This window comes from Nonomuraea sp. NPDC049750, assembly GCF_040659625.1.
Lineage (GTDB): Bacteria > Actinomycetota > Actinomycetes > Streptosporangiales > Streptosporangiaceae > Nonomuraea.
Genome location: NZ_JBFANB010000027.1, coordinates 1 through 56,218, shown reverse-complemented (window position 1 = coordinate 56,218; position 56,218 = coordinate 1). Strand labels below are relative to the sequence as shown.

At 69.1% G+C, this 56,218-nt stretch carries 54 protein-coding genes and 1 tRNA gene (1 of these 55 cut by a window edge); 29 read left to right on the top strand and 26 right to left on the bottom strand.

What is annotated here, in order from left to right; genetic code table 11:
* The 4 genes from AB0J16_RS44730 to AB0J16_RS44715 form a co-directional block, all read left to right on the top strand.
* Positions 1-437: the final stretch of a S8 family serine peptidase gene (locus tag AB0J16_RS44730; RefSeq protein WP_358551563.1), read on the top strand. Its footprint begins 721 nt before the window's first position; 437 of the gene's 1,158 nt are visible here — the last part of the coding sequence; the start codon falls outside the window, past its left edge; its stop codon occupies positions 435-437.
* Positions 438-459: 22 nt separating this feature from the next.
* Positions 460-819, top strand: a complete 360-nt coding sequence (locus tag AB0J16_RS44725; protein WP_358551561.1) for a hypothetical protein — start codon at positions 460-462, stop codon at positions 817-819.
* Complete coding sequence (locus tag AB0J16_RS44720) at positions 807-1,130, top strand: MGMT family protein (protein WP_357944419.1); 324 nt, start codon at positions 807-809, stop codon at positions 1,128-1,130. Before AB0J16_RS44725 ends, AB0J16_RS44720 begins: the two co-directional genes overlap by 13 nt.
* A 95-nt stretch (positions 1,131-1,225) precedes the next feature.
* Entirely contained in the window at positions 1,226-4,078 is a 2,853-nt protein-coding gene (locus AB0J16_RS44715) for a CDP-glycerol glycerophosphotransferase family protein (RefSeq protein ID WP_358551559.1), read from the top strand.
* A 267-nt stretch (positions 4,079-4,345) separates the two neighbouring features.
* Here AB0J16_RS44715 and AB0J16_RS44710 read toward each other — a convergent pair whose 3' ends face one another.
* From AB0J16_RS44710 to AB0J16_RS44695, 4 genes are all read right to left on the bottom strand, one after another.
* The gene (locus tag AB0J16_RS44710) at positions 4,346-4,792 is read right to left on the bottom strand and encodes a GNAT family N-acetyltransferase (protein WP_358551557.1); all 447 of its coding nucleotides are present in this window, start codon (positions 4,790-4,792) and stop codon (positions 4,346-4,348) included.
* Between the two features lie 155 nt (positions 4,793-4,947).
* Positions 4,948-5,493, bottom strand: a complete 546-nt coding sequence (locus AB0J16_RS44705; RefSeq protein WP_358551555.1) for a hypothetical protein — start codon at positions 5,491-5,493, stop codon at positions 4,948-4,950.
* Positions 5,490-6,587, bottom strand: coding sequence for an XRE family transcriptional regulator (locus AB0J16_RS44700; RefSeq protein WP_358551553.1), 1,098 nt, complete (start codon positions 6,585-6,587; stop codon positions 5,490-5,492). Before AB0J16_RS44700 ends, AB0J16_RS44705 begins: the two co-directional genes overlap by 4 nt.
* 185 nt (positions 6,588-6,772) lie before the next feature.
* A complete protein-coding gene (locus AB0J16_RS44695; RefSeq protein ID WP_358551551.1) occupies positions 6,773-7,435 on the bottom strand; it encodes a methyltransferase domain-containing protein in 663 nt (220 codons plus the stop codon).
* 215 nt (positions 7,436-7,650) lie between these two features.
* Here AB0J16_RS44695 and AB0J16_RS44690 point away from each other — a divergent pair, with 215 nt between their 5' ends.
* Both AB0J16_RS44690 and AB0J16_RS44685 read left to right on the top strand, forming a co-directional pair.
* Complete coding sequence (locus AB0J16_RS44690) at positions 7,651-10,890, top strand: ATP-dependent DNA helicase (protein WP_358551549.1); 3,240 nt, start codon at positions 7,651-7,653, stop codon at positions 10,888-10,890.
* Positions 10,884-14,138, top strand: a complete 3,255-nt coding sequence (locus tag AB0J16_RS44685; protein ID WP_358551547.1) for an ATP-dependent DNA helicase — start codon at positions 10,884-10,886, stop codon at positions 14,136-14,138. Before AB0J16_RS44690 ends, AB0J16_RS44685 begins: the two co-directional genes overlap by 7 nt.
* 212 nt (positions 14,139-14,350) lie before the next feature.
* Here AB0J16_RS44685 and AB0J16_RS44680 read toward each other — a convergent pair whose 3' ends face one another.
* The 4 genes from AB0J16_RS44680 to AB0J16_RS44665 are packed head-to-tail and all read right to left on the bottom strand — an operon-like array spanning position 14,351 to position 19,841.
* The gene (locus tag AB0J16_RS44680) at positions 14,351-15,460 is read right to left on the bottom strand and encodes a type III PLP-dependent enzyme (protein WP_358551545.1); all 1,110 of its coding nucleotides are present in this window, start codon (positions 15,458-15,460) and stop codon (positions 14,351-14,353) included.
* Positions 15,457-17,130 carry an IucA/IucC family protein gene (locus tag AB0J16_RS44675; RefSeq protein ID WP_358551543.1) on the bottom strand — a complete coding sequence of 558 codons (1,674 nt, stop codon included), beginning with the start codon at positions 17,128-17,130 and terminating at the stop codon, positions 15,457-15,459. The genes AB0J16_RS44680 and AB0J16_RS44675 overlap by 4 nt, the downstream gene beginning before the upstream one ends.
* A complete protein-coding gene (locus AB0J16_RS44670) occupies positions 17,131-18,705 on the bottom strand; it encodes an IucA/IucC family protein (RefSeq protein WP_358551541.1) in 1,575 nt (524 codons plus the stop codon).
* Positions 18,702-19,841 carry a siderophore biosynthesis protein gene (locus AB0J16_RS44665; RefSeq protein ID WP_358551539.1) on the bottom strand — a complete coding sequence of 380 codons (1,140 nt, stop codon included), beginning with the start codon at positions 19,839-19,841 and terminating at the stop codon, positions 18,702-18,704. Before AB0J16_RS44665 ends, AB0J16_RS44670 begins: the two co-directional genes overlap by 4 nt.
* A gap of 136 nt (positions 19,842-19,977) precedes the next feature.
* On the opposite strand from AB0J16_RS44665, the gene nudC reads away from it, so the two are divergent.
* Complete coding sequence (gene nudC / locus AB0J16_RS44660) at positions 19,978-20,952, top strand: NAD(+) diphosphatase (protein ID WP_358551535.1); 975 nt, start codon at positions 19,978-19,980, stop codon at positions 20,950-20,952.
* 174 nt (positions 20,953-21,126) lie between these two features.
* Here the strand turns inward: nudC and AB0J16_RS44655 are convergent, their stop codons facing one another.
* Complete coding sequence (locus tag AB0J16_RS44655; RefSeq protein ID WP_357944454.1) at positions 21,127-21,375, bottom strand: glutaredoxin domain-containing protein; 249 nt, start codon at positions 21,373-21,375, stop codon at positions 21,127-21,129.
* Positions 21,376-21,441: 66 nt separating this feature from the next.
* Positions 21,442-22,344 carry an alpha/beta hydrolase gene (locus AB0J16_RS44650; RefSeq protein ID WP_358551533.1) on the bottom strand — a complete coding sequence of 301 codons (903 nt, stop codon included), beginning with the start codon at positions 22,342-22,344 and terminating at the stop codon, positions 21,442-21,444.
* A 152-nt stretch (positions 22,345-22,496) separates the two neighbouring features.
* On the opposite strand from AB0J16_RS44650, the gene AB0J16_RS44645 reads away from it, so the two are divergent.
* The 5 genes from AB0J16_RS44645 (at position 22,497) to AB0J16_RS44625 (ending at position 26,738) form a co-directional block, all read left to right on the top strand.
* Positions 22,497-24,560, top strand: coding sequence for an ATP-dependent DNA helicase UvrD2 (locus AB0J16_RS44645; protein ID WP_358551733.1), 2,064 nt, complete (start codon positions 22,497-22,499; stop codon positions 24,558-24,560).
* A 295-nt stretch (positions 24,561-24,855) separates the two neighbouring features.
* The gene (gene tesB, locus AB0J16_RS44640; RefSeq protein ID WP_358551531.1) at positions 24,856-25,740 is read left to right on the top strand and encodes an acyl-CoA thioesterase II; all 885 of its coding nucleotides are present in this window, start codon (positions 24,856-24,858) and stop codon (positions 25,738-25,740) included.
* 98 nt (positions 25,741-25,838) lie between these two features.
* Complete coding sequence (locus AB0J16_RS44635) at positions 25,839-26,105, top strand: hypothetical protein (RefSeq protein WP_358551529.1); 267 nt, start codon at positions 25,839-25,841, stop codon at positions 26,103-26,105.
* Between the two features lie 125 nt (positions 26,106-26,230).
* Entirely contained in the window at positions 26,231-26,500 is a 270-nt protein-coding gene (locus AB0J16_RS44630) for a WhiB family transcriptional regulator (RefSeq protein ID WP_358551527.1), read from the top strand.
* Positions 26,501-26,543: 43 nt separating this feature from the next.
* Positions 26,544-26,738: a hypothetical protein gene (locus AB0J16_RS44625; RefSeq protein WP_225300576.1), complete on the top strand. Its 195-nt coding sequence runs from the start codon at positions 26,544-26,546 to the stop codon at positions 26,736-26,738.
* Between the two features lie 668 nt (positions 26,739-27,406).
* Here the strand turns inward: AB0J16_RS44625 and AB0J16_RS44620 are convergent.
* Positions 27,407-28,006, bottom strand: a complete 600-nt coding sequence (locus tag AB0J16_RS44620) for a hypothetical protein (RefSeq protein WP_358551525.1) — start codon at positions 28,004-28,006, stop codon at positions 27,407-27,409.
* Between the two features lie 70 nt (positions 28,007-28,076).
* Between AB0J16_RS44620 and AB0J16_RS44615 the strand changes: the two genes are divergently transcribed.
* Positions 28,077-28,712 (top strand): TetR/AcrR family transcriptional regulator, encoded by a 636-nt coding sequence (locus tag AB0J16_RS44615; RefSeq protein ID WP_358551523.1) that lies wholly within the window; start codon positions 28,077-28,079, stop codon positions 28,710-28,712.
* A 139-nt stretch (positions 28,713-28,851) separates the two neighbouring features.
* Here the strand turns inward: AB0J16_RS44615 and AB0J16_RS44610 are convergent, their stop codons facing one another.
* Positions 28,852-29,154, bottom strand: coding sequence for an FCD domain-containing protein (locus tag AB0J16_RS44610; RefSeq protein WP_358551521.1), 303 nt, complete (start codon positions 29,152-29,154; stop codon positions 28,852-28,854).
* On the opposite strand from AB0J16_RS44610, the gene AB0J16_RS44605 reads away from it, so the two are divergent.
* Positions 29,078-29,404: an enolase C-terminal domain-like protein gene (locus AB0J16_RS44605; protein WP_358551731.1), complete on the top strand. Its 327-nt coding sequence runs from the start codon at positions 29,078-29,080 to the stop codon at positions 29,402-29,404. The genes AB0J16_RS44610 and AB0J16_RS44605 overlap by 77 nt on opposite strands.
* A gap of 304 nt (positions 29,405-29,708) precedes the next feature.
* On the opposite strand, the gene AB0J16_RS44600 is transcribed toward AB0J16_RS44605, so the two are convergent.
* Both AB0J16_RS44600 and AB0J16_RS44595 read right to left on the bottom strand, forming a co-directional pair.
* Positions 29,709-31,043 carry an AarF/UbiB family protein gene (locus AB0J16_RS44600; protein WP_358551519.1) on the bottom strand — a complete coding sequence of 445 codons (1,335 nt, stop codon included), beginning with the start codon at positions 31,041-31,043 and terminating at the stop codon, positions 29,709-29,711.
* Positions 31,044-31,104: 61 nt separating this feature from the next.
* A complete protein-coding gene (locus tag AB0J16_RS44595; protein WP_358551517.1) occupies positions 31,105-32,451 on the bottom strand; it encodes a thiamine biosynthesis protein ThiF in 1,347 nt (448 codons plus the stop codon).
* 192 nt (positions 32,452-32,643) lie between these two features.
* Here AB0J16_RS44595 and AB0J16_RS44590 point away from each other — a divergent pair, with 192 nt between their 5' ends.
* The 3 genes from AB0J16_RS44590 to AB0J16_RS44580 all read left to right on the top strand — a co-directional run bounded on the left by AB0J16_RS44590 (position 32,644) and on the right by AB0J16_RS44580 (position 34,615).
* Positions 32,644-33,450, top strand: coding sequence for an enoyl-CoA hydratase-related protein (locus tag AB0J16_RS44590; protein ID WP_358551515.1), 807 nt, complete (start codon positions 32,644-32,646; stop codon positions 33,448-33,450).
* A 68-nt stretch (positions 33,451-33,518) separates the two neighbouring features.
* Complete coding sequence (locus AB0J16_RS44585; protein WP_358551513.1) at positions 33,519-34,034, top strand: M48 family metallopeptidase; 516 nt, start codon at positions 33,519-33,521, stop codon at positions 34,032-34,034.
* A complete protein-coding gene (locus tag AB0J16_RS44580) occupies positions 34,031-34,615 on the top strand; it encodes a DUF2064 domain-containing protein (protein WP_358551511.1) in 585 nt (194 codons plus the stop codon). The genes AB0J16_RS44585 and AB0J16_RS44580 overlap by 4 nt, the downstream gene beginning before the upstream one ends.
* On the opposite strand, the gene AB0J16_RS44575 is transcribed toward AB0J16_RS44580, so the two are convergent.
* Genes AB0J16_RS44575 through AB0J16_RS44565 form a run of 3 tightly spaced genes read right to left on the bottom strand, consistent with a single transcriptional unit; the run spans position 34,602 to position 37,437 of the window.
* The gene (locus tag AB0J16_RS44575; protein ID WP_358551509.1) at positions 34,602-35,591 is read right to left on the bottom strand and encodes an endonuclease/exonuclease/phosphatase family protein; all 990 of its coding nucleotides are present in this window, start codon (positions 35,589-35,591) and stop codon (positions 34,602-34,604) included. The two genes, AB0J16_RS44580 and AB0J16_RS44575, sit on opposite strands and share 14 nt — an antisense overlap.
* A gap of 35 nt (positions 35,592-35,626) precedes the next feature.
* Positions 35,627-36,187, bottom strand: a complete 561-nt coding sequence (locus AB0J16_RS44570; RefSeq protein ID WP_358551507.1) for an NUDIX domain-containing protein — start codon at positions 36,185-36,187, stop codon at positions 35,627-35,629.
* Complete coding sequence (locus AB0J16_RS44565; protein WP_358551506.1) at positions 36,184-37,437, bottom strand: zinc-dependent metalloprotease; 1,254 nt, start codon at positions 37,435-37,437, stop codon at positions 36,184-36,186. Before AB0J16_RS44565 ends, AB0J16_RS44570 begins: the two co-directional genes overlap by 4 nt.
* A 79-nt stretch (positions 37,438-37,516) precedes the next feature.
* Between AB0J16_RS44565 and AB0J16_RS44560 the strand changes: the two genes are divergently transcribed.
* The 7 genes from AB0J16_RS44560 to AB0J16_RS44530 all read left to right on the top strand — a co-directional run bounded on the left by AB0J16_RS44560 (position 37,517) and on the right by AB0J16_RS44530 (position 44,887).
* Entirely contained in the window at positions 37,517-38,590 is a 1,074-nt protein-coding gene (locus AB0J16_RS44560) for an NAD-dependent epimerase/dehydratase family protein (protein ID WP_357944621.1), read from the top strand.
* 17 nt (positions 38,591-38,607) lie between these two features.
* Positions 38,608-39,033 (top strand): molybdenum cofactor biosynthesis protein MoaE, encoded by a 426-nt coding sequence (locus tag AB0J16_RS44555; protein WP_358551504.1) that lies wholly within the window; start codon positions 38,608-38,610, stop codon positions 39,031-39,033.
* A 10-nt stretch (positions 39,034-39,043) separates the two neighbouring features.
* Positions 39,044-40,090 carry a PDZ domain-containing protein gene (locus tag AB0J16_RS44550; RefSeq protein WP_358551502.1) on the top strand — a complete coding sequence of 349 codons (1,047 nt, stop codon included), beginning with the start codon at positions 39,044-39,046 and terminating at the stop codon, positions 40,088-40,090.
* Between the two features lie 132 nt (positions 40,091-40,222).
* The gene (locus tag AB0J16_RS44545) at positions 40,223-43,183 is read left to right on the top strand and encodes a UPF0182 family protein (protein ID WP_358551500.1); all 2,961 of its coding nucleotides are present in this window, start codon (positions 40,223-40,225) and stop codon (positions 43,181-43,183) included.
* 54 nt (positions 43,184-43,237) lie between these two features.
* A tRNA-Met gene (locus tag AB0J16_RS44540) sits at positions 43,238-43,314 on the top strand.
* A gap of 734 nt (positions 43,315-44,048) precedes the next feature.
* Complete coding sequence (locus tag AB0J16_RS44535; RefSeq protein WP_358551498.1) at positions 44,049-44,381, top strand: hypothetical protein; 333 nt, start codon at positions 44,049-44,051, stop codon at positions 44,379-44,381.
* Positions 44,382-44,458: 77 nt separating this feature from the next.
* Positions 44,459-44,887: a hypothetical protein gene (locus AB0J16_RS44530; protein WP_358551496.1), complete on the top strand. Its 429-nt coding sequence runs from the start codon at positions 44,459-44,461 to the stop codon at positions 44,885-44,887.
* Positions 44,888-45,060: 173 nt separating this feature from the next.
* On the opposite strand, the gene AB0J16_RS44525 is transcribed toward AB0J16_RS44530, so the two are convergent.
* The 3 genes from AB0J16_RS44525 to AB0J16_RS44515 all read right to left on the bottom strand — a co-directional run bounded on the left by AB0J16_RS44525 (position 45,061) and on the right by AB0J16_RS44515 (position 47,729).
* Positions 45,061-45,537: a hypothetical protein gene (locus AB0J16_RS44525; RefSeq protein WP_358551494.1), complete on the bottom strand. Its 477-nt coding sequence runs from the start codon at positions 45,535-45,537 to the stop codon at positions 45,061-45,063.
* A gap of 107 nt (positions 45,538-45,644) precedes the next feature.
* Positions 45,645-47,060 (bottom strand): FAD-binding oxidoreductase, encoded by a 1,416-nt coding sequence (locus AB0J16_RS44520; RefSeq protein ID WP_358551492.1) that lies wholly within the window; start codon positions 47,058-47,060, stop codon positions 45,645-45,647.
* A 93-nt stretch (positions 47,061-47,153) separates the two neighbouring features.
* A complete protein-coding gene (locus tag AB0J16_RS44515; RefSeq protein WP_358551491.1) occupies positions 47,154-47,729 on the bottom strand; it encodes an XRE family transcriptional regulator in 576 nt (191 codons plus the stop codon).
* 251 nt (positions 47,730-47,980) lie between these two features.
* Between AB0J16_RS44515 and AB0J16_RS44510 the strand changes: the two genes are divergently transcribed.
* Positions 47,981-48,181, top strand: a complete 201-nt coding sequence (locus tag AB0J16_RS44510; RefSeq protein ID WP_358551489.1) for a hypothetical protein — start codon at positions 47,981-47,983, stop codon at positions 48,179-48,181.
* A gap of 21 nt (positions 48,182-48,202) precedes the next feature.
* Positions 48,203-48,709, top strand: coding sequence for a class I SAM-dependent methyltransferase (locus tag AB0J16_RS44505; RefSeq protein WP_358551729.1), 507 nt, complete (start codon positions 48,203-48,205; stop codon positions 48,707-48,709).
* Between the two features lie 38 nt (positions 48,710-48,747).
* Here AB0J16_RS44505 and AB0J16_RS44500 read toward each other — a convergent pair whose 3' ends face one another.
* The gene (locus AB0J16_RS44500; protein WP_358551487.1) at positions 48,748-49,041 is read right to left on the bottom strand and encodes a cellulose binding domain-containing protein; all 294 of its coding nucleotides are present in this window, start codon (positions 49,039-49,041) and stop codon (positions 48,748-48,750) included.
* Between the two features lie 8 nt (positions 49,042-49,049).
* Entirely contained in the window at positions 49,050-49,784 is a 735-nt protein-coding gene (locus AB0J16_RS44495) for an SGNH/GDSL hydrolase family protein (RefSeq protein ID WP_358551485.1), read from the bottom strand.
* Positions 49,785-49,960: 176 nt separating this feature from the next.
* Here AB0J16_RS44495 and AB0J16_RS44490 point away from each other — a divergent pair, with 176 nt between their 5' ends.
* From AB0J16_RS44490 to AB0J16_RS44480, 3 genes are all read left to right on the top strand, one after another.
* Positions 49,961-50,428: a group II truncated hemoglobin gene (locus tag AB0J16_RS44490; RefSeq protein WP_358551483.1), complete on the top strand. Its 468-nt coding sequence runs from the start codon at positions 49,961-49,963 to the stop codon at positions 50,426-50,428.
* 62 nt (positions 50,429-50,490) lie between these two features.
* Positions 50,491-52,983, top strand: a complete 2,493-nt coding sequence (locus AB0J16_RS44485; protein ID WP_358551481.1) for a DUF4118 domain-containing protein — start codon at positions 50,491-50,493, stop codon at positions 52,981-52,983.
* A 60-nt stretch (positions 52,984-53,043) separates the two neighbouring features.
* On the top strand, positions 53,044-53,712 hold the full coding sequence (locus AB0J16_RS44480; protein ID WP_358551479.1) for a response regulator: 669 nt from the start codon (positions 53,044-53,046) through the stop codon (positions 53,710-53,712).
* A gap of 3 nt (positions 53,713-53,715) precedes the next feature.
* Here the strand turns inward: AB0J16_RS44480 and AB0J16_RS44475 are convergent, their stop codons facing one another.
* From AB0J16_RS44475 to AB0J16_RS44460, 4 genes are all read right to left on the bottom strand, one after another.
* Complete coding sequence (locus tag AB0J16_RS44475) at positions 53,716-53,937, bottom strand: hypothetical protein (protein WP_357944550.1); 222 nt, start codon at positions 53,935-53,937, stop codon at positions 53,716-53,718.
* 5 nt (positions 53,938-53,942) lie between these two features.
* Entirely contained in the window at positions 53,943-54,068 is a 126-nt protein-coding gene (locus AB0J16_RS44470) for a hypothetical protein (RefSeq protein WP_358551477.1), read from the bottom strand.
* 136 nt (positions 54,069-54,204) lie between these two features.
* Positions 54,205-55,014: a putative protein N(5)-glutamine methyltransferase gene (locus AB0J16_RS44465; RefSeq protein WP_358551727.1), complete on the bottom strand. Its 810-nt coding sequence runs from the start codon at positions 55,012-55,014 to the stop codon at positions 54,205-54,207.
* 262 nt (positions 55,015-55,276) lie between these two features.
* Positions 55,277-55,681: a hypothetical protein gene (locus AB0J16_RS44460; RefSeq protein WP_358551475.1), complete on the bottom strand. Its 405-nt coding sequence runs from the start codon at positions 55,679-55,681 to the stop codon at positions 55,277-55,279.
* Positions 55,682-56,218: the final 537 nt, after the last annotated feature.

Here is a 56,218-nt window from a genome sequence, read left to right as displayed (position 1 = left end):
CCGCGCCGGGGGTGGGCGTGCCTGTCGTCAAGCGCAAGGGCGGCTACGAGCTGTCGGAGGGCACCAGCTCGGCCAGCGCGCTCGTGGCCGGGGTGGCCGCGCTGGTCAAGTCGCGCTATCCCGCCATGGCGCCCGAGCAGGTCGCGCAGGCCCTGGCCGCGAGCGCGCGCGGACGGCCCGCCGCCGGTTATGACGACAAGACCGGGTTCGGGGTGGTCGACGCCGGTGCCGCGCTCAACGCGGCCGAACGGCTGGCCGGGGAGCAGCGCGAGGTCGCCGTGCCCGACGACCGGCACTTCGGCGTCGGCGAGGACTCGCCCGGGCCGTCGCGTCCGGGGCCCGATCCGTGGCGGCTGTGGCTCTATGGAGGGGGCGTGCTGCTGGCGCTGGTGATGTTCTGCGGGGCCATCATCGTGCTCAATCAGCGTAGAGAGTAAAGATCCGCTATGGTCGCGCGTCATGGGATACGAGCTGCGCGTGGTTCGTGAGGCGCCCCTGGCGTTTTCCGAGCTCGCGAAGGCGATCGCGCCGGCCGGTTTCGGGCTGCGCGGGCCGGACGAGATCGTCACCGGACACGCCGGTGACACGCACGTCGTGGGGCACTGGCGCGATCAGGTGATCGGCGAGCCGGGCTCCGACTGGCAAGTGGCGCAGCTCGTCCTGCTGGCGTCCGCTCTCGGCGCCAGACTCGTCGGCGAAGACGGCGAGAGCTACACGCTGCGCGACGGCATCGTGGAGCTGGTGGCCGGCGGTTCGGTGGTCGAGATCGGCAAGTTCCACGAGATGATCGAGGCGGGGCCCAACGCATGGACTCCGTGAACCCGTTCGCCGAACGGGTCCTCGAGGTGGTGGAGTCCATACCGCCGGGCATGGTGATGTCCTACGGCGACATCGCCGAATATCTCGGCGAGGGCGGACCGCGTCAGGTCGGGCAGGTCATGTCGACCTGGGGCGGCGGCGTGCCGTGGTGGCGCGTGGTGCACTCCGACGGCACCGGCGCGGCCCCTGACCACGTGCGACGCTGTCTGGAGCACTGGCGCGAAGAGGGCACCCCCCTGCGCGGTGAGCGCGTCGACATGCGCCAGGCGCGCTGGGACGGTCGTTCAGCCGATTCTCAGAAACGAGTTTGACCAGCGGATTCGCTCGTTGGGCGAATCCGCCGCACGTGACTCCCCTTACGATGGCTAGAACCAGTGATGGCGGTTCGAAAGGCGGTGCCTTACCGATGGCAACCGGCGTCACAGCCCTGAGTCAGGGCGGCGATCTGATCGCCGATCGCCTGAAGGCTGTCCAGGATCTCTGTGACCGGGGTGAGCCGCTCGACGCGGTCATGCGGGCCGTCGGACCGGGCGGCCGCGACTCGGCGTTCGACACCGAGGCGCTCAGCGGACCACTGGGCGCGCGGATGGACTTGGCCGTCAAGCGTGGCGCGGCGCGCAGGCGTGAGCTCATCACGTTGCTGCGCCCCTACCTGGCGGCCGTGGACGCGGGCGTCAAGCGCGACCTGCCGGTCGCGCGGCGCCTGATCTGCCACCTCATCGAGCATCGCCCGGACGACGAGCTCGTCGACGGCGAAACGCTCACCAAGGTCGTGGCGGCGGCGGCCGAGCCGTCCAAGCGGATCCGCGCGGGTCTGCGCTGGTACGCCGACCTGCCCTTCCGAGACGAGCTCCCCGCCGACCTCTACCGGCTGCGGCGCGCTGACCTGGTGCCCGTGACCCACATCGACGACATCGTGTGGGTCAACGGCAAGCTGCGCGTCACCGGCTTCGCCTACCTGGCGGGCCTGTCCGTGCGTAGCCGCCGGTTCAACTGGGCGACCGTGGTGCTGCGCGGGCCGCGCTGGCTGCCTCCGGTGCGCCTGCGCACGCGCCGGGTGCTGGCCCCTGAGGCCACGCACGGCGCGCGCGAGCCCGGCTGCAACTACGACTGGTCCGGGTTCACCGCCGACCTCAGCCCATGGTCCCTGCGCTGGCGCGGAGCCGTGCGCGGCCTGGTGCACGCCGTACGCAGGCGGATGCGTCACCGGCCCGCCGTCCACGACACCACGACGTGGCGGGCCGAGATCGTCTTCTACAGCCGCGGCGCGCGGGCGACGGGCCTGCTGCGTGGCGCGTCCCCTGGTCGCACCGAGCGTCCCGCCGGGCTCAAGCTGCGGCCGGGCTGGTGGGCCAGGCCGGTGTGGACCTCCGATCGGGCGCTGCAGGTCGTGCTCCAGCCCAACCGCGCCGAGCTCACCGGGGTCTCCGTCGAGGGCGACCGCCTGGAGCTGAAGATCTTCCTGGCCGGCCGTACGGTGACCAAGGGCCACGCCCGGCTGGGCGGCCACCGCATGGCCGCCGAGTTCACGCCGGTGGCCAACGGCACCGAGGTGCTGGTCAGCCAGGCTGTGTCCGCCCTGTTGCAGGAGAAGGACGGGCGGCGGCTCTGGGTCGAGCCGAAGGGCGATCCCGCGGCGTCGGTCATGCTCGCCGACCTGGTGGAGACCAGGATGCCTTCCGGAGACCGCGAGATCACCGTGCTGGGCGACCGGCGCGACCGCGTGCTCGTCTCCGCCCACCGCATCCGCCCGGTGATCACCTCGGCGGTGTGGGAGGGGCTCACGCTGGTGCTGCGTGGCGACTACCCCGACGCGGCCGGGCCGCGCGTGCTGACGCTGCGCCACCGGTCGGGGCTGTCCTACCACATGCCGATGGAGCGTACGGGCGATAAGTTCTCCGTACGCGTCGAGCCCGCGTCGATGGACCGCTTCGGCGAGGTGGTGCCGCTGTCGTCCGGCACCTGGAACATGTCGCTCCGGCACCCGTCCGGGGAGATCGTCCCCGTCCGCATGGACCACGCGGCGCTGCCCGGCCTCGACGAGGCGCCGCGCGCGTCCGAGGGGCGGTCCTTCCGGATGCTCTCGACACGCTTCGACGTGCCGGTGGTGGCCGTGGAAGAGGAGCGGCCGGCCGACGAGAAGGGCGTCGCGGGCACTCACGTGCTGCGGCGGGTCTTCTATCCGGCGCAGCGCACCGAGCCGCTGACCGACGCGACCGTCTACGTGGTCAACGACGGCCGCCTCTACGCCGACAGCGTCCGGGCGATCTACGAGGAGCGGGTGCGGCGGGGTGATGACCGCGAGCACATCTGGATCGTCAAGGACGGCGCGTTCACGCCGCCTCCGGGCACGACCTCGGTGCGCGCCGGCAGCCGCGAGCACCACGCTGCGCTCGCCCGGTCCCGATTTATCGTGACAAATGCGTTCCTGCCGGTTTGGTTCCGCTCGCGCGAGGACCAGGTCGTCCTGCAGACCTGGAACGGCACGCCGGCCAAGCGCATCGGCAACGACCAGCCGCACATGACCCGCGACCCCCGCCCGCCGATCTGGCACCGGCAGGCGGCCGAGGTACGCGGCTGGGACGTGCTGCTGTCGCAGTCGCCCTGGGCCACGCCGCTGCTGCGGCGCGCGTTCGGCTACCAGGGGGAGATCCTGGAGAGCGGGCTGCCGCGCAACGACGTGCTCACCTCGCCGGACCGCGACTCGCTGGCGGCCGCGGTGCGGGAGCGGCTGGGCCTGGTCGAGGGCAAGCGCGTGGTGCTGTACGCGCCGACGTGGCGAGATTATGACCGCAAGAACGCGATGGTGAAGCTCGACCTGGCGAAGGCCCGCGAGGCACTGGGCGCCGACCACGAACTCCTGGTCAGAGCCCACCCTATGCAAGCCATGCCCGCCGTCCCCGACATCGCCCACGACGTCACGACTTATCCCGATATGGCGGATTTGCTGCTCGTGACGGACGTGCTGGTCACGGACTACTCCTCGGTCATGTTCGACTTCGCCGCCACCGGCCGCCCGATCGTCTTCTACGGGTACGACCTGGCGAAATACTCATCAAAGCGCGGCCTCTACATCGACCTCCCGGAGCAGGCGCCGGGGCCGGTGCTGTCGACGTCGGCGGAGGTGATCGACGCACTACGCTCGATCGACTCGGTGGCCGCGGCCCACGCGGACCGCTACGACGCCTTCCGCGCCACCTTCGCCCCCAAGGACGACGGCAAGGCCACGGCCCGAGTCGTGGACCACCTGTTCTCCTAGCCGATCGGCCACCCACCCATCGGGGCGGGTGGCCGTCTGCTCGCAAAAGGGCTTCACCGCGGGCGCTTCGCGCAACGGGCTCAGACGCCTTTCCAGTCGGCGCCCGCGCCGACCCCGTGAGGGTCCTCGCTCCGCTCGGGCGTCCTTTTTGAACGCTTCGCCGCTCCCTCTGCTGACTATGAGGGGCAGTGAGTGGGCATCAGGATGACATCCCGCAGAACTCGGCTCTTTCGGCATAGGCGTCGAGAACCCAGGATCGATCGATTCCTATCGCGGCAGGTCGATCTGATACCGGATGAAACCCCGGTTCACGGCCACCTTGTCGTAGAGGCGCCGCGCGGTGGCGTTCGACTCATGGGTGTTCCAGTAGACGCGATCACAACCACGATCCCGGGCCCAGCCGACCACGCTCTCGATCAACGTACGACCCACACCCAGCCCGCGCACATCCTCAGCCGTGAACAGGTCCTGCAAATAGCAGACGTCGGTATCCGGTGCCGAGGTGCTCGGATGGGTGAGGAAATGCGTGATCCCTATGAGCTTGCCGTCCAGTGTCGCGCCGAGGGCGTGTAGACGCGTGTCCGCCTGGAATTCCTCCCATGCCCTGTCGTACATCAGGTCCGGCTCGACACGCTGGTAGAAGTCGATGTAGGCGCGGAACAGGACCTCCCAAGCCGCTCTGTCAGAGGGGCGGAGCTTGCGGATGCTGATCACGTCGCCTCCTTCTGAGGACTTCGCACGGTGGGTCGTGGCACGCCACAAGGTAGGGGCAGAGTGGTCTCCTATGACACAGCCACTCTTCGGCTGATTCTAAGGACCACTTCAGGGACTCCGGCAACCGGTACACCACCCGGTGGACGCTATTCGCCTCAGCGCGGATCGAACGAGCGAATGTACGCACCGAACGTGGATCCCGAACACGGCAACCGCATGCTGGTCGCGCGCAAGGCATCGATGAGATTCCCAGCTGATACGTCGGTGAGCTTCCCATCGCGACGTGCGTTGGCGAGCAGCCAGATGGTGCCGTGCACTCTCAAACCGTAGGCCCGGCCCACCTGCACGGCTTCCCTGTCATCCGTGATCGCGATTCCGCCGGACAGTTCGGCCGCTGAGAACACGCTTGCTTCTCCTCGGTCTCTGTCGGAGGAGCCGATGCGCTTGACCCATGTGGCGAAACACTGGAGCTCTTCGAAGGAGTCAAGTCTTGCCACGCCCAGCCAATCCGCGTCCAGAGCGCTGCGGAGAGCCGGATGCTTTGTCAGCCCTTGCCGTATCTCTTCGCGCACCACATGAGTCGTGAGACAGGTGGACCCGAGCAGTAGATCTCGCAGCACATCGAAACGTTCGGCGCGGCAGAAATGGCTGAGACAGGTTGCGTCGAACACCAAAGGGGGATCGGGCTCGTCGCCGTTCATGGCTCCAGGTCCGGGTAATCGCGGGCAGGGAGGTCGGCCGCCGAGACCTGGCCGCGCATCATCTCAACCGCGCGGGATGTCGTGATGAGCCCGTTCTTGAACGTCTGCAGTACGGCGTGCGCGTAGCGCGGCGGCACGAGTACCGCCTCGAGATCGGGCTGTGGGGCCCAACCGACCGCTTCCATCAGCTCCGCTCGCGTCGGATTGCGTTGACGCAGTGTTTTGGCGGTGTCCCTGTCGATGAAACCGGCCTCGATCGACTGACGAAGGGTCAACGACCACGATGTCCGGTACTTCGCGGCGAAGGTGATCAGCACGTCCCGCTTCGTGGTCGGGCCGACGGGGAGGCGCTCGGTGAGCGCGTCGATCGGCAGCAGTAATTCCGCGGAGAAGGAATCTATGATCGACTCCCTTTCGGCGCGCGAGCTGTGGACACCGATGTCGGAGGAGTATTCGTCGCCGATGATCAGATGTCCGAGCTCGTGGGCCGCCGTGGCGCGGCGGCGGCCCGGATCACCGTTGCTGCTGACGACCGCCACGGCGATATCGTCTTCGACCAAGGAAGCTCCGTCACCGGGCGTCTCGACTATGGCCACCAGCTGTCCGAGTCGCTCGCATACGGACATCATCGAGTCGATGGGATCAAGCCCGAGGTTGAGCCGCCCGCGTGCCCACGAGGCCGCAGAACGCGCGCCCAGGGTGTCCTCCACTGTCTCGGGATATCGCTCGATGCGTGGAGCGGCCAATTCTCCGAGTCCTATGAGCTGTTGGACGTCGGACAGCCAAGTGGATAGGGCGATCTCCAACCGGTAGGACTGTCGGGTGGCGTCGGTCACAGTGTCGTCGGCCAACTCCGTGCGACGGGACACGACCGTTGGAGGAGAGCTGAGAAAGTAGCTCAACGGGACCTTGAGGATGGCCGAGAGCTTGGCCAGTTCTAGCGCGTCGATCCGACGAACACCTGTCTCGATCTTGGCGATCATTGTGCGGTCGAGATTCATGGCCGAAGCGAGCTGCTCCTGGGACATGTCAGCCGCGAGCCGGCATTCGCGGACGCGGTCACCCACGCCTGTCCACTCTCTGCCATCCTTCATAGTGCGATAATCGCACGGACGGCCATCGCTTAGCAGATCGTTCGGAGAACGTAGGGGTAATCGTTATCCCAAGAGCGCGTTGTCCCGGCTCTGGCATATGTGCAGACGCGCGGATTTGGGGTGTTCTGGGGCGGAGGTCTCCGGCTGCGGGGCGGGGGTCTGGCCCCGGGCCGAGGGCTTGAGAGCTACTTGCGCAGTTCGACAAGAAGGGACATCGGTGTTTCCTGGATGTTGAACGTCCGGAAGCTCGTGTGGGCGATGATGGCCGCGAACTGCTTCTTGTCGTACGCCCGCCTGGGAAGGACCGAGCGGAGTACGTAGCGGATGATGACGGCGTTGACCGGGCCGATGCCCATGCGGGCGACGTCCTCGTCGACCGCCTCCTTGGAGACGTCGCGGCGTAGGTCGTTGATGTAGGCGGAGCCGCCGGGACGTAGGACGCGGTGCATCTCGCGTAAGGCGCCGACCGGGTCGGAGAAGTTCTTGAAGGCGGCGCAGCAGGCGATGAAGTCGAAGCTCTCGTCGTCGAAGGGCATGGCTGAGGCGTTTCCGTGGCGGAATTCGACCTGGGCGCCTGCCTCGGCGGCCTTCTGGCGGGCGATCTGGACGAATGAGGAGCTGACGTCCAGGCCGGTGACCCGGTAGTGGCCGGTTCTGGCCAATCTGATCGAGAGGTAGCCGGGGCCGGGGGCCACCTCCAGGATGTCGCCGCTCGCCGGGGCGTGCTCCAGGACCAGTTGGGCCTGCTCCGCGAACCTCGACGGGTCCTTGCCGGTGTTTCTCGCATACCAGCGGGCGATCGAGCCTTCCATGCCGATGCCCTTGTAGCCCTTGTCGGTTCTGGTCATGACGTGTTGCTCCTCTCTGCCACGGTGGAGCGTTGTGATAGAAGTCACGATATATCGCATTAGCTCCAAGTCAAGATATGTCGTGAAATTGGCGCCGGGGCGCTGCGGCGTGTCATTGGGTGTGGTGACGTTTCCGCCGATAGCGTTGGCCGATCGCGTGGTAGAGAGGTCAACTCGGCACGATCTACCCCTGTGGTCTGGTGGAATCTAGTGTTGTGAGTGCTCAGACCTGGCGGTTGGTGCGGCGTGGGAGCGGGGGACCTGTTGCGGCCCCTGTGCTCGATGAGCACCAGCGTGCCGTGGTTCAGCACCGGAGCGGGCCGCTGCTCGTGCTCGCCGGTCCCGGCACCGGCAAGACCACGACGATCGTCGAGAGCGTGGTCGACCGGATCGAGCGGCGCGGGGTGGATCCCGAACGCGTCCTCATCCTGACATATAGCCGCAAAGCGGCCGGTGAGCTGCGTGAACGGGTCACCGGGCGGTTGCGCCGCACGACCAGGACGCCGTTGGCGCTCACGTTCCACAGCTACGCCTACGCGCTGCTGCGGCGGGAGGCGGTGCTGGCGGGTGAGACGCCGCCGCGGCTGCTCACCGGGCCCGAGCAACTGCTGGAGATCCGGCGGCTGCTGCACGGCGAGCTGGAGGACGGCGCGCGCGAGTGGCCGGTCGCGTTGCGCGAGCCGCTCAAGACGCGCGGGTTCGCGGAGGAGCTGCGCGACTTCCTGTCGCGCGCGGGCGAGCGCGGGCTCGGCGGCCCACGGCTGCAGGAGCTCGGCAGGCAGTACGGCAGGCCGGACTGGGTGGCGGCCGGCCGATTCCTTGAGCGGTACGAAGCGCGCTTCGACCTCGATCCCGAACCGTCGCTCGACTATGCCGAGCTGATCAGGGCGGCGGCGGGCGTGCTCGCCGACCCGGAGGTGCGCCGCAGGGAGCGGGCGGCGCACGACGTGGTCTTCGTGGACGAATACCAGGACACCGACCCGGCACAGGAGTTCCTGCTGCGGCAGCTGGCCGGTGACGGGCGTGACCTGATCGCGGTGGGCGATCCGGACCAATCGATCTATGGGTTCCGGGGGGCGGATGTGCGGGGGATCCTGGAGTTCCCGCAGCGGTTCCCGGCCCGTGACGGGCGGGACGCCCCGGTGGTGGCGCTGCGGATGTGCCGCCGGAGCGGGGCCGAGCTGCTGGCGGCGTCCAGGCGGGTGGCCGACCGGCTGCCCGCGGCGCCGATGCCGGATGCCATAGCCGCCGGACGCCCCCACGGGCATCGCGAGTTGCTGTCGCTGCCCGAGATGGAGGGCGGCGACGTACGCGTGCTGCTGGCCGACAGCACCAGCCAGGAGGCGGCCGTCGTCGCCGACACGCTGCGGCGGGCCCATCTGATCGACGGCGTGCCGTGGCATCGGATGGCGGTGCTCGTCCGGTCGGCGGCCCGTCAGGTGCCGTTGCTGCGGCGCGCCCTGGTGAGCGCGGGCGTGCCGACGATGGTGGCCGGTGACGAGGTGCCGATCGCGCAGGAGCCCGGCGTACGCCCGCTGCTGACGATGCTCAGGGTCGCCCTCGACGCGGGCGAGCTCGACGAGGGGGTGGCCGAGGAACTGCTGACCGGGCCCCTCGGCGGCACCGACATGATCGGCGTACGGCGGCTGCGACGGGCACTGAAGATCGCCGAAAACGAGGCGCTGGCCGCCACGTCCGACAACAACGAGGCGACGGATGCCGAATCCGAGAGCGAGCCCGCGAAAGAGGTCACGCAAGCGCGTACCTCTGGAGAGTTGCTGGTCGCGGCCATCAAGGACGCGCGCGAGCTGACCCGGATCGAGCCCCACGTGGCACTCCCCGCCGAACGCGTCGCCAAGCTGCTCGCCGCCGCCCGTCAGGCCGTGCGCGACCACGCCGGCGCCGAGGAGGTCCTGTGGGCCGTCTGGCACGAGAGCGGCCTGGCCGAGAGGTGGACTGAGCTCAGCCTGTCGGGCGGCGCCAGAGGGGCGCAGGCCGACCGGGATCTCGACGCCGCGGTCGCCCTGTTCGACCACGCCGCCAGGTTCGTGGACAGGATGCCCAAGGCGGGCCCCGAGGTGTTCCTGGACGATCTGGCCGCGCAGGAGATCCCGGGTGACACGCTGGCCGAGCGGGCGCCCGATGGTGACGCCGTCCGGGTGCTGACCGCCCACCGGTCCAAGGGACTGGAGTGGGACGTGGTGGTGGTCGCGGGTGCGCAGGAGGGCGTCTGGCCCGATCTGCGGCTGCGCGGCACGCTGCTGGGCGTGGAGGATCTCGTCGAGCTGGTCGAGGGCGGCAAGCCCAACGCGGCGTCGCTGGCCTCCAAGCTGCTGGCCGAGGAGCGGCGGCTGTTCTATGTGGCCGTCACCCGCGCCCGGCGCAGGCTGGTCGTCACGGCCGTCGGCGGGGAGGACACCGATGAGCGGCCGTCGAGGTTCCTCAGCGAGCTCATGCCGGGCGCCGTCGAGGCCGCCACGGTGGACGATCGGGCGCGGTGGCTGAACATGTCCGCGCTCGTGGCGGACCTCCGCAGCGCAGTAACCGATCCCACTAAATCGGGAAAAATTCGGCACAAGGCCGCCACCCAGCTCGCCCGCCTGGCCGCGGCCGGAGTCCAGGGCGCACACCCCAACGACTGGTACGCCCTCACCTCCATGACCGACGACCGCCCCCTGAGCTGGCCCGACGACATCGTCAGGATCTCGCCCTCGGCGGTCGAGAGCTTCACCAAGTGCGGCCTGAGATGGCTGCTGGAGACGGCCGTCGGCGCCGCCGGCACCAGCTCGGCCCAGGGCCTCGGCACCGTCATCCACGCCCTGGCCGTGCTCGCGGCCACCGACCTGCCCAGCGAGGACCTGCTCGGCAAGCGCCTGGACGAGATCTGGAACGAGCTGGACTTCGGCGGCGTCTGGTTCAACCGCAAGCAGCGCCAGGTGGCCGAGCAGATGATCACCAAGTTCTGGCGCTGGCACCAGGAGAACCCACGCGAGCTCGTCGCCCTCGAAGAGGCGTTCACCGCCACGGTCTCCGACGGCGTACAGATCAAGGGCCGCGTGGACCGCGTCGAGCGTGACTCGGAGAACCGCGCGGTGATCATCGACCTCAAGACCGGCAGCGCGAAGCCCAAGGCAGGCGAGCTCGCCCGCCACCCCCAGCTGGGCGTCTACCAACTGGCCGCGCTCCTGGGCGCGTTCGCCCGGCACGGCATGACCGAGCCGGGTGGCGCCGCGCTGGTCCAGGTCGGCAAGGCGGCGGGCAAGAACGACGCGCTGGAGCAGACACAGGGCGCGCTGGCCGACGACAAGAACCCCGGCTGGGCCAAGGACCTGGTCGACACCGTGGCGATCGGCATGTCGGGCCCGTTCTTCCAGGCCAAGGTGAACGACGGCTGCCGCACCTGCGCGGCCAGGTCCAGCTGCCCCGTCAACGACAACGGGGGACAGGTGTGCTGAACCCGGTCGAGCTGGCCGAGAAGCTCGGCATCCTGCCCCCCACCTCCGAACAGTCCCGCGTCATCGAGGCCCCGCTCGAACCCATGGTCGTCATGGCCGGAGCGGGCTCGGGCAAGAGCGAGACCATGGCCGGGCGCGTGGTCTGGCTGGTGGCCAACGGCCTGGTCAAGCCCGAGAACGTGCTCGGCCTGACCTTCACCCGCAAGGCCGCCGCCGAGCTGGCCACCCGCGTCCGCGAACGGCTCAACGGCCTGGCCGAGGCCGGCCTGGTCGAGCCGGGGCTGCTCGACAACGAGCCGACCGTCTCCACCTACCACGCCTATGCCGCCCGCCTGGTCACCGACCACGCCCTGCGCGAGGCCCTCGAACCCACCATGCGCCTGGTCACGCCCGCCGTCTCGTGGCAGCTGGCGTCCAGGGTGGTGGCGATGTACGACGGGCCGATGGACAAGATCGAGCTCGGTCCGCCGTCCGTCACGGCCGCCGTCCTGGAGCTGGCCGGCGAGTTGTCCGAGCACCTGCGCACCGCCTCCGACGTGCGGCGGATCGGCGACTGGCTCGACGAGAGGTACGCCGCGCTGACCGGCCGGACGACCGTGGCCCAGCGCAAGCCGATCAACGTCCAGGCCGCGAGGAAGCAGCTCCTGCCCCTGGTCGAGCGGTACGAGCGGCTCAAGCGCGGCCGGGAGGTCATCGACTACGGCGACCAGATGTCGCTGGCCGCCAGGATCGCCGCCGGCCACCGGGAGGTGGGCGAGATCGAGCGGTCCCGCTTCTCCGTGGTGCTGCTCGACGAATACCAGGACACCAGCCACGCCCAGCTCGTACTGCTGCGATCCCTGTACGGCAACGGTCACCCGGTCACCGCGGTCGGCGATCCCTGCCAGTCCATCTACGGCTGGCGCGGCGCCTCGGCGGGCAACCTGCGGCGCTTCGCCCAGGACTTCAGGACGAGCACCGGCGACCTGGCCCCGGTACGCCAGCTCAGCGTCAGCTTCCGCAACGGCGACCGGGTCCTCGACGTCGCCGCCCGCGTACAGCTGCCGCTGCGCATGGAGGCCCGCGAGGTGCCGGTCCTCGTCCCCGGCGCCAACCGCGTCGACCGGGGGCGCGTCACCTGCGCCTTCCACGAGACCGCGGAGGACGAGGCGAAGTGGATCGCCGACGGCATCCACAAGATCCTCGGCCAGGAGTTCGCGCCCGACGGCCTGCCCTGGGGGGAGAAGGAACGCAAGAAGACGCTCGCCGTACAACCCCAGGACGTGGCGATCCTCGCCCGTAAGCGGTCTCAGTTCCCCGCGCTGCGCAGAGCGCTCGAAGAGCGCGACATCCCGGTCGAAGTGGTCGGTCTCGGCGGGCTGCTGACCGTGCCCGAGGTCAACGACATCGTCGCCACGCTCAGAGTCCTGTACGACCCGACCGCCGGTGACGCCCTGGCCCGGCTGCTGGCCGGACCGCGCTGGCGGGTCGGGCCCGCCGACATGCGGGTGCTGGGCGAGTACGCCAGGGAGCTGACCCGCGAGGCCCGTGAGACGCGCCATGAGCAGGACCCGCTGGACCAGGTGGTCGCCGACCTGGCGGAGGAGCGCGGCAGCCTGATCGACGCGCTCGACGAGCTGCCCGACAGGGAGGCGTGGCTGGAGGCGTTCTCGCCGCTGGCCAGGACCCGGCTCGTCGCGCTGGCGCAGGAGCTGCGGCAGCTCAGGGCGCACACCGCCCAGCCGCTCCCCGACCTGATCACGGAGGTGGAGCGGCGGCTGGGCCTCGACATCGAGGTGGCGGCCCGCGGCGGCACGGTCAGCGCCTTCGCCGCCAGGGCCGATCTCGACGCCTTCCAGGACGCGGCCGCCAGGTTCGCCGGTGACGCGGAGGATCCGACGCTCGGCGCGTTCCTGGCCTATCTGCAGGCGGCCGAGACCGAGGAGTTCGGGCTGGAGGCCGGACGGGTCGGCGAGAGCAACAGCGTCAAGCTGATGACCGTACACGCCTCCAAGGGCCTGGAGTGGCCGATCGTGGTCGTGCCCGGACTGTCGCAGCTGGTCAGTTCGAAGGGCACGATCGCGACCGGCAGCATGTTCCCCGCGACGCCGGTCATGAACAGCCGCTGGACCGACAACCCGCGCAAACTCCCCTACCCGCTCCGCGGCGACGTCGCCGACCTGCCGCGCCTGACGGGGCTCACCAAGGAGGAGCTGGCCGCGTTCGACGAGGGCTGCCGTGACCGTGACCTGATGGAGGAACGGCGGCTGGCGTACGTGGCCGTCACCCGGGCCCACTACCACCTGATCGCCTCCGGCTACCGCTGGGGGAGCGCCTCCAAGCCGCTGGAGCCGTCGGACTTCCTGCTGGAGATCCGCGACACCAGCGACCGGGTCGCGTTCTGGGCGCCGGAGCTCGCCGCCGGCACGACCAACCCGCTGCTGGCCGAGCCCGCCGAGGCCGTGTGGCCGGTCACGCCGGAGGGCCTGCGCTATGAGTCGGTGCTGGACGGGGCGCGGCTGGTCGAGGACGCGCTGACGGGCACGCTCGCCCCCGCCGAGGACGAGCCGCTGCGCGCCTTCGAGGAGGAACGCGTCCGCGCCTGGGAACGCGACACCGACCTGCTGCTGCGCGAGCGCGAGCTGCACCGGCGGCGCGGCTCCACCACCGTCGAACTGCCCTCGAAGCTGACCGTCTCGTCGCTGGTCACGCTGGCGGAGGACGCCCGCGAACTGGCCCGCAGGATCCGCCGTCCCGTCCCGGTCAAGCCCGCGCCGCTGGCCCGCCGCGGCACGTCGTTCCACAAGTGGCTGGAATCGCGCTGGGACCAGCAGCGCCTGCTCGACGACTTCGACCTGGACCTGGTGGACGAGCCGGAAGAGGCCGACGTACGGCTGGCGGAGCTGCAGGAACGCTTCGAGGAGAGCGAATGGGCCGGGCGCCGGCCGCTCGACCTGGAGGTGCCGTTCGAGACCATGATCGCCGACCGGCTGGTGCGCGGCCGGATGGACGCCGTCTTCGAGCTGCCCGACGGCCGTTATGAGGTCGTCGACTGGAAGACCGGCGCGCCGCCACGGGGCAAGGCCGCCCGCGCCGCCTCGGTGCAGCTGGCCGCCTACCGGCTGGCCTGGTCACACCTGGCGGCGGTGCCGCTGGAGCGGGTGGGGGCGGCTTTCCACTATGTCCGGATGAACCAGACCGTCCGCCCGGTGAACCTGCTTGATGCCGACGGCCTGGTGGCGCTCATAGAGGCGGTTCCCGTCTCGTAGGGCCTGACATCTTCCGCTCCCCCGGAGGAGGCATCCCTCTAAAGAACCCCAGCCACCACGGACCGTCTTCTTCCGCCTCCCCCGGAGGGGGTCCCTTCCTAAGGACCCCAGACACGACAGACCGTTTCCTTCCGCTCCCCCGGAGGGGTATCTCCAGAAGGACCCCCGCCACCACGGGCCGTCACAGGGACCGAGGCCGTCGTGTGACGGGCCTAGTCCCGCAAGTAGTGGAAGCCCGGCTTGGGGTGCATCAGGAAGTCGTGGTGGGAGATGTTCCACGCATAGGCCCCGGCCATCTCGAACACCACCGTGTCCCCCACCCGCAGCGAAGCCCCGATTTTTCGGGCGAAAACGTCTTTCGGGGTGCACAGCTGGCCGACCACCGTCACCGGCTCATCCGCCAGAGCAGGACCGGAGCCTGTAGGCAGCACCGTGAAGGGCTGGTCGTGCCCCTTGGTGACCGGCGTACGCAGATGGTGCGTGCCGCCCAGCACGATCGCGTACGCCTCCCCGCGTACCCGCTTCACGTCCACGACCTTGGTGACGTAGTAGCCGCAGTACGCGGTCAGCGCCCGCCCCGGCTCGATCCGCACCCGCTGCCCGGCCCGGCGCAGCGCCGCCAGTCCGGCGCCGTAGGCCGCCCAGTCGAACCGGGACTCCGGCGCGGCGTAGGAGACCGCCATGCCGCCGCCCAGGTTGACCTCGTCGTACTCGGTGTCCAGCAGCGTCTCGGCCAGCCGCAGGAGCCCCGGCGCGGCCAGGCCGCTGGCCAGGTGGGTGTGCAGGCCGCGCAGTCGTACGCGGTCGGTGAAGAGCGGCAGGCACTCGCGTACACCCGCCTCGTCCATGCCGAACGGCCCGCTCATCGTCAGCGCCGCGCCCTCGACCGGCAGGTCCGGGTTGAGCCGGAGCAGGACGTCGGCCTCGCGGCCGGTGGCGAGCAGGCGGCGCAGCTCGTTGGGCGACTCGATGTGCAGGCGGTGGCAGGGCAGGCGCAGCTCGGCGTCGGTCTTGCCGGGGCCGCCGAGGGCCAGCGGCTTGCCGGTCGCGCCAGGCGCGCCGGGGAGGCCGGGTTCGCCGGGGAAGAGGGCCGACACGTGGGCGTGTTCGCCGCCGGACGACACCTCGAAGCCGTCCACGTGCTCGGCCAGCGTCTTGAGCAGCTCGGTGTCGGGATTGGCCTTGACGGCGTAGTACAGCTCGACGCCGGGCAGCGCCCGCCGTACCGCCGAGGCGTGGTCGTGCAGCGCGGGCAGGTCGTAGAGGTAGGCGGGCGCGTCACGAAGCCGCAGGGCGGCTTCGCGGACTCTCGTCGTGATCATGCGAGCGGGTTCGCGATCGGGACGTATCCGGCGGTCCGGTCGGCGGCCCTGGACCAGCGGACCGTCAGGTTCGCCTTGGCCGGGAGCGGCGCGCCGGCCAGCAGATCGGACAGCGGGAGCGGCCAGCCGAGCGCCCCGGCGTGGCGGGCGAGCACGTCCCGGGCGGTCCGCCACAGCTCGCGCAGCAGCTCGTCGTCATCGCCCGCCAGCGTGGCGGCGATCTCGGTGAGATGGTTGACCAGCAGACAGTAGACGACGCGGGCCCAGCCGCGCTCGACGTCGTAGCTCAGGGCCTCGGCCACCTTCGCGGGTACGCCGTCGAGCGAGTGACGGCCGCTGACCAGCTTGGTGCCCTCCAGGTCGCGGAAGACCGCCTCGACGGGCAGCCCTGAGGGGTCCAGGCCGACGAGGACGTTCTGCAGGTGCGGTTCGAGGATCACCCCATGCGTGAAGTACAGCTCCAGCACCGGCGGCGCCACCACCGAGACATAGGCCGTCCACCACGCGAGCGGATCGCCGGCCGGTACCTCGATCGCGAGGGCCCCGGACAGGACCGGAGTGACCCCGGGGGAGCACACGGACCACGGGCTGGCCCGGACGATCACGCCGAGACCTTCGAGCAGGCGGGTGCCGAGCGCGGCGGAGCGGTAGCCCGGCTCGGGCAGCCACCGGGTGCCCGGATGCGCGGCCGAGACCGCCTCGAACACCGGCGTCAGGCGGGAGGTCAGCTCAACTGCTCCGGCCAGCTCGTACCAGGCGTTCTTGCGTACGCAGTTGGTGATGCGGACGTCGAGACTGAACTTCAGGCACGACTCCGCCGCGGGCGCGTAGACGGTCCGCACCGACGAGGTTGGCACGGCCACCGGGCCGGGACCCAGGTCGATCAGCTCGGCGCCGTACGCGGGGCGCAGCAGGTCCAGCTGCCACGGGTGAGCGGGCAGCAGCCGGTAGCCGGACGGCGCCTCGCCCAGCAGGTCGAGGGCGGAGGCGTCGCCTTCCTCGGCGAGCACGTCCGCGCGGACGCCGAGCAGCCGTACGGGGAACTCGGCGTGCGCCTCGGGCGCGTACCGCAGCCAGTCGGCGCCGCTTCGCGACTTGGGGCTCGGGTGGAACCGGTGCCCGTAGACCAGCGCCTGCTCGGAGGCCAGCCACGGATCGGCGGGCGCCACGGCCTCGGCCCTGGCCGCCAGGATCGCGGCGACGGCGTCGCGGCTCGCTGCCACCTGCCCGGCGAACTCACCGTTGGCGGCCGACCCATTGGAGGCCAGCCCGTTGGGTGCCGGGCCATCGAAGTCCGGGCTGGTGAAGTCCTCGAAGTCCGGCGCCGCCTGCCCGGTCAGGTCGGCCTCGGCCAGCCGTACCAGCTCGTCGATCGTAAGAGGCCGCCAGGCGCCACGGTCCAGGCGCTCAGGTCGGCCGTCGAAGCGCAACGCCGCTCCGCCGTACGTACGGACTCGCAGCAGCGTGTCTCCGACTCTCAGCAGCAGGTACGGCGGCGCGGCCCAGACCAGGCCGCGCGGCCCGGCCACCTCCCGCACACAGCACCGCAGCAGGGCGCCCAGCGTCGCCTCCTCCGCCAGCGAGGCCGGTGATGAGGCCGGTGCGGTCGGTGCGGTCGGCGGAACCGCCGAGACCTGGTTGGCCGGCGAGTCGAGGACCAGACCGTGCATTCAAGCTCTCCTCAGATAGTTGGGCCCGCTGGTGCCGTAGAACTTGTTGATGTCCCGCGCCCCGGAGCGTTCCTTGGCCACGAGAGTCCCCGCGGTGATCATCGACTTGCCGGTGAGCCTGGCCGCGTCGAGCGTCCTGGCGCGCAGCAGCCGGGCCATGGGGTCGTCGCCGTACTCGTCGAGCGCCTCGGTCAGCGTGTGGCGCAGCAGGGCGGCGGCCCGGCCGGGCGGCAGGGCCCCGAACACGACGGCCGCCGCCGCCAGGTGCAGCGTGATGGTCACGAACACGTCGGCCAGAGCGTGCGGGTCGTCCGTGAGCATCCGTTCGTCGGCGAACGCGGGCACCTCGACACCCGCCGCGGCGAGCCTCGAAGGGGACGCCAGCAGCCCGTCGTTGTCCTTGACCAGCAGCTTCATCCGCCCGTCCTGGAATACCAGCGACAGGTTCTGCTGATGGGCCTCCAGCGCGACGCCGTAGCGTACGAACAGCCGTACGTTCCACCGCAGCAGGAGGCGCAGATAGCCGGGCAGCACGTCGCCCACCTGCTGGAGCACGCCAGGAGCGTTGAGCGCGGCGACGGGCACCATCCGCCCTTCCGGCAGCCTGCGCACCATCCAGGCGAGATACTCGTGCCCGGCGTGCGCGTAGGTCTGTTCGTCGGCGACCAGCACGTCAGGGTCGGCCAGGCGCCGCAGCAGCAGCTCGGCCATGGCGCCGTCGTGCAGGGTGCCGGGCTTGATCGACCGCCGGTTGCGCGCTCCGAGGGTGCTGGTGGGCAGGGGTAGCTTGAGGTGGGTGCGATCGTCGAGCTCCACGGTCCGCATCGACAGCGTGGGCCGCACGGTCAGCCACGGCTCGCCGAGCAGCCGCACCCCGTCGATCTGCCGTACCTCATCGACGGTGAGCGGATGAACGGGAAACAGCACTTCGTCGGCCCGCACCTCGTGGATCGCGAGCGGACGTGCCTCGTGGGTCGTGTGCGGACGTGCCTCGTGGTTCGCGTACGGATGCGCCGGAAACGGCGTCGGCACGATGGTGGAGCCCGGCGTCAGCAGGTGGCGCGGCACGGCCGCCCAGCGCAGCTCGAACGACGGCGCGAACTCGGGCGCGTACGCGGGCAGCGCGGCGGCGGGCACGCCCAGCCGCGCCCGGGATGTCGGATAGACCGGATGGTCGACGAACGCCGCCAGCGACTCGTAGGACGGCCGCCGGGCGAGCACCTCGGCCCTGTGTACGTCGTGTAGCTCCAGCGCCGCCAGCGCCTGCGCGCACTCCTCGGCGAACGCCGCCACGCCCGGCGCGTCGGCCGGATCGGCCACCTCGGCCAGCGTGCCGAGCACCTCCGCCAGCCCCAGCCGCTCGTCGGGACCGACCACGAAGTCCTGGAACAGCAGCCCGGGCACCAGCCGTACCCGGCGCCCGCCGGCCAGCTCCAGCTCCACGCCGTCACGGCTCCTGGCCACCCGCGCCGACAGCCCGCCGTAGTCCTCGCGCAGCAGCGCGTCCAGCACCCGCCTGGCCAAATACGCCTCCCGCGTACTCAGCTCACGATCCTCGGCCTCGCCCGAGCTCATCCCACGATCCACGGCTTGGCCGCCCGGAAGCCCTCGATGGCCGCGTCCACCCGCGCCCGGTCCGGACCGACGGCCCGGAGGACGCCGAGATAGTCGCGGTTCGTATGGGTCTGTTCGACGACATCACCCACGGTTCGAAGCGGCCGGTGCCACAGTCGTACGCCTTGGGAGACCAGCTCCTCCGCCCCCGGCGCCGCCGTGATCGTCCCCGACCGGTCGGCGACCAGGCTGACCGCGCTGCCGTACCTGGACGTATCCGGCACGGCAGGCACGGCCTCACCCAGGTGCACCCGCAGGATCCACTCGAACACCGGCACCCCGAGCACATCGGCCAGCAAAAAGTCGCAATGGTCGCCGATCACCCGATAGTTCACCTCGACGATGCGCGGCCCGGCCGGGGTGACGATGTATTCGGTGTGGCAGGCGCCGAACCCCACCCCGAGCGCCGCCAACGCCCCCAGAACGTGCTCACGCGCTCCATCGGGCGGCGTCCAGTCCAGCCGCTCCTCGATGAAGTGCGGCAACGGCCCGAGCGTCGTACGGAATCCGCCGAGCACCCGTACCCCGTCGGCGTCCCCGAGGGTCTCCAGGGTGCGCAGCGGCCCCTCCAGGTATTCCTCCACGACCAGCGCCTCGCCGGGCCGCCGCTTCCTGACCTTCGCCACCGCTCCGGCCAGGTCCCGCTCGACCAGCAGCACGTCCTCGCTCGCGACTCCCTCGCGCGGCTTGACGACCAGCGGGTACGGCAGGTCGTCGGGCACGGGGTCGCCGGGCGCCAACCGTACGGACGAGACCCGCTCGACCCCCGCCTCGGCGAGCCGGCGGCGCATCAGGAACTTGTTCTTGGCCGCCAGGCAGGCCCGCCAGTCCTTGCCGGGCAGCCCGAAATAGGCCGCCGCCAGCGCGGTCTCCGCCTGCAGGTGGTCGGAGTTTGAGAAGATCGCGTCCGGCCGGCCGAGCTGCTCGATCGCGTCGATCACCGCGCGCGGATCCCGTACGTCGCACGCGACGGCACCGGGATGCCGCTCCGGCTGGTCGGTGAGAATCGTCACACGACAGCCCAGAGCTTCGGCGGCGGGCAGGAACCCATCGGTCACCGAATCGGTGGGTTTGAGCGCGGTCAGGTAGAGCCGCAACGCGAGATACCCCCGGAGAATCAGGTAAGCCTAACCTAACTCGCTGATCCTAGCCGCTGGGAGATCATCCCGGATGCAAGACCCCACATTCGGTGGCGGTCATAGGATGACATGGGATTTGGGAAGGGTGGGGCCCGTGCAGACGAGGGTGGAAGAGCAACTCATCGGACCGCTGCTCCTCGCGCGCGGCACCATCGACAGGTCGTCCGCGCTGCGGGCGAACGCCGGTTGGCTGGAGCGTGCCTGGGCGGATCCGGCGACCAAGGTGCTGGTGATCGACGACGGCCGGACGCTGGTCAAGCGCGCCGGCGATGAGGTGCACGCGGTCCTCTACGCGCCATCGGAGGCGCCGGCGGGCGAGCGCTACCTGCTGGGAGTCGAGGACGGGACCGCCTACTTCGCGGTCGCCGCGCCGCTGCCCGGCTCGCGGGCCGGCGACGTCAACGGCCGCGTCACGATGCCGATGAGCCTGCGCGACACGGCCGAGGGCGAGCTGGTCGTCGCGGGCCTGCGCCAGGTGGGCGGCCTGCTGGGCGACCGCGACGCGGGGATGCTGGTCTACGCGGTGGCGCTGGAGGCCTGGCACTCGACACACGAGTTCTGCCCGCGCTGCGGCAGCCGTACGGACGTGCAGGCGGGCGGCCACATCCGGGTCTGCCCGCGTGACTCCAGCCAGCACTTCCCGCGCGTGGACCCGGCGGTGATCATGCTCGTCCGCGACGAGGACGACCGCTGCCTGCTGGCCCGCGGCCCGCAGTGGCCGGAGGGGCGGCTGTCGATCCTGGCCGGGTTCGTGGAGCCGGGGGAGTCGCTGGAGCACGCTGTGATCCGCGAGGTGGCCGAGGAGGTGGGCGTCACCGTCGTCGACCCCCGCTATCTCGGCAGCCAGCCGTGGCCGTTCCCGCGCAGCCTGATGCTCGGCTTCTTCGCCCACGCCACCACGACGACCCTCACCCCCGACGCGGAGGAGATCGCCGAGGCCCGCTGGTTCTCCCGCGAGGAGCTGGTGGAGGCCCTGCAGTCGGGCGAGATCCGCCTCCCGCCACCGGTCTCGATCGCCCGCCGCCTCATCGAGACCTGGTACGGGGGACCGCTTTCAGGGGACTGGTAGATCACTTAGCGCGGTGCTTCAGCTCAAGGTCGACATCAAGCTCCTGGAGCGCAAGCTCGACAGCCACCTGAACTAAAAGGCCTGGGCGCACCAACCGCCCAGGCCCTCGTGGCCGTGCTAGGCCACTCTTCTCGGGCTCCAGCTTCTCCGCTGGGGCCCGAGCCCGTTAAAACCTCAGGCCGCCTCGAGAAGCGCCTTCACCTCGCGGGCCGACGGGTTGGTGCGGACCACCCGCCCCGCGGGCGTCTCGATCACCACGGTGGGCACCACTTGGTTGCCGTTGTTGACGCTCATCACGAACTCGGCGGCATCGGGGTTCCGCTCGATGTCGATCTCGTCGAAGCTGATCCCCTCACGGGTGAGCTGCGACTTGAGTCGCTTGCAGGGACCGCACCAGGTGGTGCTGTAGACCGTGAGCGCCATGTGGACATCCCTTCGAGGCGTAAAGCAGACCGGTCGGTGCAACAACCCGGGCCCCTCAGGTAATCCCTAGCCGATGCGATCGGCGATCCACTCCTGCACCCGCTCGGCCACACCCATCTCGCGGTAGAGAGGCGCGCTGTGCGCGACGCCGGGCGAGGTGAAGATCGTCACAGGCACGCCGACCTGACCGAGCATCTCCTTGAGCAGCTGGCTCTGCGCCGGCGGCACGAACTCGTCCGTGGAGTGCACGGTCAGCACCGGCGCGTCGTTGTGGCTGGCGTGCCAGGCCACCTCCATGCTGGCCCAGACGCGCGAGCACTTGCCTCTGGGCAGGCAGCCACCGGCCAGCTTGATCGCCGAGGCGCGTAGCTTGCGCTTGTACGGGTCCGTGGAGGTCGCGCCGTCGGCGTACGCGCGCAGCGGCGAGATGATCGGCGAGAGCCCGACCACGCCCTTGAGCCCCCGCTGCCCGTCGCCGTACGTGCCGACCGCCGCGGCGATGTGCCCGCCCGCCGAGAAGCCCACCACGACGTAGTTGTTCGGGTCGAACGACCAGCGCTCGGCGTGCTTGCGCGCCAGGGCGATCGAGGCCATAGCGTCGATCCGCTGCGCGGGCCACGACGCCTCGCCGGAGAGTCGGTAGTTGATGTTGAAGACCGTGTAGCCGAGATCAGCGTAACTACGGGCGATCTCGGTCATCTGTTTCTTGTCGCCGCTGGACCACCAGCCGCCGTGGATCAGGAAGACGCCGGGTCGCTTGGTGCCGTCCGAGGTCCACCACACGTCCATGTCCTGGCGGCGCCGCGAGCCGTACGAGACGGTCTCGGTGGATAAACCGCTGAGCCCGTACGGGTCGGGGGTCGTGGTCGACACGGGGCTCGGTGTCGGGTCCTTCGTCGCCTGCGCCGACATCGGTGTCAACGTGACGGCAGCGAGCGCGAGAACGCTCACGAGCACCGCAGTTCGCACGGCCTGCCCTTTCCCCCATGCAGTTGGTCGGGCCCCATTGTGGGGGAAGAGACCAGTTCTTTGCATCTTGCCACGATTCGGACGACGGGCGGCATGTTGCCAGAATGGAGCCCTTCACCGCCACTGGCTGGGAGGATTGACAGGTGACCAATGTGGACGATGTCCTGTCCGGCCTCGATCCGGAGCAGCGCGAGGTGGCCGAGGCCGTACGCGGTCCCGTGTGCGTTCTCGCAGGTGCGGGCACGGGTAAGACCAGGGCGATCACCCACAGGATCGCTCACGCCGTACGCAGCGGGGTCGTCGACGCACCCAGTGTGCTGGCGGTGACGTTCACCACACGGGCGGCGGGGGAGCTCCGGCAGCGGTTGCGGGCGCTGGGGGCGCCGGGGGTGCAGGCGCGGACGTTCCATGCCGCGGCGCTGCGGCAGCTCACCTACTTCTGGCCGCGGGTCATCGGCGGCGAAGCGCCCTCAGTGATCGAATCCAAGCTGCCAATCCTGATCGAAGCCTGCCGCCAGATCCGGAAAAATCCGGACCGGTCCGAGCTGCGGGACATCGCGGCGGAGGTCGAGTGGGCCAAGGTCACCCAGGTCGGCCCCGAAGACTACGCCGCTGCCGCCGCCAAGTCCTCCAGGACGCCTCCGGTGCCCGCCGAGGAGGTGGCCCGGCTCTATGAGGCGTACGAGCGGATCAGGCGCGAGCGGCACCTGGTCGACTTCGAGACGATCCTGGAGCTGACCGCCGCGGTGATGACCGAGCACCAGGAGGTCGCCACGCAGATCCGCCAGCAATACCGCTACTTCGTCGTCGACGAGTACCAAGACGTCAACCCGCTGCAGAAGCTCCTGCTCGACACCTGGCTCGGCGGTCGCGACGACCTGTGCGTGGTCGGCGACCCCAACCAGACCATCTACTCCTTCACCGGCGCTTCGCCGCGCTACCTCACGGGCTTCGCCGTCGAGCACCCGAAGGCCGCCGTCGTCAAGCTGGTGCGCGACTACCGTTCCACCCCCCAGGTGGTGAACCTGGCCAATCTGGTCATCGCCAAGGGCCGCTCCCCGCACCGCCTCGAACTCGTCGCCCAGCGGCCTGACGGCCCCCGGCCGGTCTTCGCCGACTACGACGACGAGCCCGCCGAGGCCGCCGGAGTCGCCAGGGCGATCAGGAAGCTGCTCGACCAGGGAGTGCAGTCCCGCGAGATCGCCGTGCTGTTCCGCGTCAACTCCCAGTCGGCGGCTTACGAGGAGGCCCTGGCCAAGGCCGAGATCCCCTACGTCCTGCGCGGCGCCGAGCGCTTCTTCGAACGCCCCGAAGTACGGCACGCCGTCGTACTGATGCGCGGCGCCGCCAGATCCGCCTCCGAGGAGCCGCTGGCCACGGAGGTCCACCACATCCTGGCGGGCGTCGGCCTGACGCCCACGGCGCCGGGCGGCGGCAAGGCGCGCGAGAAATGGGAGTCCCTCAAAGCGCTGGCCGACCTCGCCGAGGACATGGCCGCCGAGGGCGCCGACCTGGCCGGATACGTCGCGGAGCTGGAGCGGCGCGCCTCCGAGCAGCACGCCCCGCCCGTGGAGGGCGTCACCCTGGCCTCCCTGCACGCCGCCAAGGGACTGGAGTGGGACGCGGTCTTCCTGGTCGGCGTCACGGACGGGATGCTGCCCATCGTCTACGCGGAGACGCCGGAGCAGATCGAGGAGGAGCGGCGCCTGCTCTACGTGGGGGTGACGCGGGCGCGCGAGCACCTGTCGATCTCCTGGGCCCTGGCACGCGCGCCCGGCGGCCGCAAGGGCCGCCGCCCGTCCCGCTTCCTCGACGGCCTCACCGGCCGCCCCGCGCGCGCGGCCGGCGCTGGCATCGGCTCCGGCGGCGGCATTGGTTCTGGTTCGGTTACCCGTGAGCGGCGGTCGGTCGCCGTTACGGTCAGCTGCCGGGTGTGCGCCAAGACACTGGTGGCGGCCACGGAGCAGAAGCTGGGGCGGTGCGTCACCTGTCCGGCCGATTACGACGAGGAGCTGCTGGAGCGGCTCAAGGCGTGGCGCGCCGCCACCGCCAAGGAGGCCAAGCTGCCGCCGTACGTGGTGTTCACCGACGTGACACTGCAGGCCATCGCTGAGCGCGCGCCGGTCACCGAGCAGGATCTGCTGTCCATTACGGGCATCGGCCGCGTCAAACTCGACCGCTACGGGGATGCCGTGCTCGCGCTGTGCCGCGCGTGAGCTTTTTTATACGGCTTTTTTGTACGGCAGGCACGGGAGGGCGCCAACCGCCGTACGTGGCTGAGGGCCCTCCAGGGATACGGTTACCAGCTTCCCCGGCGGGCCGCCGTTACGTCGCGTCCCTTGGCCGTGTCCGTGGTCCGCTGCCGGGCCGCTTCATCCGTTCAGCCCTTCGCGTGGCGTACCGACCCCCGCCTGTTCTCTGGGGGAGATCCGCGGTAAAGGGGTGCCGGGTTGGTGGGAGGTGTGAGGGCACGCCAGACTTAGGGGCTAATGGTGGTTGGTAGGGGGATTCGTGAACGAGGCGTTGAAGGAATTGCTCGACCTGCTCGACCTGGAGCAGATCGAGCTCGACATCTTCCGTGGCCGTAGCCCGGAGGAGCGTATTCAGCGCGTCTTCGGTGGTCAGGTGGCCGCGCAGGCGCTCGTCGCCGCCGGCCGTACCGTGCCTTCCGACCGGAACGTGCACTCGCTGCACGCCTACTTCATCCGCCCCGGCGACCCGTCCATCCCGATCGTCTACAACGTCGAGCGGGTGCGTGACGGGCGGTCCTTCACCACGCGCAGGGTCCAGGCGATCCAGCATGGCAAGGCCATTTTCACCATGTCCGCGTCGTTCCACATCTTCGAGGAGGGCGTCGAGCATCAGGCGTCCGTGATGCCGGCCGTACCCGATCCTGCGACGCTTGCGACCTTTCAGGAGCGGATGGCGGAGATCGTCGGCGACAACTCCGAATACAAGGAGTGGCTGTCTCGGCCGCGGCCGGTCGACGCGCGTTATGCCTCGCCCCTGACGTGGGAGGCACACCGCAACCCCGAGTTGCGCAGCGCCGAGACCAACGTGTGGTTCCGCTACGACGCGGATCTCCCTGACGATCCGCTGCTGCACGTGGTGCTGGCCGCCTACGCGTCCGACTTCACGCTGGTCGACACGATCTTGCTGGCGCACGGCATGGCGTGGGGCGCGTCCGATGTCATGGGGGCCTCGCTGGACCACGCGATGTGGTTCCACCGGCCGTTCAGGGCGGACGACTGGTTGCTCTACGCACATGAGTCCCCCTGGTCCGGGGGAGCCAGGGGGCTTGCGCGGGGTGAGATGTTCACTGCGTCCGGTGACCTCGTCGTCTCCGTCGTACAGGAGGCCATGATCCGCGTGACAAAGTCACAAAATCGCAGGTAGAAAATATGTTGCCGGTTCTTCGGTTCCCGGTTTAGGGTCATGGTCAAGCGAGTCGGACAGGTCCTGTCCGACGATCTCATGAGTGGAGGTGAGTCCCAGTGATCAGCATCAACATGTCGGCCACGCCGTGGCTCGCCTTCGCATGTCGTGACCTGGTGAGGCTCGCCGATGGGCCGGCCAAGCCGCGACAGGACAAGTCTGCCCGTCGCCAGGAGCCCGCCGTGTTCGCGCATGCCCGCTATGCCGCGGCCGCGCCGAGCGCTCTCGTGTACATGGCAGCAGCTAGTGAATTGCCGACCCAGCAGATCACCAAGGGTGGACTGCGTGGTCCGCATCCCTGGAGGGATGTGCCGGTCATAACCTGACCGGCAACAAGCCTCCAGGCCGCGGATCCGCAGACGGATCCGCGGCCTCTTTGTTTGTCCGCGAACCCCCACCACCCACGAGGTGCCCGACCAAGATCAAAAAGATCGATCAGAAGGAGAACGTGATGGGGGCGATGACGATCATGGACCTGATCGACGAAGCCAAGATCCCCTGTCGTACCGACCCTGACCTGTGGTTCGCCGAGTCGCCGGAGGACGTGGAGTTCGCGAAGGCGCTCTGCGGCGGCTGCCCGATCCAGAAGGCCTGCCTGGCCCGCGCGCTCGAGCGCGAGGAGCCGTGGGGCGTCTGGGGCGGCGAACTGATCCTCCGGGGAGCCGTCGTTCCCCGCAAGCGGCCCCGCGGTCGTCCGCGGAAGCACCCGGTCGCTGCCTGACCAACAATCCGCCGTCCCCTTCGAGCAGAAAGCAGACAGACAGATGAATCCGTTCTCCACGAGGAGCCTCAAGGTGCCGTATCTCTACCATGAACTGGTAAACGACCGAATACAAACCCTCCACCGCGAAGCCGAGGAGCAGCGTCTCGCCGCCCGCATCCGTCGTGTGCAGCGCGCACGCCGCGATGTCGAGCGGGCGAACGAGCGCCTCAGCCGGGCTCTTGGCCAGGAGGTCTGACACGGGAGATCCTGCCGCCGGCGCAGGATCTCCCGTTGCGGGCTCTTAGTTGATCCAGCGGTTTTTCCACGCGGTTGATCTAGCCAGCCAATTGTTGCGTTGATCCACGCGGAGTGAGTGAGCGGCCGGGCGCATCCAGCGCCCGGCCGCTGTTCGCGTTCAGGGGCCGACGCATCCGCAACCACTGATCGGGGTCGCTACGGTCGTCGGGTCGCCCGCAGCAATTCGGCCTCGCGGTCCGATGTCGCGAACAGCGTGCCCAAAAAGTGCTCGAATGAGCGTTGTCCAGCGTCGCTCGCCCGCGTGATGGCACCTCGTGACGTCGGCCGATCGCGGCAATGCGTCCGCGACTGATGACCACCGTTTGGTCAGGCCGGGGCCGCGCTCCGGTCGCATCGATCACCGTCACCCGGGTGAGCGCGATCGCATCATCGGGACCTTCGAGCCGGCGGCGGCGAGTTTGGGTGCGCCCGCAGAGGCGCCAACCGTTGATCCAGCGAGCAACACGCTCCGGCGAGACATTCCATGGGACATGGGAACCAACTGGACGAGAGGAGTCGGCAATGCCTCCGACTCTTCCCGTCATGGCCCCGATCGTCGTCCACGCTGACCCCCACGTTGAAGGTAAGGTCATCCTCACCTTCAACGGGCGGGCTATTCCGGAAAATTCAAGCGGGCATTCGCCGTCCGGCGGGAAGTAGCGCCGCTTCCTCCTGGGCCGACCAGAGACGGGCCGACATCCAGGCGATTCCCGCCGCGGCCACTGCCAGGCCGATCAGATAGACCGGGAGCGGGACCATGCCCCGCAGCGCCCCGGGGATCATGCCGGCCGCATAGAGCACGACCGCGAGGGCCGGCAGCGTGCCTGCTCGTAGGGCCGCCGCGCTGAAGGTCAGGACTCCCGCCAACAGTACGACCGAAGTGGCGAGGAATGCCTGGCCGGTGCCTCCGACCAGCAGTTCGTTCACCTTGGTTCCGCCCAGAAGGGGGAAGACGTAGTGCAAGGTGTACTCGATCGCGTAGGCGCCGGCCAGTCCCGCGGCGTTGAGCAGGTAGCCGATCAGGCCGAGGGTGCCGGCTGTATTGCGAATGAGCAGGTAGAGGCCGGTGATCGAGAGTAAGCCGGTTAACGCGCCGAATGGGGCGATGGCGTGGGTGAGCGTTGTTTCCGGAATCAGACCCGCACGGCGGAGGACGTTGACCAGCAGCAGCACGGCACAGGCGAACCCGGCCGTCGCAGTGGCCCGGTAGAGAGCCGATGAACGCATGTCGGAGTCCCTTTCTCCGTAGGCGATAACGCTCGTTATCATGCGCGTTATAGCCCTTTAGAGTTAGAGGGTGCAGAGAGATGTAAGCGCCTCGAAAGAACTCGGCGAATTACGCGGCGACCTGCTGGACGCGGCCGTGCGCGTTCTGCGCGAGCAAGGGGCGCCGCATCTGACGCTCCGCCGTGTGGCCGAGGAAGCGCGGACGTCCACGATGGGCATCTACACATGTTTCGGCGGACGGGCGGGGCTGCTTGAGGCGATCTATCGGTACGGGTTCGACGTGCTGCAGGACGTGCTGCTGCGCTCGCTCGACGGTCAAGCGGAGCCGTTCGAGCGGATCATGGCGGTGGCCTACGGATACCGGGAGTTCGCGCTGGCCGATCCAGCGCTCTACGCGTTGATGTTCGAGCGGCCGCTGCCTGACTTCGACCCCTCGCCGGAGCTGCGGCAGGACGCCCTTGGGCGGACATTCAGCCTGCTCACCGAGACCATGGCGGGTTCAGAAGAGCCCACCCGGATGGCATACCTGGTGTGGACCACGATCCATGGCCTCGTCAGCATCGAGCTCACCTGCTCGCTGCGTAGTCCGCTGCCCGGTTGGTTTCTGGACTCGCGTGAGGAGGGCGCGCGTGTGCTGGCCGACGGGGTGAGCGCTCTGCTCAGAGGCATGCGCCAACCGGGAGGGGACCGACCCGCTGCTCGGTAGGCCCTGATCGGGCCGCTGTTCGACCGGTCATGATCGGGCCGCTGTTCAACCGGTCGTGATCGGGCCGCTGTTCGAGAAGCCGTACGCCTCCCCGGCCCGTGATGCAGAGGTCGTGACCGGCCGCCTGCCGGTGGGGGGTCTATCCCTCCAAGCCGCCGCTGTCCTTCACGCGGTCGACGAAGCAGCGCATGTGGTCGTGTAGCAGGGCGGCGGCCTCAGTGGCGGAGCCGGACTGGGCAGCCTGGAGGATTTGGCGGTGTTCCTCGGCCTCTCGCTCCCACGTCGGCACCCCGCCCCAAGCCGCCGCCGAGATCCGCTCGATCAGCCCGCCCAAGTGGGAGTAAGCCTTCGACGCGCACGCCCGGATCTTCGAGCCGCGCCAGGCGATCCAACTCGGGAACGCGCTGGCCCCGTACGACCCGCTGTGGTTCGAGGAGCCCATCCGGCCGGAGCACATCCCCGCCCGGGGGCATTTGCGGGCCCAGCTCGACGTGCCCCTGGCTACCGGCGTGTCCCTGTTCCTGCCGCAGGACTTCCTCGCTCTACTGGCGGCGGGCGGGGCCGACATCGTCCAGCCGGACATCTGCGTGGTCGGCGGCCTCGCGCAGATACGCGGGATCGCCGCGATCACCGAGGCCCACTTCGTGACCGTGGCCCGCACAACTCGATGGGCCCGCTGGCGACGGCGGTGAACGTGCACTTCGCCGCCTCGCATCATGGGCTGAAGATGCTGGAGTACAAGCCCTGCGAGACGACCTGGTGCCCGGATCCGTACCTGCCCGTGGACGGTTATCTGGAGCTACGCCCGGATCGGCCCGGCTGGGGGAGAGAGATCGACGAGGCCGCGCTGAAAGCGGACGACTACGTCCACTGGGAGCGCCTCCTGCCCATCCGCCCCGACGGCTCGACTGGTTACCTGTGGCTGCCTGCTTGCCATCGTGTACGGCGAGCGGCCACATTCGGGCTCAGCCAACCATCGAGCGGCCACATCCGGGCTCAGCTGACCGGCAGGGCCTCGTCGTCGGGGTCGTCGGCGAAGCCTGGGACCCAGCGGATCACTTCGTCTCGAAAGCGGGCCGTGGTGCCCAGTTGGCAGAGGACGCCGACGCCCGCCGCGTGCACCCGGTGGATGAGCACGTAGGAGACCGGCAGGTTGAGCTGGCGGACCACGTTGGTGGGGCGGAAGTCGGTGACACTGGCCGCCTGGGCCTGGAACCATTCGCGGCTGAAGGTGAACTCCTCGACCGCCGTCGGCTCGACGTAGGGGGAGAGGAACGAACGCAGGGCGTCGCCGTCCACCTCGATCTCAGGGCGGATGAAGCCCTCGGCGCGCAGGCCCGCGACCACGCTGTCCATGTCGCCCTGGTTGAAGATGCGGGTCAGCTGGCCGAAGGACCTGGGATAGCCGTCGGGCAGGCGGTTGACGGCGCCGAAGTCGAGGACACCCAGCTTGCCGTTGTCGAGTATGCGGAAGTTACCGGGGTGCGGGTCGGCGTGCAGCATGCCGACCCGGGCCGGGGAGCAGAACAGGAAGCGGACGAAGAGCAGCCCCGCGTGGTCGCGCTGCTCCTTGGTGCCGTCGGCGATGATCTGGGACAGGGGAGTGCCGTCCATCCACTCCGTGACCAGCACCATCTCATTGGCGGCGACCACGTCGGGAACGTGGAAGTCGGGGTCGTCCATGAAGCCGAGGGCGAAGGCGTGCTGGGCCTCGGCCTCGCGCAGGTAGTCGAGCTCCTCGGCGATGCGCTCGCGCAGCTCGGCCAGCACCGCTTTGATGTCGAGGCCGGGCATCAGCACACCGAAGAGCTTGCCGAGCCGCGACAGCTGGGCGAAGTCGCCGAGCAGGGCCTTGCCCGCACCCGGATACTGGATCTTCACCGCCACGTCGCGGCCGTCATGCCAGACCGCCCGGTGCACCTGGCCGATCGAGGCGGCGGCGGTCGGCCGGTCGTCGAACGAGTCGAAATAGTCGCGCCAATCGTCACCGAGCTGCTCGGTGAGCACTTTGTGGACCGTGGCCACGGGCAACGGCGGAGCCGATTCCTGCAGCTTGGTGAGCGTGGCGCGATAGGGCCCGACGATCTCCTGAGGCAGGGCCGCCTCGAAGATGGACAGTGCCTGCCCGACCTTCATCGCCCCGCCCTTGAGCTCGCCGAGGACCTTGAAGATCTGTTCGGCGGTGCGCTGCTGGATCTCCTGGGCGACGATCTCGGCCGGCTTGCCGCCGATCCGTTTGCCCAGCCCCAGAGCGGCGCGGCCGGCGTAGCCGAGTGGAAGAGTGGCCAGCTTGGCGGAACGCGTTACGGCGCGGCGCGGCAGATCGCTCACACTGAAGCGCGGCATCGTGGCTGAGACACCGCTTCCCCCCTTCGAGGTTCCCCGTACTGCGTCAGCCCATCGCTTGCGACTGACATGACCATTCTGGGCGATACGGATGGTTTCGCATACAACGACATTGCGGATGCTGGGTCCATGACCTGGTTTTCCACTGCCAATCAGGCATGACGTCCAATGTGCCGTTGGTCACAACAGGGTCGCGACCGTCGATGTAAGCGAGCGCGTGGCCCGTCGCGGCGGCCGCCACCAGCGTGGCCAGGGTCGCGTCGCAGGCGATCTCGCCCGGTGGGTAGCCGCCCAGTCGCGCGGTGACGATGGGCCACGCCGGGTCGGCGTCGCGGCGCGCCAGATCGAGGCAGTGCAGGCAGGCGGTCTCGCCGGGGAGGACGAGCGGTCCCACGGAGCCGTGGCCCTCGAAGGCGGACACTAGCAGGTGGGGGATGGACAGGACGGTCAAGTCGTTGACCAGTACGCCGTCCAGCGGGGTGACCGGGGCCAGGATCACCAGGTCGGGACGGTCGGAGCCATCACCCAGGTGAGGTCCACCGGCCCGCGCGTCGGTCGACGGCATCGAGGGCGTGCCGGGAAGCGCGGCGCCGTCCGGCATCCGGGACGCCGTACGGGAACGCGACGCCTGTCCTGGAGCGGCCGGGCCTTGGGAGGCTCGCTCTGGACTGGCCGGGCCTCGGGCGGCCGGGCCCGCAGCCGCACGGTTTCGGGGCGCCGGGCCTTGGGACGCCGGTCCCGGTGCGGTCGTGCCTCGGGCGGCCGCGCCTCGGGCAGTTGGGCCTGGAGTCATCGGGCGTGGAGCAGCCGGACCCGCCAGTGTCGAGGCCGGCGGCAGTGGGCCGCCGGAGGTGAGGCGGCGGGCGAGCGCCACCGCCCCGTCCTGGCGGCTCATGCCCAGCTCCGACCACGTCAGCCCACCCGGCGTGAGGTCGCACGGCCGGGTCGGCCCTTCGTCGAAGACGCGGATCGCCCCTATCCCGCACGCCGCCAGCAATCCCACCACCTGCGCCCCCACCCGCCCGGCCCCGTAGACGCGCACCCGCGCCCGCCGTCGCCGAGTGAACGAGCCACCGCCCAGGTCGAGGGCATCCAGGTCAGGAGCCAGGCGATCACGCTCCCCGAGAGATAGGCGAATGGGTGGGAGCGCCGCGTCCTCCAGCACACCCTGCGCGGCGAGCCGATCCAGCACCGCCCGGCAGTCCGCCTCGGCCAGACCGGCGGCGGCCCCGTCACGCAGCACCTGGCCCAGGTCGCGGGTGCCGTCGAGCCCGGACACCCACCGGTGGACCGAACCCGTCACCAGGACGGCCCGCAGGGGATGCGCCCCCAGCTGCAAGGTCTGCTCGTCGCGGACGATCCGCCGGAGGGCGGGCTTCACACGTGGCCTCATGGCGGGCAAGACTGCCACCCCGAACCAAGATCCCGAGCGACTTACAAGCCGCCTGTGGATAACTCTCCGTCATCAGGGTCTCGCGGGCCTAATGGTTGAGTCCGTCTGTGGATAACTCTCGCCGCCACCAAGGCCCCGAGCGTCGAACAGTCGCACCCCCTGTGGACAACTCCCCGCCGTTACGCTCAGCCCATGAACGCCACGAACCCCACAACCCCCACGAACGAACTCCTGGTGGATCGCCGAGACGACGGAACCGTCCTGATCACCCTCAACCGCCCCGACAGGCGCAACGCCATGACGGACGGCATGACCGACGAGTGGCGCGAGACCATGGCCGCCCTGGCCGTCGACCCCGGCGTCCGCTGCGTGATCGTCACGGGGGCCGGCACCGCGTTCTCCTCCGGCGGTGATCTGTCCTGGCTGGGCGAACGGGGGGTGGAGACGGTGCCGAAGCTGCGTGACCGGATGCTCGCCTTCTACCGCACCTGGCTGGCCATCACCGAGCTGGAGGTGCCGACCATCGCCGCCGTCAACGGCCCGGCGGTGGGGGCGGGTCTGTGCGTGGCGCTGGCCTGCGATCTCGTGTACGCCGCCGACGACGCCAAGCTGCTGGCCCCGTTCACGAAGCTCGGTCTGCATCCCGGGATGGCGGCCACGTACCTGCTGCCGAGGAGGGCGGGCGCCTTCGGCAGGGAGATGCTGCTGACCGGCCGCACGGTCATGGGACCGGAAGCCGCCGCTAAAGGTCTTATAAATCAATCTTTCCCGAAAAATGACCTTATGTCGGAAGTAGAGGCCATCGCCCAGACCATCGCGCAGAACGCCCCGATTGCCACAAGACTCACCAAGGTCGCCCTGAACCAGGACCATCAACACCTGGACGCCGCTCTGCGCTGGGAGTCTCTCGCCCAGCCGGTGACCATGGCATCTGCCGACATGATCGAGGGACTGGCCGCGCATCGGGAAAGGCGCATGCCCAAATTCACCGGGTCTTAATCATCTGACCAGCAGAAACAACCTCTCCCCCTCTGTGGAATTTCGCCAGTCTCGGCTAACGTGCATATGTGCCCCCCGAGACAGTCGAGGTCCGTCGCAGTTCTCGTCGCCGGCGTACGGTCTCCGCCTACCGCGACGGCGACAAGACGATCGTGCTCCTGCCCGCCTGGCTGAGCGGCGAAGACGCTGATGAATGGGTGAGCCGGATGCTCGATCGGCTTGCGGCCAAGGAGAACCGGCGAAGACCGACCGACGAGGCACTCCTGGAGCGGGCCAAAGAGCTGTCGGCGAAGTATCTCCACGGCAGGGCCAAGCCGGCCAGCGTGCGCTGGGTGGACAATCAGCAGCATCGATGGGGATCATGCACCCCGGAGAACGGCACGATCCGGATCTCGACCCGCCTCAAGGGTCTACCTGAGTGGGTCATCAACTACGTGATCATCCACGAGCTCGTACATCTGCTCGTCCCCAGTCACGGCGCCAGGTTCTGGGCGCTGGTCGAACAATATCCCAAGGCGGAGCGGGCGCGCGGGTTCCTCGAAGGATTCTCCGCCGCCGCCAACACGGCACCGGAGGAGTGTTGACGCGCATAGCCGCGGTCCTCGTACGGCAGAGCATGGCGCAGGCCGCCCCCGAGGGCATGGATCCGGACGAGTTCCTGGAGGCCATGGCCGAGGACACCTACGAGATGGTCGCCGGACTCCAACTCGTCACCCCCGTCCTGGTCACCAGCGTCCCGGGGCTCGACGCGATCGTCTGGCCCGGCACCGAAGTGCTCACGATCGACGAGGACGAACCGCTCAAGGCCATCATGAGTCGGTTCGACGGTGATCAGGCGGTGGTGATCGGCGCCGACGCGCCCGACCTGCCGCCCCTGCTGGTCGGCAAGCTCTTCCGCGAGCTCGGCCGCGCCCAGATCACGCTCTGTCCGGCCGAGGACGGCGGGGCCGTGGCGCTGGCCTGCGGCCTGCCCATGCCCGAATGGGCCGACCCCGACCTCGACGACCCCGACCCGGTGACGACCCTGCGCGCCCAGGCGCCCGGCCGCCGCATGGTGGCCACCGGCCCTGGCTGGCACCGCCTGCGCACCCCCGAGGACCTCACCCGGCTCGACCCCGGCCTGGAGGGCTGGGACAACCTAAGAGCCCTGCTCAAGGCACGCTGAGCTCCGCGAACACCGCCCGATGGTCGGTGCGCGGCACGGTGTGCACGCTGACCTCCTTCACGCCCACGCGCTGGTCCACCAGCACATGGTCGATCGTGATGATCGGCGGCACCCGCTTGTTGGCCGGCCAGGTGGGGATCAGCCCCGCCCCGACCTGGGCGGCGGCGTCCTTGTAGCCGCGGGACAGCAGCCGGCGCATGGGCGTGTGATCGAGCGTGGCGTTGAAGTCGCCCGCCAGGACGCGCACGGTGTCACCCGAAGCCGCGGGGAGCCCGTCCAGCGCCTCGATCCACTGCGTCACCTGGGGGCCGAGCGGCGGAAAGGGATGGACGTCCACGAACTCCACCGGCTTGCCGCCGGGCAGCGAGACCATCGCCGCGGGCATGTTGTGCCCGACCGGCGGCACCAGGTTGTAGATCGGCTTGAGCGGATGCTTGGAGTAGAGCCCACTGCCGCTCGCGGACCATTCCTCCTGCAGCACCCGGTAGGGCATCAACCCGGACAGCCCGGCCGTGTCGAGCGCCTCGACGCCGTCGGGCGTGAGCTCCTGGGTGCTCAGCACGTCAGGCTCGTAGCGGCGCACCAGGTCGAGGATCGTCTGCGGGTCGGCCCTGCCGAACAGCATGTTGATGGTGAGCACCCGGAACGGCCGGCCCGCCGTGCTGTCGGCCGTACCCAGGGCCCTTGGCAGGACGGCGAAGCCGAAAGCGGTCGTGGTGAGCAGCGCCACCGCGGTCGCGGCGCGCTTGCGGCTGAGCGCGGCGATCAGCAGCGGGACGAGCGAGCCCGCGGCGGCGTACGGCGTGGCGGTCATGAGCTGGGTGGCCAGCGAGCCGCGTTCGAGCCCCGCCACTCTGGTCAGTGCCCAGGCCGCGAACGGCGTCAGAGCCAGCCAGGTCAGCGTGGTGCCGGTGAACTTACGCCGTTTGCGGGCGGGTGTAACGATCGTGCCGCCGACTGAGCTCTCGGTGTGCACATAACCCCCTCGGAACGGTACGGCCCACGCGGACTCTAACCAAGCGCGCGTGAGTCCGCCGTCAGCGCCACGCGGCCACGTGCGGCCAACCGCCGCGTCGCCTCGTCGGAGAGCTCCGGGATCTCCTCGATCGGGAACCAGCGCAGGTCAAGAGACTCCTCGCTGATCACCGCCTCGGCGCCCGCCGGGGCCACGGCCGCGTACTCCACGTCGAGATGCCAGCTGTGCGGGGGATGGCACCAGACCTGGTGTTTGTCGAGGGCCAGCGGCCCGGGCAACAGCTCCAGACCGGGAATGCCCGACTCCTCCACCGCCTCGCGCAACGCGACGCCCGCGAGGGAGGTGTCGGAGATCTCACAATGTCCGCCCATCGGCAGCCACATACCGGCCTTCGGGTGCAGCGTCAGCAGCACCCGCGCGCCGTCGTGCGACAGCACCGCGGTCGTCGCCGTGAGATGGCCCGGCACGCACTCGCGCAGCATCGCGTCGTCATGCGTGCGCAGGTGATCGAGGAACTCGGCGCGCAGCGACTCCTCGCCGGGCGTCGGCGCGGTCCAGTCGGAGAGCGCGGCCACCGCGTCCTGGCGCAGGCTCAACTCTGGTCGTCCTCGTCAGGCTTGGCCTCCAGCTTGGAGATGTCCCAGGCGGCTTCGCCGCGGACGAACGCCTCGGGGTCGTCGAGGTCTTCGGCGTGCGGCAGCAGGTCGGGGTGACCCCACAGCGCGTCACGCCCGTCGACGCCGCGCGCCTCCTTCAACGCCCGCCACAGCGCCGCCGCCTCGCGCAACCGCCGGGGCCGCAGCTCCAGCCCGACGAGCGTGCCGAAGGTCAGCTCGGCGGGACCGCCTGTCGCGCGGCGCCGGCGTACGGTCTCGGCCAGGGCGACGGCGGAGGGCAGCTTGCCCTCCGCGGCGTCGTCGACCACGGTCGCCACCCAGCCCTCGACCAGGGCGAGCATCGTCTCCAGGCGGGCCAGCGCGGCCTTCTGGCGCTCGGTCTCCTCGGGCTTGAGCAGCGCGCCGCCGCTCAACGCCTCCTGGATGGCCTCGGGGTTGTTGATGTCGAGCCCGCGGATCTGCTCTTCGAGCGCCGAGGTGTCGACCGTTATGCCCCTGGCGTATTCCTCGACGGCGCCGAGCAGGTTGGCCCGCAGCCACGGCACGTGCTGGAACAACCGGTGGTGCGCGGCCTCGCGCAGCGCCAGATAGAGCCGGATCTCGTCGGCGGGATTGTCGAGGCCCTGGCTGAAGGACGCGACGCCGCCGGGCAGCAGCGCGGCCGTGTCGGACAGCGGCAGGCCGATGTCGGTGGTGCCGATCACCTCGCGGGCGAGCGAGCCGAGGGCCTGGCCGATCTGCTGGCCGACCATCATGCCGCCCATCTGCTTGAGCATGCCCATCAGCGGCCCGGCCATCTGCTGGGCCTCCGCGGGCAGGCCCGCGCCACCGAGCGCACCGCCCATGGTCTCGACCATGCGCGCGGCGATCGGCTCGCAGAGCGTGCGCCACACGGGGACGGTGTTCTCGATCCACTCGGACCGGCTCCACGCCTGCGGGTTGGACACGCCGCTGGGCAGCGTCGTCGCCTCGTTGAGCCACAGATCGGCCAGGCGCAGCGCCTCCACGATCTGGCGGCGCTCGCCTTCCATGACGCTCGGATCGCTCTCGGCGACCACGGCGTGGCGGGCGATGTTCTTGGCCATGTCCCAGTTGACAGGGCCGGAGCCCTGGGGCGCCGACAGCATGTCGGCGAACTGGCGCATCGCCTGAGCCATCTGCTCAGGGTTGCCGAACATGGCGAACGGGTTCTCGTTGGGGTCGTTTTCGCGACCTGGCAGGTCAGTCACCGCTCTACCTCGTGCAGGATGGAGGAGTCCACATCCGCCACGTTAGTCGTCCTACGGCGGATCAGTGCAAAGTGAGGACCTGGTGCCTACCTCGAAACGCCCGCGCCACCCCGTCGTCGCCGTCACCGGGGCCGCCTCGGGCATCGGCCGCGAGCTGCTAGCAAAGCTCGTATCCTCCGCGGATTTCCGCAGGGTGGTGGCCATTGACGAGGAACGCGGTGACGTCCAGGAAGCCACGTGGAGAGTGATCGACGTACGAGATCCGCTCTTGGCGAACCGCATCTCCGACATCGACGTCCTGGTCCACCTGGCCGGTGACTACGCAGTCGACTCCGATCCCGCCGAGCGGCGCGCGTACAATCTGCGAGCTGCGCAAACGGTGCTCACCGCCAGCGCCGCCGCGCGCGTCCGGCGCGTCGTGCTGGTCACGAGCGCGATGGTGTACGGCGCCGCGCCCGAGAACGACGTGCCCCTGCCCGAGGAGTCCCCGGTCGCGGCCGAACCCGACACGGGGGTCGTGGGCGACTATCTGGAGATCGAGGCGCTCGTACGCAGATCGTCACGGAGCCACCCCGGCCTGGAGGTGACCGTGCTGAGGCCCGCGGCCGTGGTCGGCCCCGGCATCGACACGGTCATCACCCGCCATTTCGAGTCGCCGAGGCTGCTCACCGTCAAGGGTTGCTCGCCGCGCTGGCAGTTCTGCCACGTCGACGACCTGATCACGGCGCTGGAGCTGGCCGCGCGCGGCGTGGTGACGGGCGTGGCCGCCGTCGGCTCCGACGGCTGGCTGGAGCAGGAGCAGGTCGAGGAGCTGTCCGGATTGCGGCGCTTCGAGCTGCCGGCCGGCCTCACCTTCGGGACGGCGCAGCGCCTGCACCGGCTGGGCATCACCCCGGCGCCCGCGACGGACCTGCACTACGTCGTCTATCCGTGGGTCGTCGACTGCACGGCGCTGCGCGAGGCCGGGTGGAAGCCCGCCTGGACCAACGAGACCGTGTTCGAGCAGCTCCTGGAGCTGCGCGAGAACAGGACGACCGTGGTCGGCAGGCGGCTGCCGGTCAAGGAGGCCACGCTCACCGCCGCGGGTGCCACGGTGGCGGTCATCGGCACCGCCGCCATCGTCCGTCAGGTGCGCAAGAAGCGCCGCCTGTGACTATGTAGGCTCTGTTCGTGGACGTCATCCGGTTGCTCGGGATTCGCGAGACCTCGCTCTCGGTGGACGAGGTGCTGGCCGCTGTGGGGGACCACGCGGCAGGGGGCACCACACTCTTCGTCGGCACCGTGCGCGAGCAGGACCACGGCAAGCCCGTGACCGGGCTCTCCTACTCGGCGCACCCCTCGGCCCTCGACTCGCTGCGGCAGGTGGCGGAGAAGGTGGCCGCCGACTTCCCGGTCACCGCCCTGGCCGCCGTGCACCGGGTCGGCGATCTGAAGCTCGGCGACATCGCCGTGATCGTCGCGGTCGCGTGCCCGCACCGGGGCGAGGCTTTCGAGGCGTCGCGCAGGCTGATCGACGACCTCAAGTCCCAGGTACCGATCTGGAAACACCAAATCTTCGCCGACGGGTCGGCCGAGTGGGTCGGCGCCTGCCAATAAGCTCGTCTTCATGTCGCGACGCGCCTTGACCCTGCTGGTTGCGGGTTTCCTCGTGCTAGCGCTCGGTGTCGCAGGGGCTTTCCTGCCCGTGCCGTACGTCGTACTGAGTCCTGGGCCGACCGAGAACACCATCGGCGAGGTCGACAAGAAGCCCGTGATCACGATCAGCGGGCATCAGACCTTCCCCACAAAGGGCGCGCTGCGCCTGGTCACGGTGGCTTACCAGGGTGGGCCGAGCAGCAGGATCGATCTGCTGACCGCGTTGCGCGGCTGGGTGGATCCGACCGTCGCGGTCGTCCCCGAGGAGACCATCTTCCCCAAGTCCCGCTCGCCCAAGGAGGTCGAGGAGGAGAACACGGTCGAGATGACCAACTCCCAGGACTTCGCCACCGCGGCCGCGCTGACCGAGCTCAAGATCCCCTTCGGCATGAAGGTCTCGGTCGCGTCCACGCAGAAGGGCAAGCCGGCCGACGGCAAGCTGAAGCAGGGCGACGAGATCAGCGAGGTCGACGGCAAGCCGGTAGTGAACGTCAAGACCGTCAGCGACGCCGTGAAGGCGCACAAGCCGGGCGACGCCGTGGCTTTCACCGTCACGAGGGGCAAGGACAAGAGCCAGGTCAGCGTGCCCACCGTGGCGGACAAGGATGGCCAGGCCGTCGTGGGCGTGATCATGCAGGAGAGCTACAAGTTCCCGTTCAAGGTCGACATCAACGTGGGTGACGTCGGCGGGCCGAGCGCGGGGCTGATGTTCTCGCTCGGCATCCTCGACAAGCTGACCCCCGGCGAGATCACCGGCGGCAAGGACATCGCCGGCACCGGCACCATCCAGGCGTCGGGCGAGGTCGGACCCATCGGCGGCATCGCCCAGAAGATGGTCGGCGCCCGCAAGTCCGGCGCGACCGTGTTCCTCACCCCGCCGGACAACTGCGCCGAGGCCATGAAGGCCGTCCCCGACGGGCTCCGCCTGGTGAAGGCCGAGACGCTGCACGCCGCGGTGGGCGCGCTTGAGGCACTGCGCACCGGCAAGGGCGATGTGCCCGCTTGCGCTGCTGGATGAAACTTCTGGCGAATGCCATCCGTTAGCCGTACGGCTGGCACAGCGGTGTAGGTTGCCAGACACGGACCGTTTGTTCATCACGACGAGGGGTTGGCCTTGAGCTTCCGGACCCCAGGAGCCGGCGGCAGGGCAATGCGTTTGCCCCGCCGACCGCGACTGCTTCTTCCAGTTGCGATCGCGCTCGTGGCGATTGTGGCGCTATTTTTCCTATTTTCCGGTATTTATACCGATTATTTGTGGTTCGACACGGTCGACCCTGGAGTCGACTACACCTCGGTCTTCTCCGGTGTGCTGCTGACCGAGATCGTGCTGTTCCTGGTCGGAGCGGTGCTCATGGTCGGCATCGCCGGCGGCAACATGCTGCTGGCCTTCCGGATGCGGCCGATGTTCGGCCCGGCCATGTTCGGTGGCGGCAGTGGCGCCGACCGCTATCGGATGGCGCTCGACCCCCACCGCAAGCTGATCTTCATCGTCGGCATGGGCCTGCTCGCGCTCTTCGCGGGCTCGTCGTTCGCCGGGGAATGGACGACCTGGCTGCAGTTCATCAACGGGGTGCCCTTCGGCACGAAGGATCCCCTGTTCGGGATGGACGTGTCGTTCTTCATGTTCGACTATCCGTTCATCCGGATGATCCTCAACTTCCTGTTCACCGCCGTGATCATCTCGATCATCCTGGCGGGGATCACGCACTACCTCTACGGCGGCTTCCGGCTGCAGTCACCCGGCGTGCACGCCTCCCGCGCGGCGCGTGCCCACCTGTCGGTGCTGCTCGGTGTGTTCGTGCTGCTCAAGGCCGTCGCCTACTGGATCGACCGCTTCGGGCTCGTCTTCTCCGACCGCGGCTTCGTCCACGGCGCCTCCTACACCGACGTCAACGCGGTGCTCCCGGCCAAGACCATCCTGGCCATCATCGCGCTGATCTGCGCCGCTCTGTTCTTCGCTGGAGTCATACGCCCCGGTGGCATGCTGCCCGGCGTCTCCTTCGGCCTGCTCGTGCTCTCGGCCATCCTGATCGGCGGCGTCTACCCGGCGCTGGTCGAGCAGTTCCAGGTCAAGCCCAACCAGCAGCTCAAGGAGTCGGCTTTCATCCAGCGCAACATCGACGCCACGCGGGCGTCGTACAACGTCGACAAGACGGAGATCCTGCCCTACACGGCGGAGGCCGACCCGACCAAGGTCCAGACCGGCGGCGACGCCTCTGTGTCCGGCGTCCGGCTGCTCGACCCCGCGCTGGTCTCGGCGACGTATGAGCAGACCCAGCGCATCCGCGGTTTCTACGGCTTCTCCGCCCAGCTCGACGTCGACCGCTATCCCGATGCCAGCGGCAAGCAGGTCGACCACGTCGTCGGCGTACGCGAGCTGCTCGGGGCACCCGAGGGCCAGAACAACTGGATCAACAACGCCCTCGTCTACACCCACGGCTACGGCATCGTGGCGGCGCCCGGCAACGAGGTCGACTCCGGCGGCCTGCCCGACTACGACGCCAAGGACATGCCGGTCGTCGGCCCGCTGGTCAACACGACCAAGCTGAAGGAGCCGAGGGTCTACTTCGGTGAGAGCCCGGCGTCCAACGAATACGTCATCGCCGGCGGTAACCCGAACAACCCGCAGGAGCTCGACTACCCGGAAACGGGCGGCACCGAGCAGAAGAACACCACCTACACCGGCAAGAGCGGTGTCCCGGTCGGCTCGTTCCTCAACCGGCTGGTCTACGCGGCCAAGTACGGCGAGAAGAACATCCTGCTCTCGGGTGACGTTAACGACAACTCCAAGATCCTTTACGTGCGCAACCCGCGCGAACGGGTCCAGAAGGTCGCGCCATTCCTGACCCTCGACGGCAACCCCTACCCGTCGATCGTCGACGGTCGGATCACCTGGATCATCGACGGTTACACGACCTCCAACGAATACCCCTACGCGCAGAGCGAGAGCCTGGGCGACATGACCCGCGACCGCAACACCGACCGCCGCGTGGTCGCCCAGCAGCCGCAGGACAAGGTCAACTACATCCGCAACTCGGTCAAGGCCACCGTCGACGCCTACGACGGCACGGTCACGCTGTACGCCTGGGACGACAAGGACCCGGTGCTCAAGACCTGGAGCAAGGCCTTCCCCGGCATCATCCAGCCGGAATCGAAGATGAGCGCCGACCTCAAGGCCCACGTCCGCTACCCGGAAGACCTCTTCAAGGTGCAGCGCTACACCCTGTCGCGCTACCACATCACCAACCCCGCCGCCTTCTACAGCGGCCAGGACTTCTGGAACATCCCGAGTGACCCGTCACAGGGCGACACGAACACCAAGCAGCCGCCCTACTACGTGACGACCACGATGCCCGACCAGAATCCGGCGCCGACGTTCTCGCTGACGACGACGTTCGTCCCGAAATCGGGGCCCAACCTGGCGGCCTTCATGGCGGTCGACTCGGTGGCCGGCCCTGACTACGGCAAGTTGCGCATCCTGCGAATGCCATCCAATACCCCCATTCCGGGCCCCGGACAGGCACAGAACGCCTTCCAGAGCCGATTCGCCGGCGAACTCAACCTGTTGGGCGTGGGTGCCTCGTCGGTCAGATACGGAAATCTGCTGACTCTGCCCTATGCCGGGGGATTGGTGTACATCGAGCCGGTGTACATCCAGGTCGCCGCCGGTGGGGGGCAGGAGCCGTATCCGATCCTGCAGCGCGTACTGGTGTCGTTCGGCAGCAAGATCGGTGTCGCCCGCACCCTCGAGGACGCGCTGAAACAGGTCTTCGGCGGAGAGCAGCAGCAGACTACGCCCAACAACGAGCAGGCCAAACCCAACCAGAACACCACTGCTCTGAAGTCGGCGATCGACAGCGCGCAGAGCGCCTACAACGATGCCCAGAAGGCCCTGCAGTCAAGCCCGCCCAACTGGGACGAGTACGGCAAGGCCCAGAAGCGGCTGCAAGACGCGCTGAAGGCGTTGGAGGGGCTGGGCGCTCTGCCGTCCACCGCCACCACCCCGACGCCGTCACCTACGGCTTCCCCGTCGGCGTCACCCACGGTGTCACCGTCGACCTCCGCCACCCCGACGCCCACCGCAACCCCCACGCCGACAGGCGGTACGTAGCCTCTTCGATTTGCGTCCACCCCGTGCCGCCTATAGTCTTTAGACACACACCGACGCGGGGTGGAGCAGTTCGGTAGCTCGCTGGGCTCATAACCCAGAGGTCGCAGGTTCAAATCCTGCCCCCGCTACCAAGTCGAAAAGGCCCTCCGGGATTATCCCGGAGGGCCTTTTCGCGTCTGGCCACGATGGGCCTCACTTCGCGAGGGCTGTGTTACTTGGGGCGGCGCACGAAGGGCTTCGTCTGGTGCGCTTCGCGCTCTCGGAGCTCAGACGCTGCTTCCGGTCGCGCCGGAGCCCCGACCCCTGAAGTGCCTCCGCTTCGCTCCGGCCGCCGTCCCCAAGCGCGCCCGCAGCGCGCGCAACGACCTGCCGAGCTTGGGGTGCTCCGATGCGGGCGGCCTCGGCGTAGGTACAGGGCGCGGTCTTGATCCCGCTCGGCGCGGCGTCGGCCGGCCACCGAACGTACCGGTCATGCGCCCGGCCCGACGCCACACCGCACTGCGGGCACACTCCCACATCGGCTCGGTATCGGGCATCACGCTCACCAACCCCGCGACCTCGACCACAATCCCCGCCCAATGCGGGAGCAGCTCCTCAACGCATTCCGCACACGATCAACTACCGGATCGTGCCACGTCCCAAGATCAGCGATAGAGCGGTGCTTGTTGTCCATGGCTCTGCACTTGAACCCCGCACGCCGACACGAGCTCTCACGAGCTGCTCCATTGGCAGCGAAACGCCCTATGAATGTCCTGCTGGTTACCTGGCGTCAAGCCCTTCTTGGACATTAGCGTTAATGACACACGGGTGGCGAAAATTGTCGGCACCTCCAGAAATGCGTCCGTCTTCAATCACGTGGAACCGAATGGCCGGTCGCTTCTCTGCCGGGCAAGTAGTGGTCGCCTATACCGGTTCCGCGCTTGACGTAGCCGGCCGTATGACGATGAAACGACTGGAAGGAAGCGGAGAAATGAAGCGAAACGTGACCGGGAGAATTGCCATTGCCGCGATCGGCGGCCTCTCGGCCCTACTGCTCTCCGTCAGTCCCGCACAGGCCAAGGAAACGGCGGGTCACTGGTACGGCCCCTATTCCACTCAGGGAATTTGCGAATACTGGAGGAACGGTGTGCAGGCAGGTGGGACACAGACCCATCCCTGCTTCGATGACCAGGGCTGGTACTTCTGGGCAGCGTCCTGAGTGATCAGTACTCCCAACGTCCATCGCTAGGCAGGCGAATTCCAAGAAGGTCTCACCGGCTCGAAGCGCACGAGCTGGTGCTGGCGGCCGGGCTGCTGGTCGGGGTCTGCTTCACGGCCTCGTCGTACTCCATCACCGATCTCTCGATCGGAGCCGGCGGCGTCAGCGCCAGGCTGGACAGGGCCGAGGCCAAGCAGCGCGTGTTGGAGTCCGAGCTGCGGGCGCTGCAGGTGGCGTTGAGCGGGTTGGTGACCAAGTACGAGTGGGGCCATCTGCGGCGGCTCGCGGCGGAGGGGCCCGTGCCCGCGCAATTCCGGCAGGACAGGAAGCTGCAGATGGAGCTCGACCGGCTCGACGCCATGGGGTTCGTCGAGCCGGTCGACCCGCGAGGGCTGAACGCGATTCCGCAGGACTACGGGCACACCTACGAGGAGTTCGACCTCAAGCGGTACGTCGCGATCACCGAGGCCGGCCGTGAGTACGTGCGGCTGCGTGAGCGACTCTGATCACGTCAGGCCGCCCGTTCAATTCCTGCCCCCACTACCAGGTAAAGGCCCTTTTGGCGCTGATCCAGAGGGGGCGATGTTGGTGATCGGCCTTTCGGCGGTATTGCTGTCGCGCCTGTGCATGGCCGCTAGCGTGCGGCCGGCCCAGGCGATGAGAAGCATCGTGTGGAGGGTTAATCGCCTGTCTCGCGCGTCTTACGGGCAAGGAATGCACAGTGCCCGAGACCTACCAGGCCGCAAAACGTCGAACCGACCGAAACCTCGATCAAGAGCCACTGAGGCCAGGTCTGGACGGGGCCGCCGCCGTCGGGCACCCAGAGTACGAAGCTAAAGGTGGCGAGTCCGCAGAGTAGGAGCCCGGCGCTCAGGCGGCTGTACGCACGACGGAGGATCGACCGCCCCAATCGCCACAGGAGCATGGGTAGGGAGAACGTCGCGAAAGTGCGCATCACGCCACCCACGACGGTGCCCACGAGATGACCGAGTGGTGCTTGGAAGCCGCCGTGGTCGGCCCAGTCGTACTTCTTGGTCAGCCATGAGCCGGTCGCCAACATCAGCGTGAGAATCACGAAAGGGGCGAGGAACGCACCGATGGAATCGGGGAACGAATCGCTCCGTTTGCGATCATCAGGGGAAGGCGTGTCGCTCATGGTGCGCCCTTCGGGAAGGTAGCCGGCGCGGGTCTCGCCTGCCACTGTGGCCCCGCGGAACGCGACGAGGCAAACCGGGCGGCCCACGCGGCTGAGATTCACGAGGGTCAGCGGCCTGAGATGAGGTTGGCGAGGCGGGCGTAGGCCGAGGTCGTGGTGCCGCGGTCGTTCTCGTGCCGGTCCGCCGCCCTGAAGAGCGCGTAGATGAGCTGCACCCCCGTCCACCGCAGCGGCTCCGGCTCCCACTGCCTGACCTGGCGGCCCACCCAGGGCAGTGCCGTCAGCTCGGTGTCGCGGCGCAGCACCAGGTCGCGCAGCGTACGGCCGGCCAGGTTCGTGGTGGTGACGCCGCTGCCCACGTAACCGCCCGCCCAGCCGAGGCCGGTCGTGTGGTCCAGGTGCACCGTGGAGCACCAGTCGCGCGGCACGCCGAGCACGCCGCACCACGAGTGCTGGACACGGGCGTCGGCCGCGGCGGGGAACAGCTTGACCAGCATCCGCCAGAGCAGCGCCACCGTCTGCGCCTGGGTGGCGCCCCGGGAGTCGGTGCGCGATCCGTACCGGTACGGCACGCCGCGCCCGCCGATCGCGATCCGGTCGTCCGCAGTGCGCTGGGCGTAGATGTAGGCGTGCGCCTCGTCGCCGAGCAGCTCGTTGCCCGACCAGCCGATGTGCTTCCACACCTCGGCGGGCAGCGGCTCGGTGACGATCATGGAGCTGTTCATCGGCAGCCACTGCCGGTGCTGCCCGGCGAGGCTGGCGGTGAAGCCCTCGGTGGCGCGGATGACGTACTCGGCCGAGACGACGCCGCGCGAGGTGACGGCCGAGGCCATACCGTCCTGGCGAGGGCGGATCTCGGTCACCGTGGTGTTCTCGAAGATGTCCACGCCCAGCGCGGCGACCGTCGAGGCGAGTCCGACGGCCAGCTTGGCGGGCTGGATACGGGCGCAATGCGGCGAGTACGTGGCCTCCAGGGTCCCCGCCACCCGCAGACGTTCCTGCTGCTCGTCTCGGGACATCACCCTGAGGTCGTCCTCCCCGTACCCCCAGGTACGCAACGAGGACAGCTCCTCGCGCAGGCGGCGGCGCTGGGCGGGGTTGGTCGCGACGTGCACCAGGCCGCCCTTGTGGATGTCGGCCTCGATGCCCTCCTGGCGGGTCACCTCGATGACCTCGTCGACCGACCGGAACATGGCGTGCTGCAGGTCGATCATCGCCTGGCGGCCCCGGGCCTTGGCGTACCGCTTGCGCGAGCCGGCGAACTCCGCCGACAGCCAGCCGCCGTTGCGCCCGGACGCGCCGAACCCGGCGAACTCCCGTTCCAGGATCGCGATCCGCAGGTCGGGTTGGGCCTTCTTGAGGTAGTACGCGGTCCACAGGCCGGTGTAGCCACCACCCACGATCACCACGTCGTACGAGCGGGACCCGGGCAGCGCCGCCCGGCGGTCCGGCACGCCGATCTGCCGATACCAGAAGGAGACGCCGCCGTTGGCGAAGTCCTCGGTCAGCGGGATGCCTTTCACGTGAGCACTGCCTCCACATCACTTTCGTCGGCCAGGAGTACGGAGTCGGACCCGCGCCAGGTGAGCGTGACCTCGTCACCGCGACGGGGTTGGTCAAGCGGGTGTGGGCGGACTGATCGTCCAGAGGACCTCGGCTGTCTCGTCGCCGTCATTGACCACGCGGTGAGGCACTGACGTGCGGTACTCCACGCTGTCGCCGGCCGCCAGGACGTGCGGGGCGGCCGAGTCGGCGGGGCCGAGCCAGAGGGTCACCTGGCCGCGCACGATGAGGAAGATCTCCTGGGAGTCGCCGTGGGTGTACGGCTCGTCCCCGGTGGAGGCGCCCGGGTCGAGCTCCCCGGCGTACACCTCCAGGTTCTGCAGGGGGCGCTGGGAGATCAGGTACTTGCGGGTGCCGGGTTGGGTGGGGAGCTCCGGGCGTCCGGCGCGGCGTAGCACCCGGTGTCCGACTCCGTCCTGCTCGTTGAACAGGTCTGCGACCGTGATCCCGAGAGCCCCGGCGATCCGCCGCAGCATCCCGATGCTCGCGCTGGTCCGCCCCCGCTCCAACTGGCTGATGAAGCTGGCGCTCGCCTTGGCCTCGGCGGCGAGTCCACGGACGGTCATCTGGCGCATGTTCCGGTAGGCCCGGATGCGTACACCTAAGTATTCGGTCTCCGACTCCGTCATCGAACCTCTTGATCGACCTGACTGAACAAGTTGTTAAGTGGCAATGAAAGGACCGTACATAGCATGCGAAGACCCAACAAGGGGGCGTCGGATCACGAATCGGTCACTGGCTCGGGCGACGTGAGATCAACATGGCGGTCTGTACGACCTTGTCGAGGCCGCTCGCGGCGAGGATCTTCGCGCAGCATAATGACCGGTACAAACCCGATAGTTTCGCCGTCTTCCCCTCCACGACAGAAACGAGAAATGCCGTGAAAGCCTGGATCTTCCTAGTCCTCGGCGTTCTCCTGGTCCTGATGGGCGCCCTGTGGACGCTTCAAGGGCTGGGCATCGTCGGCGGCAGCGTGATGAGCGGCGTTACTCTCTGGGCCATCATCGGCCCCATCGTCCTCATCGTCGGCGCTGTTGTCGCCATCCTCGGAATACGCCAGCTACGGCAGCCGCGCGGCTAATAACCCGCCGTTCAGGCAGCGATCCGATCCACCGGCAGGACCGTCGTGGGGCTCGACCGGTCCGGCGACCAGTTGCGCCTTGCCCGCCGCCGGGATCTCGCGCCGCTGCTCCAGGGTGACGGGACGACGCTGCCGTTCGCCTCAGGGGTGTTCGGCACCGTCACCATGCTCTGGGTGTCCACGGACATCGGCGACTTCCCCGGACTGCTCGGGGAGGCCGCCCGGGTGCTCCGCACGGGCGGGCTGCTGCTGTTCTACGGGGTCCACCCGTGCTTCAACGGCCCGCACATCGAGAACCGCGAGGACGGCGCGCTGATCATCCATCCCACGTACCACCTCAAGGGCTGGCATCAGCGCGGGTCCTGGTGGCGCCAGGGCGGGATCAGGGACCGGGTCGGGATGAGCCAGGTGCCGCTGGCGGACCTGATCAACGCCTTCATCGACGCGGGGCTCGCCATCGAGCGGGTGTACGAACCGGGCGAGCAGCCCATTCCTAGCATCCTGGCCATCAGGGCGTCCGCCCGCTGAAGGCGGTCAGGCTCGTTCCGCGCGGGAACCCGGCGCGCTCAGGTGGGGGAGCACGTGGGGGCGGGCGCGGTGTTGGTGCCGTTCCAGGAGGCCAGGAAACCGAAGGTGGCCGAGGCTCCGGCGGCCAGGGTGCCGTTCCAGGCGACGTTCCGCACGCTCACGGCGGCCCCGCTCGCGCTGAGAGTGCCGCCCCAGATCTGGGTGATCTGCTGACCGTTGGCGAACGTCCAGCGGACCGTCCAGGCGTTCGTCGTCGCGGCCCCGGTGTTCTTGACCGTGACCTCACCCTGGAAGCCGCCCGTCCATTGCCCGACGTTCTTGAACGTCGCCATGCAGCCACCTACCGGGGTCGGGGTGGGGGTGGGGTGCTTCCCCCTGGGGTCAGGAAGTCCGCCAGCGCGGGGTACCAGCGGTCGGACATCTTCTGGTCGCCCGAGGCGTTCGGGTGCACTCCGTCGTAGGTGTCCGCGCTCGTGCTGAACCCCGTCCACTGGTCCACGACGACGATCGGCGACTGCTGGGTGGAGGTGGTGGCGGCCCAGGCGGGGATCGCGTTGTTGAAGGCGACGACACGCTGCCCGCAGTCGGCGCAGTTGGCCGGGTTCATGGGGATGATCTTCGCGACCAGGATCTTCATCGCGGGATTGCTCGCCCGCATCTGGCTGACCAGCGTGGTGAACGCGCTGAGGATCGTCGCCGGCGCGATGTTGCTCCACACGTCGTTGGTCCCGAAGTGCATGACCACGATGTCGGGCCTGGTGGCCGCCAGCCAGCCGGGGAGCTGGTTCTGGTTGGCCACGTTGGTCGCCAGGAAGCCCCCATGGCCCTCGTTGTCGCCGTCGTGCGCCACCGAGCAGCCCTGCGGCGGCAGGGTGCCGACGAAGTCGATGTCGGTGTAGCCGGTGCTCTGCAGCCTGTTCCACAGCAGGACCCGCCAGCAGCCGGGTGAGCCGGTGATCGAGTCGCCGAGGGGCATGATCCTGATGGCGGCGGCGCCGGCCGGCGTGGTGGTCAGGAAGAGTACCGTTCCGATCAGGGTCAGCATCGCCACCAGCAAGGCGCTCGTCCTCGACATCGTCGGCTCCCGAAGATCGTGGGTCTGCCGAGAGCGTAGGAGCGCGGAGCGGTGGCGGGAAGGCGACCGGCTCTGGAGGGGCTCGCGACCTGCGGCGTCTGCCCGGAACGGCGGGTAACTTTCAGGGCCATCGCCGTGGATTGACCACCTGATCCCCTTGATGATTACATGATTACATGGACAATGAAGCAGTGCCGAGCCTCTACGAGTGGGCGGGCGGGGTGGAGGCGCTGGAGCGGCTCACCGAGGTCTTCTACCAGCACGTCAAGAAGGACGAGCTGATCGGGCCGCTGTTCGCGCACATGGACCCCGGCCATCCCCGATACGTGGCGATGTGGCTCGGTGAGGTGTTCGGCGGCCCCGACCGCTACACCGAGGAGCGCGGCGGCTACCCCCACATGCTCTCCCAGCACCTCGGCAAGGCCATCACCGAGCCGCAGCGACGCAGGTGGGTCAACCTGCTCATGGACGCCGCCGACGAGGTCGGGCTGCCTGACGACCCTGAGTTCAGGGCCGCCTTCGCCGGCTACATCGAGTGGGGCACCCGGCTGGCGGTGCACAACTCCCAGCCCGGCGCGAAGCCTCCGACCAAGGCTCCGGTGCCCCACTGGGGCTGGGGCGTCGCGCCGCCGTACCAGCCGTAGACAGGCCGTCGCGTCCCTGGTCGTAGCCTGGAGGTCACAGACTTACCACCGGGGAGCGAGGCATGACACGCGGGCGGCTGCGCATCTACCTCGGCGCGGCCCCCGGCGTGGGCAAGACGTTCGCGATGCTCGCCGAGGCGGCCCGCGCCAGGGAACGCGGCCGCGACGTGGTCGTCGGCTTCGTCGAGACCCACGACCGCGCCCGTACGGCCGCCCTGCTCGACGGGCTGGAGACGATCCCCCGCAAAACGCTCGTCCACCGAGGCGCCACCTTCACCGAACTCGACGTGGCCGCCGTCATCGAACGCGCGCCGAAGGCCGCGCTGATCGACGAGCTGGCCCACACCAACGTCCCGGGATCGAAGAACCCCAAACGCTGGCAGGACGTCGACGAGATCCTCGACGCGGGCATCGACGTCGTCTCCACCGTCAACATCCAGCACCTCGAAACGCTCAGCGACGTGGTACGCCAGATCACCGGCGTCCCGCAGCGCGAGACCGTCCCCGACGAGGTGGTACGCCGGGCCGAACGCATCGAGCTCGTCGACATGTCCCCCGAGGCGCTGCGCCGCCGGATGGCGCACGGCAACGTCTACGCCCCGGACAAGGTCGACGCGGCCCTGTCCAACTACTTCCGCGTCGGCAACCTCACCGCGCTGCGCGAGCTGGCCCTGCTCTGGGTCGCCGGCAAGGTGGACGACCAGCTCATCCGCTACCGGGCGGACCATGGCATAGCGGGCACCTGGGAAGCCCGCGAACGAGTCGTCGTCGCGCTCACCGGGGGCCCCGAGGGCGACACGCTGATCAGGCGGGCCGCCAGGATCGCCGCCAGGTCCAAGAGCGTGGACCTGCTGGCCGTACACGTGACCAGACCCGACGGTCCGGCGTCCGATGGCGAGCCGGCGACGCTCGTACGCCGTCGCGCGCTCGTCGAGAGCCTGGGCGGCACCTATCACCAGGTCGTGGGCGACGACATCCCGCGCGCGCTGCTGGAGTTCGCCCGCGGCGCGAACGCGACGCAGCTCGTGCTCGGCGCGTCCAGGCGGGGCCGGTTCGCGCAGATCCTGTCCCGCGGCGTGGGCGTCACGGCGACCGCCTTGTCCGGCTCGATCGACGTCCATCTGGTGCCCCATGAGGCGGTTCGGAGCGTACGCGGTCCCGCCCGCTCGCCGGCCGCGCTGAACCGGGACCGGCGGATCGCCGGCTGGGCGCTGGCGCTGCTCGCGGTGCCGCTGCTCACAGCCGTCATGCTGATGCTCGCCGAGCGGCTCACACTGCCGAGCGAGATCCTCTTCTTCCTGCTGCTGGTGGTCGCCGTCGCGCTGGTGGGCGGCAGGTGGCCGGCGCTGACGGCGGCGGTGCTCGGCTTCGCATTGCTGAACTGGTTCTTCACGCCGCCGCTCCACACGCTGACGATCTCCGCGCCGGAAAACCTGTTCGCGCTGTCCACCTTCGTGCTGGTCGCCGCGATGGTCAGCACGGTCGTCGACCAGGCGGCCCGCCGCAGCAGGGAGGCCGCCCGCTCACGCGCCGACGCCGAGGTGCTGTCCACGCTGGCCGGCCACGTCCTGCGCGGCGACGCGGCGCTGCCGTCCCTGCTGGCCAGGCTCAAGGAGGTGTACGGCCTGGAGTCCGTCACGCTGCTGGAGCGCGACGGCGACTCGTGGCATGTCGTGGCCACGGCCGGGGGACCGCCGTCCACCTCGCCGGGCCATGCCGACACCGACGTGCCCATCGACGACGACCTGGTGCTCGCCGTACGGGGAAGGCTGCTCGACGCGGCCGACCGGCAGGTGCTCGAGGCGTTCGCGGCGGAGTCGGCGGTGGCCCTGCGGCAGGAACGCCTGCGTGCGGAGGCCGACCGGGCCAGGCCGCTGGCCGAGGCCGACAAGATGCGCACCGCCCTGCTCGCGGCCGTCAGCCACGACCTGCGCAACCCGCTCGCGGCGGCCAGGGCCGCGGTCGACGGCCTGCGCGGCACAGAGGTCGACTGGACCCCCGAGGACCGCGAAGAACTGCTGGCCACGGCCGGTGAGTCGCTCATCAAGCTCGACCGGCTGGTGTCGAACCTCCTCGACATGAGCCGCCTGCAGGCGGGCGTGCTCGGCGTCACGCTGGAACCGCTGGCCGTCGAGGACGTCGTCCCCCAGGCCATCGCCGAGCTCGGACCGCTGCGCTCGCGCGTCCATGACGGGTTCACCGGCGAGGTGCCGGAGTTCATGGCCGACGCGGCGCTGCTGGAGCGGGTGCTGGTCAACCTGATGTCCAACGCCGTCCGCTTCAGCCCGCCCGGCGGCCAGGTGGTGATCTCCGCGAGTGCGTACGGCGAGCACGTCGAGATCCGCGTCATCGACCGGGGGCCCGGGATTCCGCCGGAGGCGCAGGAGCGGGTGTTCCTGCCGTTCCAGCGGTTGGGCGATCGGCAGGGCGTGGGGCTGGGGCTCGGGTTGGCGCTGTCCCGGGGACTGACGGAGGCCATGGGCGGCACGCTCACCCCGGAGGAGACGCCCGGAGGGGGCTTGACCATGACCGTCTCGCTGCGGAGGGCTTCTTGAGTGTGACCGTCTCGCTGTGGAGGGCTCCTTGACCACGACCGTCTTCTTGGGGAGGACTCCTTGACCCGTGTGCTCGTGGTGGACGACGAACCGCAGATCCTGCGGGCGTTGCGCGTCAACCTGGTCGCCAGACACTACGAGGTGGCCGTCGCGCCGGACGGCACCGCCGCCCTGCGCCAGGCCGCCGACTGGCATCCTGACCTGGTCATTCTGGACCTAGGACTGCCGGACCTCGACGGGGTGGACGTGATCCAGGGGCTGCGTGGCTGGACGAGTGTGCCGATCATCGTGCTCTCGGGCCGGGCGGGCAGCCCCGACAAGGTGGACGCCCTCGACGCGGGGGCCGACGACTACGTGACCAAGCCGTTCGGGATCGACGAGCTGCTCGCGCGGATCCGCGCGGTGACGCGCCGCACCGCAACGGCCGCCGACGAGCCCGCGACGGTGCGGGTGGGGGAGCACGTGATCGATTTCGCCACGAAGACGGTCTCGGGCGGGGTACGGCTCACGCCCACGGAATGGCACTTCCTGGAGCTGCTGGCCCGGAACCCCGGCAAGTTGATCAGCCAGCGGCAGTTGCTCAACGAGGTGTGGGGGAGTTCGTACGTGAAGGAGACCCACTATCTGCGGCAGTACATGGCGCAACTGCGCCGCAAGCTGGAACGCGACCCGGGACATCCCGTGCACCTGCTGACAGAGCCCGGAATGGGCTATCGCTTCCAGCCATAGTCCCTACTCCTGCTCGAAGAAGAAGGAGTCCTCCAGCGGATCGGCGAAGGCGTCGGACTCACGATCGTCCTCCTCGTTCACCCATCTGGAGATGCTGCGCGCGGCCTCGTCATCGATCTCGAGGATCCTGTGCCGTTGCGGGAGTCTGTCCAGGTACATGGCGGTGGCGGAGAGCTGTACGTCATCCCCCATGTCATGACTGATTTCGTAGAGTTGATCGCTCATGAGACTCACGCCTTGGTGATCATCAGGGTTGTCTTGCGTACGGCCCAAGCGGCCAGCGCGGCACCGAAGACCAGTTGGCCGACGCGCACCCAGAGGGCTGGGGTGTCTTCAACGTAAATGACGACACCCATCCATATGAGGCTGAAACCGCCGACTAGGGCGATTGCTGCCCAGTTGAACCATCGCTGCCACATATGCGCAGTCTTGCAGCCGATCGGCCAAGGCTGGGTAAGTGAGCGGTCGTCTTCTGGTCACCTGGGCAGCGGGCTACTCGGCGGTTTTGGTGCCGATGACGACGGTGGCGTACCTGTCCTCAGAGCCGGCCACGCGCGGGGTCAGCCCGGCGGCGGCCATGTCTTCGGCCGTCCGCGACGCCTGGCGCTCGCTCGTCTCGACCAGCAGATGACCACCCGGCGCCAGCCACGCCGGCGCCTCCGCGATCACCCGCCGCACGACGTCGAGCCCGTCGGCGCCCCCGTCGAGCGCCACCAGCGGCTCGTGGACGCGGGCCTCCGAGGGCAGCAGCCGGATCGCCTCGGTGGGCACGTAGGGAGGGCTGGCGATCAGGATGTCGACGCGGCCGCGCAGCGTGGCGGGCAAGGGCTTGTAGAGGTCCCCCTCGTACACGTGACCGCCGATGGGGGCCAGGTTGCGGCGCGCGCACCGTACGGCGGCTGGGTGCAGGTCCGCGGCGTGCAACTCGACCCCTTCTCTGCTGAGGGCCGCGGCGAGCGCGGCGCCCATCGCGCCCGTGCCACAGCACAGATCGAGGATGACGGTGGGGGAAGGATCGCTCAGCGCGGCGGCCTCGGCCTGGTCGATGAGGAACTCGGTACGACGGCGCGGCACGAACACCTCGGGATCCACCGCGATCCGCAGCCCGCAGAACTCCGCCCACCCGAGAACATGCTCAAGAGGCAGCCCGGCGACCCGCTGATCGACCATGGTGGCGAGCTCGTCCGGCGTCCTCGCCGTCGAGATGAGCAACTCCGCCTCGTCCTCGGCGAAGACACAGCCGGCGGCCCGGAGCCTGGTGATGATGGCGGTTGAGGGGACAGGTGACGGAAAAACCGACATGAGCGCCTTTCGGAAAGCCAATGAGCGCTCCCTCGGTCACCTATGTCAGGTGGACCGCACGATCATGAGGCGGGAGCACCCAGCCTGCTGCAGCGTTAATGGGTCTCACCTCCTCGATCGGGTCCATCGCTGGGGACGGCAACATTACCTGACGCCCTGTTCGGCACGCGAGCGGCCTCTTCGTCTGGGTTCCAAGAGCCGTTCGAGCTTCGCCAGGTCTGTCTGGTCCGTCAGGTTCGTGGGGCTTCGCGATCCGGCTGGCCTACCGGGGGAGCGTGCGAGCGGTGCCGACACAGCGGCGCAGTCGCATGCCCCTCGGCCGGACCTGAGTCGGCTGCTGCTGCTCCAGACAGGCCAGCAAGGCGGCCGCCGCCTGCGCGTCGGACAGGATGCGCTGCACGGCCTCCCCGTCCTCGGGAAGCTGACCGCGTTCGGCGAGCTCGTGCTTGATGAAGGCCAGCGGATCGGGCGCGCCCACCGTCTCCGCGGCCACCGTGGCCCGAGCGGCGGTGAGCAGGCGCAAGTAGTACGTCCGCAGGACAGCTTCGCGCATGCGCGCGTGCTCGAGGTCATCGATCAGCGTCCGGGCGACTCGGAGGAGGTCTCCAGCATGAGTCGCATCGTCGGCAAGGAAGGCACGGATGTCATCGAACTCCGAGCGGGTCATTGCGGACACCTCCGAGGGCGCAGATTGCTCGTACATACTTCGTACACACCCCCGATTGCGGATGACTTGCTGTCGGCTTGTCTCGGCCATGTCACCCTCCCGCCGCGGATCCGGTCGGCGACTCGACGGGTTTGAGCATCCTGAGGGCAGGGAAGGACCTCATGATTACCTGTACGGCACGAAGCAGGCGTGGACGGCTGCTAGAGTTGCTCAGGCAGGGCGGCCAAGGGTTCATGGAACCAAGGCAGTGCCCGGCACATCCCACTTCTTCCTGGTTCGTCCGGTTGATTCGCATCTGTCCGGATGGTCTGGTAAGTTAGAGGGGTTGTCCCGGAAACGGGGCGGTCTTTATTCCAGCAGGTCGGAGCGGGTCGGGTCAATTTGACACCGGGCCGGGCGGCTGAAAAGATAAAGACACAACGAAAACAGAAAACGAAATGTGCGCCTCTCGCAGGTTGGGGAGTACGCGTCCGTTTCTTGAGAACTCAACAGTGTGTTAAAAGCCAGTGCATGATGCACAACCCCGTCATGTCCATG

Excerpts from the sequence above, each read along its gene's own strand:
- AB0J16_RS44725 (WP_358551561.1), top strand. The coding sequence starts at position 460 with ATGGGATACGAGCTGCGCGTGGTTCGTGAGGCGCCCCTGGCGTTTTCC.
- AB0J16_RS44720 (WP_357944419.1), top strand. The coding sequence starts at position 807 with ATGGACTCCGTGAACCCGTTCGCCGAACGGGTCCTCGAGGTGGTGGAG.
- AB0J16_RS44715 (WP_358551559.1), top strand. The coding sequence starts at position 1,226 with ATGGCAACCGGCGTCACAGCCCTGAGTCAGGGCGGCGATCTGATCGCC.
- AB0J16_RS44705 (WP_358551555.1), bottom strand. The coding sequence starts at position 5,493 with ATGAACGGCGACGAGCCCGATCCCCCTTTGGTGTTCGACGCAACCTGT.
- AB0J16_RS44700 (WP_358551553.1), bottom strand. The coding sequence starts at position 6,587 with ATGAAGGATGGCAGAGAGTGGACAGGCGTGGGTGACCGCGTCCGCGAA.
- AB0J16_RS44695 (WP_358551551.1), bottom strand. The coding sequence starts at position 7,435 with ATGACCAGAACCGACAAGGGCTACAAGGGCATCGGCATGGAAGGCTCG.
- AB0J16_RS44680 (WP_358551545.1), bottom strand. The coding sequence starts at position 15,460 with ATGATCACGACGAGAGTCCGCGAAGCCGCCCTGCGGCTTCGTGACGCG.
- AB0J16_RS44675 (WP_358551543.1), bottom strand. The coding sequence starts at position 17,130 with ATGCACGGTCTGGTCCTCGACTCGCCGGCCAACCAGGTCTCGGCGGTT.
- AB0J16_RS44670 (WP_358551541.1), bottom strand. The coding sequence starts at position 18,705 with ATGAGCTCGGGCGAGGCCGAGGATCGTGAGCTGAGTACGCGGGAGGCG.
- AB0J16_RS44655 (WP_357944454.1), bottom strand. The coding sequence starts at position 21,375 with ATGGCGCTCACGGTCTACAGCACCACCTGGTGCGGTCCCTGCAAGCGA.
- AB0J16_RS44630 (WP_358551527.1), top strand. The coding sequence starts at position 26,231 with ATGGGGGCGATGACGATCATGGACCTGATCGACGAAGCCAAGATCCCC.
- AB0J16_RS44625 (WP_225300576.1), top strand. The coding sequence starts at position 26,544 with ATGAATCCGTTCTCCACGAGGAGCCTCAAGGTGCCGTATCTCTACCAT.
- AB0J16_RS44620 (WP_358551525.1), bottom strand. The coding sequence starts at position 28,006 with ATGCGTTCATCGGCTCTCTACCGGGCCACTGCGACGGCCGGGTTCGCC.
- AB0J16_RS44610 (WP_358551521.1), bottom strand. The coding sequence starts at position 29,154 with ATGGGCTCCTCGAACCACAGCGGGTCGTACGGGGCCAGCGCGTTCCCG.
- AB0J16_RS44595 (WP_358551517.1), bottom strand. The coding sequence starts at position 32,451 with ATGAGGCCACGTGTGAAGCCCGCCCTCCGGCGGATCGTCCGCGACGAG.
- AB0J16_RS44590 (WP_358551515.1), top strand. The coding sequence starts at position 32,644 with ATGAACGCCACGAACCCCACAACCCCCACGAACGAACTCCTGGTGGAT.
- AB0J16_RS44550 (WP_358551502.1), top strand. The coding sequence starts at position 39,044 with ATGTCGCGACGCGCCTTGACCCTGCTGGTTGCGGGTTTCCTCGTGCTA.
- AB0J16_RS44545 (WP_358551500.1), top strand. The coding sequence starts at position 40,223 with ATGCGTTTGCCCCGCCGACCGCGACTGCTTCTTCCAGTTGCGATCGCG.
- AB0J16_RS44535 (WP_358551498.1), top strand. The coding sequence starts at position 44,049 with ATGGCCGGTCGCTTCTCTGCCGGGCAAGTAGTGGTCGCCTATACCGGT.
- AB0J16_RS44525 (WP_358551494.1), bottom strand. The coding sequence starts at position 45,537 with ATGAGCGACACGCCTTCCCCTGATGATCGCAAACGGAGCGATTCGTTC.
- AB0J16_RS44515 (WP_358551491.1), bottom strand. The coding sequence starts at position 47,729 with ATGACGGAGTCGGAGACCGAATACTTAGGTGTACGCATCCGGGCCTAC.
- AB0J16_RS44500 (WP_358551487.1), bottom strand. The coding sequence starts at position 49,041 with ATGGCGACGTTCAAGAACGTCGGGCAATGGACGGGCGGCTTCCAGGGT.
- AB0J16_RS44495 (WP_358551485.1), bottom strand. The coding sequence starts at position 49,784 with ATGTCGAGGACGAGCGCCTTGCTGGTGGCGATGCTGACCCTGATCGGA.
- AB0J16_RS44490 (WP_358551483.1), top strand. The coding sequence starts at position 49,961 with ATGGACAATGAAGCAGTGCCGAGCCTCTACGAGTGGGCGGGCGGGGTG.
- AB0J16_RS44485 (WP_358551481.1), top strand. The coding sequence starts at position 50,491 with ATGACACGCGGGCGGCTGCGCATCTACCTCGGCGCGGCCCCCGGCGTG.
- AB0J16_RS44475 (WP_357944550.1), bottom strand. The coding sequence starts at position 53,937 with ATGAGCGATCAACTCTACGAAATCAGTCATGACATGGGGGATGACGTA.
- AB0J16_RS44470 (WP_358551477.1), bottom strand. The coding sequence starts at position 54,068 with ATGGGTGTCGTCATTTACGTTGAAGACACCCCAGCCCTCTGGGTGCGC.
- AB0J16_RS44465 (WP_358551727.1), bottom strand. The coding sequence starts at position 55,014 with ATGTCGGTTTTTCCGTCACCTGTCCCCTCAACCGCCATCATCACCAGG.
- AB0J16_RS44460 (WP_358551475.1), bottom strand. The coding sequence starts at position 55,681 with ATGACCCGCTCGGAGTTCGATGACATCCGTGCCTTCCTTGCCGACGAT.